Origin of the sequence: Oceanicola sp. 22II-s10i (genome assembly GCF_002210105.1) — a bacterium.
Classification (GTDB): Bacteria; Pseudomonadota; Alphaproteobacteria; order Rhodobacterales; family Rhodobacteraceae; genus Pseudooceanicola.
This window is the reverse complement of the sequence record NZ_AQQU01000018.1, coordinates 1-46,087: the sequence shown is the minus strand read 5'-3', so window position 1 is coordinate 46,087 and position 46,087 is coordinate 1. Positions and strand designations below refer to the sequence as shown.

Below are 46,087 nucleotides of genomic sequence, written 5' to 3'. Positions count from 1 at the left end.
CTGGTTGGGCCGGACTCTACCTCAAAATGGAGGAAGATACGGGTCTCAGGTCACTCTCAGTCTCGACATACTGCACTGCCATGTCATGCTCGATTGCTGCCATCATGGCACCGGCAGCCATCACCTTACTCCCGATCGGCGATAGAACCATGCGCAACAAGTACGTTCCCTTCATCGTTCGATCAAAACGTAGCTTCAGCCGTGACAGCCTCCGGTACGTGTCGAGAGGATTCCACTCTGACACGTATAGGAAGTCTCTGGGGTCAACGTGCCATTCTTCAGTGATTTGCTCTTGGTACTCAGCAACAAGATCGTCCGCTCTGCGAGGATCTTTTGCAGGAAACGGCAAGATTGGACAGATCTTGTAGAAGTCTCGAACTTGAAGCTGGCTTCCGATAAGGTTCAAGGTAGAAGCCCTGCCCTGCGCCAGTTGCGGTATCCAGATCTGAGCAAGCTCCATGTCCTCTGTGTCGTCCGAGGACCTAGCTATAGGAGCGAAGCCCCGAACTGGACTTGGGCGGTCGGAGGGATCGCTTCGGATCAGATCATCGAGATCCGGGTCCGACGCAATCATGAGGTGGAACGTCCGTCCCGGATTCTTCTCACAGTCTTCAAGGAGTAACCTAGCCGCCGGAAACCCAATACCGACCGACAGAGCGCTCAGATCGACGACCACATCCGTTATCTCGTCTGGGATCGGCCGCTCAGAAAGTGCGCCGGCAATACGTCGCCCACCCACCGGCGCCCCGTCGTCGGCGAAGATTTCAATTCGAACCACCTCGCTTCCGGGTATTGACTGCAGGAGAGAAGTCTCGTTTGCGTCTGCGCGATCACGAAGGGCCTGATTTGCACCTGGGCGTTCCTCTCGCACGAACACTGCACTCAGACGATTTCCGAGCACCTTCTGCAACTTAAGCGCCACGGAGCGTGATCGGGGATCAAATCCCGCCGCAGCAACAAGCAGGACGCGTCTATGCTCTTCAGAAAAGTACTCGTCCACAAATGTGTCGACCTCGTCGTCAGCGTGTGTGATGCAGTTCGCCCAGTGTTCACGCATCGGCCAAAGCCTCGCGAAAGAAGCTTTCCTTAGTTGGAATGAAGCCACCGCGCACAAAGGTCAGACCGAAAGCGAGGGCCACGGTTCCTGTCAGTTCGATAAGACACCACAGCTTACCGCCCTGACCATAGTCACGTTCAATTGTGACCGCACCGCTGGCTACAGCATGTTTTAGCACCAATAGTATTGGATCGTCGGAAGGAAGCATCTTGAATTCCTCCTCCAGAATACCAATCGCGTTTGCTCCTGCATCGAGTGGCGCGTTGGGTTCGAGTGTTCGGTCAACACAAGCCCTGCCAATCGCACGCACGAGGGCACGGACACGAGTTGCTTGCGGAAATGCCCACTCTCGAATTATCCGTTCAGCCTCGTCGCGTAGAACGGCTTGCTGAACCTTGGCGTCAAGTTCTAACGGCTTTCTCCGAACGGCACGCGTTTCAACTTCGCCAACCAGCGCCCCAGCAAAACCAAGAAAAACCTCGGCGTTCTCGTTGCTGGCATCGCAAACATCATCGGCTCCAAAGTGGAACGGTCGACCGAATTGATGGTGCAGATGAACTCTCGCGCCGTGGGCGACACCTGCATCCGCTTTCAATGGATTTCGTGGATCCGGATCATCGTCGTCGCCGAACAATGAAGGCGTCACGTTTGCTCTTCGTTTATCGTATCGGTGCAGAAGAATTCGCGACATAGCGACGGCAACGTCGTCGCCGACTGCGCCCTTCTTTGCATAGCCAGCAACCAACTCGTCTATCGACGCACGTCTCTCGTCAGTGATTTCAAGGCGACGCTGGTCCTTATCGGTGGTTTCGCGAAGATCGCGAAGTTGGGCATCCGTCAGCTTTGGCGCTGCGCCCGACAGCAGACTTCTTAGTGGTGGAGGCCGATTTCTGAAAGTCGGGATCATCGGTAGATACAGATCGGCCATTCCCAGCGCCATACGGCGGAATTTCTTTCGAGCAGCACCCTTGTCCGAGTCGAGCTGCATATGGATATCTAAGAAATCGCGTCCCTGTGTTCGATTGTGGCCTGGCTGAGAATCTGGCGACCGAAGTACTGCCCCAGGACTAAGTGCATCGAGTCGCATCATCATCCATCTGCCAAACCGCATTTCACGATGCGACAGAGTTCGGAATAGCGCCTCCAACTGGGCGTGATGGAGGTCGTGGATATCGTCGAGCATGGCGAGTGGACGCAGCTCCAACGGTTGTCCATCCCAGTCAATCTCGACTGCTTGGATTACATCGAATGGCGCATAGGGCGCAGTTGCTTCGTACGGCAGCTCTTCTAGGGATGGCGGTACTAGGCCGGACCCAACGCTATAGATTGCCCGCTCTACCTCAAGTGCCCGACGACGAACACCTTCTGCATCTAATCCACCGATTTGCTCCACCTGGGTTTCAAAGTCGGCGCGTGGAATGAAGCGGATTTGATCGAGTGCACGCGTCCCTCTCGCGGTGAGACCACGTATCAAGCCGAGCATTGCCCGTGCTTGCACGAGCCAAAAAGCAAGCTTTGTACGAACCGCCTCATCGTAGGGCAGCTCCCAAAAATCCCGATACTCAGATTCCATAGGAATCCGTACCGCCGCCACGTGCGGACGACCATCTACTACAAAACCAGCATCGCCGAGTGCACGAGCGAGCGGTTTGTTTGTATCGCTGTTTTGATCCCTTAGGATCGACTCGACCATGCGAAACTCAGCCAAGGTAGCCAGCATCGTTTTCCCAGTACCGGGCGAACCGATGATCCGTATCGGGTGCGAAAAGAGCTGATCCTTGTGCGGACTATTCGCAAGGAAAGTTGTCAAAGGCAGTGGGCTTACTATTGAAAGGAAAGCCTCTGCGTCTCGAATGTACTCAGTCGCTCGGCGCTGAAATGGGTTTGCCATGAGTATTAGCCGTGCCTATCGCGTCGCTGGAAAAGTGGGCGCGTATTCGGGTCCGCCTCCGACCCGGTTTCGCTCCAAATCAGCGGGACACTATTATTTGGCGTGTTATGCTCTAAGACCAACGGTAGTGCGCACCCGCCGTAGCCATAGCACATTGTCTCCATGCCAGCCTCGCGGCAGTGTTTCTCAAGACGCCTAAAGAGCTCTGGGTCATAAGCCCGCTCACAAAGTGCAATGAATTGGGCATCGATCTCATTCTCAGCAATCCGATTGGGCTCAAAACCAATAGCAGATGCCTCGACTGCACCCCCAGCCTGCAAGCCTGGCTTTGGGCGCCCAAGCGGTAAATTATCACTTAGAAGCAACCCCTCAGTAATATGAACCTCATCCCGAAAGCTTCGATTTTCCAGCATTTTGACTAGCGCGCCTACCCGTTCCGTCAGCGTGCCACGGGCCTGAGAGGTCGAGACGTAGTGATGAATATGAAGGCTGTAGTTTTCAGAGATTGGAAATACCTTTTCCTTTGCCGACAATGACCTTCGCGCAGCCTCGACCATCTTGTTGAATTTGTGAAGTTTGCCCTTCGTTTTTCCTTCCACCGTTCTGATGAACGTGGTGCCTGACGCGGTGAAGTCGTCAATTAGAAAGACATCTTCGAAGCGCGAGTTGGCATCGAGACCAGGCGCCGAAATGAGATCTTCACCAAGACTCTCCCACTTCGCGTCATCAACATTCATCATCGGAATAATTTGCTCTTGCGAGATGCGCCCTGCGTTCGATCGCCGTAGCACGTCGATACGGCTTCCGTCGCTGAGCCCAACGAATAGGCACTTTCGCAAGCGCGACTTAAAGGCTTCGGCCGGCTCGTTGGCTGCCCATACTTCCCAGGGATGAAGGCCGCACTCAGCGCCAACGCTTCGCCTAAGGTATGGCGTGACCACTTCAGGGATGAATGCCTCGACGACGCGATGCATCTCTGCCGTGGAAATGTACACTAGGCGCTGTTTTACAAACCGGTAAGCGATCGCTCGGTCGTAGGAAGTATCGAATTGGCGCATCCAGTCGACGAGTGCTTCAAGGAAACCCGCACCTGCGGCGAAGTCGGCGTAGCCATCGTATTTGACTGAAGCCATTAACCGAAGCCAGCCAAACTCCCGAGTTGCAGTGGCATCGTCCCAGTCCATGACATCGGCAAGTAGCTTAAGCGCAAGACTGTTTCCGATCATGTTGAAAGCGATACCAATTTTTTGCGGACGTGACGACCTTGTGATCTGTCTTGACGCGTACGTCGTTCTGACGTACATGTCAACCCATGAGAGGAGATCGAGATGCGTAGCTTCGAGGACCCTACATTAGATATCAACGAGCGTAGTTCGGAGCGTATGAACTTCCGCACTAAGCCACATGTGAAAGCCGCGATCCAGCAGGCTGCAGCACTGTCTGGTGTGGACGACTCCGTGTTCACGATGAGTGCGGCGTATAGGGCGGCGCAGGACGTTATCCGTGCTCACGAGACGACCGTTTTGTCTCCGGCCGACCATGCGACTTTCTTCGATGCTCTCGACAACCCGCCGCCACCGACGGATCGGTTGCGCGAAGCCTTTGAACGCCACAAGGCTCGCGTGTCCTCCCGTTGAGCCAAACAGAAGATGACGTCACGATCGAGCCCTTCGATCCAGACAAACACGATCGTGCGAACTTCTCTTGCGGCGTGGATCAAGTCGACAACTACCTCAAGAGAACGGCGAACAAACTAAGCAAAGCGGATAATGTCCGCTTGATGGTGATGACCAAGGGCGAAAGGAGCGTCATAGGCTTCTACGCACTGAACGCCCATGCGGTCAGGTACGAGGAGCTACCTAAGAAGTATGCTCGAACACGTCCGTCTCACGGCTCGATCCCCGCCGCCTACATCTCCATGATCGGTCGCGATGAGCGATATCGAGGATCAAGTTACGGCGGAGACCTCCTTGTCGATGCGTTGAGTCGGATCGTAGCAGCCGCAGATCAGATCGGTATCTCAATTGTCATGCTCGATGTGCTCGATTGCGGGGATCCGGACAGAACCGTTCGACGCAAAGCACTCTATGAGAGCTACGGATTTCAGGAACTCACAAGTGTTCCACTGCGGATGTTTCTCCCGATTGCCGTGGCAGCTCAACTCGTCGATGAGATTTCCGCTGAATGAAGATCTGGGCTGATGGATCAAGAGCTCTCGTGCAAATAACGATAGTCAAACCTGCCACCTGGTCTCATCCGGCGGCCAGACCAGCATCCTCCAGCTGCTCCCTGTCCGGCAGGTCCTGGAGCGACTCCAGATCGAAGGCGACCAGGAACTGCTCCGTCGTGACGTAGGTATATGGCGCCCCGCGCCGGGGCGACCGCGGTCCGGTTCCGATCAGCTCCCGCGCGTGGAGCCGCCCGATCAGATCGCGGCTGATCTCCTTGCCGAAGATGTCCTTCAGCCCGTCGCGCGTGATCGGCTGGTGGTAGGCGATGGCGGCCAGCACCGCGACGTCGAATTCGCTCAGGTCCAGAAATTGATCCCCGACATCCGCCGCAGCGCGGATCGCGGGGGCGTAGGCGGCCCGCGTCCGGAACATCCAGCCGCCAGCGACTTGGGAGATCTCGAAGGCCCGCCCCTCCAGATCGGCGCTGAGGTCCTCGACCAGCAGGTCAATCGACGCCCCCTGCCCCACCACGCGTGCAAGGTCCTCGCGCGGCACCGGCGAGGCGGACGCGAAGAGCACCGCCTCGATCCGGCGCATCCATTCGCGCCAGCGCAATTCTGGCGGCAGGTCGGCCAACTCGCGGTCAAGCTCGGGTTCGGAGCGATCCTTCGCCATCGCTACACCCCGTAAAGCCGAAAGGTGTCACGCCCGGTCAGCTCGCGCACGGCGCCGAGCTCCACCAGCCTGTCGCAAAACCGGCGCGCGGCACGATCGGACCGCAGCGAGGTCAGCGCGGTGGGTGGAACGGCGTCCCGGCTCAGAAACAGCGCAACAGCATCGTCCGACCCCTTTGCGCGCAGCTTCGGCGCAATGTCCCGCAACCGGGTGGCATGGCGGGTCAGGTCGGCGGCCTCCCGCGTCACTTCGGTCGCGGCCGTTCCGATTGCCCGATGACAGGCCAGCCGCAGGTCCTCGCCCGTCTTCCGCAGATCCCCGCGCTTGAGACCGGGCGCCAGAAGCGGCAGCACATGTCCCCAGCCAAGCGCCTGCGCCAGGGCCGCGTCCGCGAGCAGCAGTGCTGATGCGGGATCGCGTGGGCGATCCTCGAGAACGGCCTGCAGTACCGCCGCGGCGCGCGCAACCGGCGCAAGCCCTCCATCCCGGGGCCCCGCATCCAGCCAGGCAGCGATCCGATCGACCTCCAGTTCCGTCAGCGCCCGGTCCAAAGCCTTGACCGAGACCGGCCGCTCCACCGCCCTTTGCCACGACAGCCAGACCGCGCCCGCCGGACCCGGGCTGTCGCCCGGTTGCAGGAACGCCGCTGCATCGCGCAGTTCCCCGGCCCTTTCGGGCCTCCCCTGATGCGTCACGCAGGCCTCTGCCGCGCGCAATGCCAGCCGCTCCCGCAGCAAAGCCTGGGGGACATCCGTTCGGCTGACCACAAGATCCAGATGAGCGAGCGCGGCGCCCGACAAAAACGCCACATCCTCGGGTGTTTCGCCTTGCCCGCCGGTGACCCAGGCGGGCATTCGGGGTAGCGTGCCGAGGTCGTCCCCGAGGCTGTGGCGAACATGGGTCATGCCACAAGACTAGTCTCTCGCGGCGCTTTCGTCTACAATATGCTGTGGCAACCGCCCCGCCTTGCCGTGCGCCAATATGTCCAATAATTGCATTTATCGGACAACCGGAGATAGGCTGCAAGAAATACGGATCGCGTTCACAGTTCATCACTGGATTCACGTTTCATGACTGGATTCTCAACCTTTCAGGCACTTGGTCCGCGAGAGCGGCAGGGATTCGTGAGATTCCGGAGCGGTATTTATGAGGCTGGCCGAGTCGGAATTCGTGAGACTCGATCTGGCGCCTGGTGGTGTCGGCCCATCAGCGTGGTCTCTCGCCGATCTGAGTGCGCTCACACGCGACAGAGAGCCGCCAACGTTATCAGAGGGACTCCATCATGAGCACTGACGAAAGACCGATCGCCCTTCCGGACCACGTCGCCGGCTCCGGGACGCTGGATCGCCTCGTCGACACGGCCCGCGAATATGCCCGGGCGGCCGCGTCGGAGAACACCCTGAAGGCCTATGCGAAAGACTGGGCACATTTCACCCGCTGGTGCCGGATGAAGGGCACCGAGCCGCTGCCGCCCGTGCCCGAGATGATCGGGCTCTACCTCGCCGACCTGGCTTCCGGGGCGGGCCCCTCCCCTGCTCTATCGGTTAGCACCATAGACCGCCGTCTGTCGGGCCTTGCCTGGAGCTACGCGCAGCGGGGATTCACCCTTGATCGAAAAAACCGTCACATCGCCACCGTGCTGGCCGGGATCAAGCGCAAGCATGCGTGCCCGCCGGTGCAGAAGGAAGCGATCCTGGCCGAGGACATCGTCGCCATGGTGGCCACCCTGCCCCACGATCTCCGAGGTTTGCGCGACCGGGCCCTCCTGCTTTTGGGCTACGCCGGAGGCCTTCGCCGCTCGGAAATCGTCAGCCTCGACGTCCACAAGGACGACACGCCGGAGTCGGGCGGCTGGGTCGAGATCCTGGACGGCAAGGACGGTGGCGGCGCCCTCCTGACGCTGAATGCCAAGACCGGCTGGCGCGAGGTCGAGGTGGGCCGCGGCTCAAAGGACCAGACCTGCCCCGTGCACGCGCTGGAGCAATGGCTGCATTTCGCGAAGATCGACTTCGGTCCTGTCTTTGTCGGGATCTCGCGCGATGGCAAAAGGGCATCCGAAACGAGGCTCAACGACAAGCATGTCGCGCGGCTGATCAAGCGCACGGTCCTGGACGCCGGCATCCGCTCCGAACTGCCCGATAAGGTACGTCTGGCGCTGTTCTCTGGCCACTCGCTGCGTGCCGGCCTTGCCAGTTCCGCTGAGATCGACGAACGCTATGTCCAGAAACAACTGGGACACGCCTCGGCCGAGATGACCCGCCGCTACCAGCGCCGACGCGATCGGTTCCGGGTGAACGTGACCAAAGCTGCCGGTCTCTGACCCCCTGCCCCATCACGCCGCCTGCCCGCTGAGCCTGCCATAGAAGCTGCGCTCGAGATGCAACTCCCCTGCCCCGGCCTTCTCGACCATGCCGCGCAGATAGCCGCCCGGCGACGAAACCTCGCCTGCGCAATGCTTCTCGAAGACAAGCGCCAGCGCTGCTGTCGCCACCTGTTTGCCCAAACGGTCCTGTGCCACGTTCCAGGCATGCTCGGACACCCCGATCATCGGCCGGAGTTGACCGGCAACACGATGCAGATCGCCCCAATCTTTCAGGAACCCGCCCATATTGCGCGACCACGATGCGAATTCGGGACAGGCCTGCATCACGGTGGGCAGATCCAGCGCCGCGCGCTTCTTGCGCACCTCGTTAACCCACTCTTCCAGCTCCCTATCAACCTGATCTTCGGGCTGAGCATTGGGCACCATGGTCGCGGTTTCCTCATTTTCTGAGGAATTACTAGTTACAGGATCAAGTTGGTTTGTAATTAGTATATGAGGTTCAGAAATGACCTCCCTGGGGTTCAACTCTTGAGTCTTCTCGGGAACTTGCTCCTTGGTTTCAGGCGTATTTTCCACAGGCTGGGTAGCCTCAGTTGCCTTGAGATAGGCCGCCTCGACACGCTCCTGGAGATCCTTGAACCAGCCCAGCAACCGTGCAAGCTGCTCAGAAGCTTCGTGGCGGCGCGGAAGCCGGTCCAATAACTCTTCGAAGAGACCCGTGAACTGCGCCCAAGGCCCGCGCAGCGCGCTGCTGACGGCCGCCTCGATCCGAGCGCGGATCATACGGCGTGCAACCGTGATCTGGCGCTTCAGGCGCTGACAGAGTTCGCGCTCGGCCTGCAAATCGGCATGGAGCTCCTCGAACTCCTCGACACGCGCCGACAGCGGCGACAAATCAAAGCCATAGGCCTCGACGATGCGCCCCTCGGCGTCCCTGCGGCCCCACCGCTTGCCGTTCGGGCTGTCCTGGAAGGAGATCACGCCAATCTCGGCCAGGCGTCGGGCATGGCGCTTGAGCGCGGAGAGCGAGAACCCCGTCTGCTCCATCAGATAGGCGTTCGACGCCCAGACGATAGGGCGTTGCCCCTCCTCCCAGTCTTGGGCCTGGGTAAAGGCCCCGAGCGTGTCGAGGAGCATCATGTCTCCGGCCTTGAGGCCAATGTAGGCCCCCACCCGCTTGACGGCCACGAAGGCCCGCGTTTTGGGTACAGCCACCTGTTCACCGGCTTGGGCAAGCTGCTCTGCAATGCCAAGACCCGGTGTCGGCTTGCGCCAACCTGTATGTTTCATGCCTGTATCTCACCTCCGGTTATGTGGAGGCAAAAGAAAGCCGTTCGCTCTGGAGCGTTCGTCGTTGACAGTGAATCCAGCGAGACTTATCTTGAAGGCGACCAAACCATTAAGATCAGCTCTCAGGCCACACCGCTTGGGGGCTTTTCTTTTGCCTTTGCTTCGATTGTCGTTCCTTTTTGCTCCTTACCTCGTCGTTCCGGAAAGTATGCCGCTGGCATTGTCGTCAGTCGGAATCCTTTCCCGAACCTTCGGCGCTCAAGTAGTCGGCGACTAAGTCTCCGAGCTTCTCGAGACGCTCTTGGTCAATCGGCACACCTGCAACCTTGATGGATAAGTTCCCATCGACTGAAGTCGCCGAAAGATTTCGTTTGCCCACCTTGCGTTTGACCGTGAGCTTACTGGGCTTTGCCTTCGGTTTTGGCTTGGAGGTGTTCACCCTCTCCAAGCTCGCCAAGGCTCCTTGCAAGTCGCGAAAGCTCATGTCGTAGACATTCTTGAACGCGTTCAAGATTTGATCTTGCGCAGCGAAGACAGACCTTGCTCGCGAGACTAGGCTCTCATGCACGCCAATTTTCTTTGCGAAAGCCACAGCTGTCAGCTTGTCTTCGCCAGAAGCCAGCGTTTCATACATTTCACCAATCGAAACCAACCGCTCAAATGGGCTAAGATTCTCGCGCTCCTCATTCTCGCGGAACCGCAGAAACAACATCTCAAACTTGCTGTTCTCGGCGTTTCGCGCGCCCGGCGAAGCTAGGATTGCACGAAGAGGTAAACCCAGCTCCGACGCAGCAGCCAGTCGGCGGCGTCCTGTAAGCATCACAAATGGAACGCCAGTGACGTTCGACGGCTCCAACGGATCCGGCTGCCAGTCCGGATCCTCGGGCCACACCAGAATGGGTGTGTCCTGCCCGTTCGAGGCAATGCTGCTTACCAGGGACCTGAATGCTTCCTGAGACATCCAGTCTTGACGGCGGTCGGTCCCCATCGGATCTGAGATCTGGTCTGGCGACAGGCTTATCTCGTGGCGGCCGTTAAGGATATCCGAACAAAGCTCGGCTCTGCTTCGCTCCACGGCGGCTTGCGACTGCGCAAGCGCCCCTGATTTCCAAGCGCTGCCGGCCCCCTTGAAAGGAGTGGAAACAGCATCACCCGGTTCTGCCCGGCCTTCGAAACCGGGCGTGCGCTCCTTGGATGGGTCAGGGTTGGTAGCCTTGCTGACCAACGACCTAGGAATACTGCGTTTCATGCTTCGCCCTCGCCGTCATCTTCGTAGAATTCGTCCATCCATGCATCAGCGTAGCCGCGTTCGAGTCCTGGCCAGAGCCGCGATACTATGGCGTCATTCACGGCATCGGCATTCGTGATGAACCGGTTGATCCCCTTGCGCTTTCCCGGCGTGTCCGGCTCATATTCGTATACGGACTGATAGACGTCTGACGCATTTGAGATCGCGTCGGAACGCAGATAAAACACCGGCAGAATTTCCGTGGGGCAATGTTCTAGCAGGTTTCCGATGTGGTTAAGGTCCTGCGCATTGGACCGTTGGACGATCGTCGGCAACAGCATGTTCGCACCGGTTCCGATCTCGATCCTTTCATGGGCCAGAATGTGCTGAAGCATCCCCAGCAGGCCGGTCACAAAGGTCGACAGCGTTGCGATGTCGAACCCCTTCATGGTTTGCGGGATGACCAGAGAAGTCGACGCAATCACGTTATTCAGCTGGAAAAGTGTCAACGCGGGTTGATAGTCGATTATGATGACATCGAGGGTCTCGGTCAGCGCAGCATCCAGCCGCTGCTGATCGACCTTGCCCTCGACTACCAATTCGTTGGGCAGCGTCTTTGGTGGGTGGCCCGCCTTCCACCGATCAATGGCATCGCGCAGGTAGCGATAGAAGCTCTTTCCGGAGGGGGCCTCGCGCACAAGGCGCGCAATCTGAATCTCACCCTCAGACGTTTCGCCATGTGCCGGCAGCAGACGCAGCCCCGGCCACGAGGTCTTGAGAAAGAAACTGTCGAGCGTCTGCGCATCGTGATCGGTGTATGGCGCATCTTCAGACTGGAAGAGGCCGGCAAAGTCCACCATGGAGGCAGTGTTCTCGTCGGGCATCTGGGGAAGACCCTCTCCCCCGACGAAGTAGAGCGTTATTGTACTTTGCGGGTCGGCATCCATGACACCAACACGCATGCCGTAGTGCAAACTGAGATACTGGGCGAAATGCGCGGCGCTCAGGCTTTTGGCGGTGCCGCCTTTCTGGCTTGCAAACGAGATGACGGGCAAAGGTGCATCAGGCTTCCGCCAGGCCAGGTAATCGTACGGCCGCTTTGCCGAGGCCGCCAGAAGGGCCCGCATGTGCATCAATTCGGAAAGCGTGAAAACGCGCTCTCTTCCAACATATTCGCCCGCAGGAAAGTCGTCGCTCGAATTGGCGAACTTGGTGAGATACTGAATACTCACGTTCAGAAACCTTGCGCACTGGCGCATGGACCACGTGCGCTTTATGCGCTGACGCAAGGTGAGTTCCTTGTTCACTGCCACCATCGTACGCTCAAGCCCACGTGACAGGTCCGTCAAAAACTGTTCCAGACTACCGCTCATTCCTAAGTCCTGACTTCGGTTGGATCCGAGTTCGACTCGATTCTGCTTCGATGGTAGCACGGTTTTGGAAGAAAGATAAAGATACCACGCGCCTATGGGTTTCAGGCGCTTATTTAGAGGCTCCAAGAGCCCAAAACTCCAATCTTGAACGCGTTCAAGATTGGAGTTTTGATGGGCCGATCGGCAGGGAGCCGACCGGCCCTAGCCGTCACGCGGCGTCTTGGGGCCCCCAGGGGATGACGGCCTGCAGGGACAGATCGTCCTGGTTCGCGGCCTTGCCGAGGTTGGCGTTGAAGCCATGATCGCGGATGGTCAGCGTGTAGTAGTCGGCGCCGGTCTCCTTGTTCTGCTTCTTCCAGATGCCGCCACACTCGACCAGCTTGCCGCGCGGGGAGCGGCCGAGGACGCGGTGCGTGGGGGCCATCGGGTTGGTGCTCGCGACGGGTTCGACCGTGATGTCGAGGTCGAAGGTCAGGGTCGAGATGGAGCCTGTGCCCTTGGCGGTCTCGATGTCGGCGCTGGTGAATTTGATGCAGTTCGTGGTCATTGCTCTTCTCCTTGTTTGCGTTGCAATGTTGGTCACCTTGCAGCTGGCCAAGGCCCGGCCACACCGAAGGCGAAGCGCAGCGGAGAGGGGCAGGCGCCGGTCTTTTTGATGGTGTGGACACCCTCCACCCCCAACTTCACCTTTGAGAAGAAATCCGAGGGCAAGAGGAGGAAAGAATGTCCGGACTGACAATTGGCGTAGATATCGCAAAACGATTTTTCCAAGTGCACGTGATAGACGGGAATGACCAGGTGCTTACGAACAGAAAGCTGCGACGATCCGAGCTTCTGGCCTTCTTCGAAGATCTGCCGCCCAGCTTGATCGGCATGGAATCCTGCGGCGCAGCCCATCACTGGGCCCGAGAACTGATCGCCCTGGGCCATGAGGTCAAACTGATGACCCCGAAATACGTGAAGCCCTACGTCAAACGGGGCAAGAACGACGCCGTCGACGCCGAGGCGATCTGCGAAGCCGTCTCGCGCCCGACCATGCGTTTCGTCGCGGTGAAGTCGGTCGATCACCAATCGGTGCTGATGATCCACCGGACCCGGTCCTTGCTGATCCGTCAGCGGACCATGCTGGTGAATGCCCTGCGCGGCCATCTGGCCGAACTTGGCATTGTCGCCCCTGTTGGGATTGAGCGGGTCGGCGAGCTGGTCGACCGTGTCCTCGGACACGAAGGCGACGAGCTTGGTGTCCCGCCGCTTGTTCGATCCATCGTCAAGACCTACACCCGGCAGATCACGATCGTCACGGACGAGGTCAAACAGCTTGAGAAACAGCTCAGAGACTGGCATCGAACGAGTGAAGCCAGCCGCAGGCTGGCGACAATCCCCGGCATAGGGCAGATCATTGCCACGGCCCTGGCCGCGACCGTAGCGAACCCAGAAGCCTTTCCATCGGGTCGTTCCTTTGCCGCATGGCTGGGATTGACGCCCAGATCCAATTCTTCTGGCGGAAGGGAACGAAACGGGAGGATCACGAAAGCTGGCGACCGAACTCTACGAACACTGCTTGTGCTCGGGGCGACATCGGTCATCAGGCGGGTGACATCTGGGCGGGAAACGCCACTCTATGGCTGGGTGAAGCGTCTAATCGAAACCGGCAAGCCACCGCGGTTGGTGACGGTGGTATTGGCCAACAAGATTGCGAGGATCGCTTGGGCAGTCATGACCGGGAAGGTAGAGTATCAACCTGAGAGGGCGGCGCTCGCCGTCTGAGCAAGGCCAGAAACACAGAGATCGGGAGAGCGTGCACGTCGAATGATGAAAACCGGTGCCAGCCGGAGATCAGGAAAACCCGTTCGCGTAGCTGTATCTGCGTATACGTCTTTTTGATAGGGACCATGATCTGCGGACTTCATCAGGGCCAGCGGCATCCGCCGCGACAAAAGGCCGGACACATGAGCGCACTGAACCGGAAATCGGATTTCGAAAAAATGCTTGACCGACGGGTGTCCACACATGCCTCGCGAGGAATGACCTGCAGGGGCAGGGGAAAAAGATCGGCGACAACCTTTGTGGACGAGACGACAGCTGCGACCAGCATGTCATGCAACTCAGACAAAGGGAGAAGTGCGGGGGCCACGAAGGTATCTGGGTGAACTGCCGAGGGAGATGCCGGGGGTGGCGATCTAGTGTTAAGCCGACTTAGTAGGCCAGAGCAGTTGACAGATCGAAACTTCGCGAAGAAGAAATCCAGCCTCAGCGCGGAGCCGCTGGCTAAATGACTGAAGAAGTGCGCCTAGTCGCAATCCGGGAAGACGCCATAGGCAGAGGGAGCGGAGCTTCATCCTCGCTACATTGAGTTGGTTACGTTCTCACTCATGCGCCCCGCCAACTCGCAGACTGCCACAGCTAGGCTGCTCCAATCGTCCGTGACTTCGCCGAGATAAGCCCTTCGCGCATGATCGAGTATCGTAGCGTCCGAGCGAGGCAATTGCGGAATCGCCCATTTGGCGGCAGTATCCTTCGTGACGAACTTCCCTGTGCTGGCCGTGTGCCACATCCGCGCAAGCGTCAGAAGGACATTCCTCTCATCCCCGTGCAATCCATCCAGCAAGTCCGGAAGTGAATCGCGCATGGCTTGGTTCACATGCTCTTTCGAGACGTCCGTCAGCAGTTCGCTCCTCGGCGGTCCGAACAAGGGAATGGCCTCCTGATGGGCCTGCGCGAGGACTAGAGAATATTCCGGATCATAGCCGGGCATCGGCCTCTCACCGGCCTCGAAAGCCTCCCGCAGCCACTCTCCATAAACGAACCCCGCTCGCGCCGGGTAGTCACTGCGCTTGAGGTCGGCTTGGCAAAACACCATTACCTCAAGGCAGCGGGCGCCTCCTGGCACGGCAGGATGGCGGCCGGAAAGACGCAGCAGTTCAAGCAACAAACTGCTGCGCTGGCTCATGGTCAAGTCGGACTTAACCACTGCAAGAAGATCTATGTCGCTCTGCGGCTGAAGACCACCGGACACGGCTGATCCATGTAGATATACGCCAAGCAGCGCATTGGGAAGGCGATCTCATTCTCGGTCTCGGCAGCTCGGCGATTGGCACGCTGGTCGAACGCACGACCCGCTTCACCATGCTCCTGCACTTGCCACGCATGGAGGGGCACGGCGCGGGAAAGTCGGTCAAGAACGGTCCGGCTCTCACGGGTCACGGTGCCGAAGCCGTCCTCGATGCCATCGCAGGGACGATCGGCAGCCTGCCTGCCCATCTGCGTCGCTCGTTGACTTGGGACCAAGGTGCCGAGATGGCCCAACACGCGCAGCTCCGCATCGATACCGGTCTCGATATCTACTTCTGCGACCCTCAGAGCCCCTGGCAACGCGGCAGCAACGAGAACACCAACGGTCTGCTCCGCCAATACTTCCCCAAGGGCACGGATCTCAGCAAACATGGCGCCGAAGAGCTGAGTGCCGTGACCCATGCGCTAAACACGCGTCCCCGGAAGACGCTGGGATGGCAAACGCCGGCAGAGGCCCTCGACCGGCTGCTCAAACAAGATAAGATCGAAGGTGTTGCGACGACCGGTTGAATCCGCCCAATACCTGTCCATTCGCTACACCGAGCGGTTGGGGGAGGCCGGCATCGAACCATCCGTGGGCAGCGTCGGCGACAGCTACGACAACGCCTTGGCGGAAACGATCAACGGCCTGTTCAAGGCCAAGGTCATCCACCGTCGCGGGCCGTGGCGCAACTTCGAGGCCGTCGAATATGCCACCCTCGAATGGGTCGACTGGTTCAACAACCGCCGCCTGCTCGAGCCGATCGGGAACATCCCTCCGGCAGAAGCAGAGGCAAACTTCTACGCCGCTCTGGAAACTGAAGACATGGCCGCGTAACTAAACGAAATCAGCCTCCGGCAAACCCGGCGCGGTTCAATCTTCCGGATCTGGTTTTCGACGGGGTTGGTGTCCAGTTCGAGACGCCCATCCTCGAGGAACCGGGTGAGGCCCTGCCAGCGGGCCAGCGTGTATCTTATGTCGTCGGCAAGCTTCGAGGACCGGGGGATGCGGGAGAGTTGTGCCTCAAGCCAGGGCCGGAAGGGGTCACGTCCGTCATGTGTGGATGCCCCCTGCGGGTCAAGGCGCGATTTTGGTGATGACAGCGATCGAACGGTGCGGTCATGTGTCCGGCCTCGACTTGCAGCACCTTGGCTGCGGGCCTTGATGAGATGCGCGGAAACGAGTGCCGGATCAAAGTGGCGCTCTCGGGGCGCGTTGACGGACACGGGCTTTCTCGCTGTCGGGCTACCGGTTCTTCGCGTTCATCATCGTGGTGCACCTTGGCCTTCGCCGGTGGCGGTTCCGGCGAAACGCGGTCTTCGGATCAGGACGTGGCGGTTTCCCTGTAGATGCCTCCCCTGACCATGAGCGCCCACGCGATCCGGGCGAGCTTGTTGGCAACCGCGACGGCTGCCACCTTGTAGGGGCGTCGCGCGAGGAGTGCCGACATCCATCCATCGCGCTCGGGCGAGGAGCGGACATTGCGCAATCTGGCGATCGCGCCCAGCAAGAGGAGCGATCGCAGCATGGTGTTGCCCTGCTTGGAGATAGGGCCAAGCCGTTCCTCGCCGCCACTCGAGTTCGCCCTCAGCGTCAGACTGATCCTGGGCGCGAAGTGACGGGTGGACCGGAAGGATTTCGGGGCAGTCAACATGGCCTGTAACGCGCAGGCGGTGATCGGGCCGACTGCCGGGATCGTTGCCAGACGCCGAGCTGTCTCATCCTCCCTGCAATGCTTGACCAGGCGGCGGTCGATCCGCCTGATCCGGTCATTCAGCCCATCGATCTCTTGGATCAGATCCTGCAACACGTCGCGCACGGCGTCCGGCAGGCGCCGATCCGACGCATCGCGGACGATCGCGATGAGCTCATTCAGCCGGCCGATGCCTTTCGCCGCGACGATGCCGAACTCCGCGAGATGGCCGCGCAGCGCGTTGACCGTGCGTGTGCGCTGCCGGATCAGCAGCTGTCGGACCTTCAGTTCCACGCCTGCCGATTGCTGGGGCACTGTCTTGATCGATGCCAAGCGCATGGTCGGTCGCGTCACTGCCTCGCAGATCGCTTCGGCATCAGCCGCGTCAGTTTTGCCCCTCTTGACGTATGGCGTGACATAGGCCGGAGGCATCAGCCGAACTTCATGGCCAAGCGCGGCCAGTTCCCGGGCCCAGAAGTGCGCGCCTCCGCAAGCCTCCATACCGATCAAGACCGGAGGAATGCTCCCGAAGAACGTGATTAGATCGGAACGCCTCAGCTTCCTTCGCTAGACGACCGTTCCTTCGGCGTCGACGCCGTGGACCTGAAACACGTTCTTTGCCAGATCCAGCCCAATTATCGTAATCTCCATGACGGATGCTCCCTGTCTCCTTGTGGAATGCCTCGGCTTTACCACGCTCTGGCACATCGATGCCGCCAAGCAGGGGGCATCCACCCCATCAAGCTGGTGTAATTTCTCGGATGACCTGAGGGCATGATCAGGCCGCTTCGGTTGTGATGCTGAGAATGGGGTCGATCTCCTCGGTGTCGATTTGTGCGAAGGCCTCAACCATCATGTAGCGGCTGGCGGTCTGCCATTTGATGGCATGGACCACCTCGTCGGGCATATCCTTTGGCCTGTGCTGCTGCCGCTTATCTCCGTTCATGCGAATGTGTGTGGCGAATTGGACGGGCTTGATCGGAGGGTCCGCCAACTCGCACGGGAAGACGAAACCACCCGACGTCTTATGACGGTTCCCGGCATCGGCGTGGTGACGGCGCTTACGTTCCGCCACAAGATCGATGATCCCTCGCGATTCCGAAGTGCGGCGACGGCCGGTGCCTACCTCGGCCTGACTCCGCGCCGCTAGCAATCCGGCGAAACTGACACCAACGGCCGCGTATCGCGATGGGGAAACCGGATGCTACGAACCTTTCTGTTCGAGGCGGCCAGCGTCCTGCTACACCGGACAAAAAATGGTGCGCCCTGAAAGCATGGGGCCTCCGCCTCGCCAAGCGCAACGGCATGAAGAAGGCCCAGGTCGCTGCCGCCCGCAAGTTGGCTGTATTTCTACACTGCATCGGGGTCGACGGGACGGTCTTCGAATGGGGGAAAGAGCGACCTGCATGATCGACGCTTGACCCGACCCTGAGATTGCAGGCCCGCAATTAAAGGGCAGATTGACAGCTCAAATCTGCCCGGAGGGCGGTGACGTCAGGCAAAAGTTGAACAACCTGAAGGGATCCAACACCTAGCTGCCGAGCGGCATTGCGCAAGTGCATACAGTCCCTTTTGTCGAGGGAATCACCCCCAGTTCAATTGATTCGAATTCCTCGCTGGCAAGCAAGATGTCTTCTTTGTGTGTCAGCGCCTCGACATGCCCACAAAGAATACGCGAATAAGACCATTTCGATTCCGCGACCACCGTTCCGTCCCTGCGGCACAACTGAATGATCAATGGTGCGTCCTGACCATTGGCCGAGCAGGATTGAAAGCCATCGCCGATACCAAATGCCTCGACGCGGCAATGCCCCTCGGAAAGGCATTGAATGCTGAGTTCAATCTCAACCATCCCGACAGCGGCGTCGAAATTTTGGTCATAGAAATAGACGCCCCCAATCCGGCCATAGTGGACTTTGCCGAGGGATGCATCATGGGGAACCTGCGGATCTGCGCGATCCGGCATCCGCGGTGGAAGCATGCCAAGACTGCAGCTTTGATACCCGCTAACAACCTGTATTTTATCACTATCTTCTGCTTTTTGCGACATAACTGTGCACCTCCCTGATTTTCGTGCATTGACAAGCAGTCTAGACTGTTTGTAAATCCTTGGCAAGAAAGTTGACCGGCCGGGAGGTTGCCGGAGAAGGGGGGAGAGAATGCAGACCCACAATTACAGAAATGCTCCGGGCGTGGCCTGCCGGTTCGTTGGCCGACCATGACCGACCGAGTCGTTGTCGTTGGCGCCGGTCAGGCCGGGGCCCGAGTTGCGCTGGAACTCCGTTCGGCGGGATTTTCCGGTTCGGTCGTTCTGGTCGGGGCGGAGCCGCATCTGCCCTACGAGCGACCCCAGCTATCCAAGGAAATGCTGACAGATCCGGCTTGGTCGACTCGTTTCATGAAGGCACAGGGCGACTGGAGCGCCGCCGAAATAGATTTGCGGCTTGGCAGCCCCGTCGTCGACGCCGATCCCAATGCACGGGTCGTGGCGCTCGCCGGGGGTGAGGAGCTTTCCTACGATCATCTGGTTCTGGCGACAGGCACCAGCGCCCGGCAATGCGATCAGCTTGCCGGGTTGACCGTGCCGATCCATGTCCTGCGCACGATCGAGGACGCTGCCGCCATCCGCGAGCGGATGGCTATGGGAGGAAGGATCCTGATCGTGGGCGGCGGGATCATCGGACTGGAAGTTGCCGCGGCGGCAGCGGGGGCCTGCGACGTGACCGTGGTCGAGGCCGGCTCACGTCTGTTTGAACGGGGGCTGCCCGCGGAGGCGTCCGAACATCTGGAGCAGATGCACGCCGGGAACGGCGTTCGTTTCCGGTATGGTGTGAGGCCGGTCTCGGCGTCGGGGCGCGACACCACGCTGAGCGATGGGTCGGTGGAAAGCGCCGATCTTGTCGTCGTCGGCATCGGGGTGGAGCCGCCGCGCGGGATTGCCGCCATGATCGGTTTGCCAGAGGGCGCGCAGGGGCTTCGGGTGGACGACAGGGCCGGCACCGAACGCAGCGGTGTGCTGGCGGTCGGGGATGCGACCGAGCAGTTCAGCCGGTGTCACAATCGCTGGATGCGGATCGAGACCTGGGCGAATGCCAACCAGCAGGCAGCCATCGCCGCGGCGTCGATAACAGGCGCGCCGCAGCCGGCAAAGGTTGCGCCGTGGTTTTGGTCCGATCAGTATAACATGAACATTCAGGTGGCGGGCGACAGCATCGGTGAAGAGACCGTCTTGCGCGGCGATCCGGCCAGCGGGCGCTTCGCTGTCATCGCCTTGCGGGGCGGTGAGATCGTCGGGGGCACCACAATCAATGTTCCCAAGGACATGGCCGCAATACGTAAACTGGTCGGAAACGGCATCCGGCTGGAGCGGGCCGCCATCGAGGACCCCGCTTACAAACTCAGACAGGCAATTCCCGCCTGAAACCCATCAACCGGAGGAGGATAAGACGCAATGAAGCCCAACGGAAACGATCCCTTGGTGATGATCGACAACGATCGGCATCTCTTCAAGGTTTCCAGAAACAACTTTACTGACCCGGATGTGTTCGTAAAAGAGCGCGAGCGTATCTTTTCCACTTGCTGGCTTTATCTCGGCCACGAATCGGAACTAAAGAAACCGGGTGACTTTGTGACCCGAGTGGTCGGCGGCCGCAGCATTCTGTTCAACAAGGACCGCCAAGGCAACATCCGGGCGCTGTTCAATTCCTGTCCCCACCGGGGTTCCCAAGTCTGCCGTGAACGCAAAGGCAACGCCAAGTCCTTTCAGTGTTTCTATCATGGCTGGGTCTTCGGCCAGGACGGCGCGCTGAGAAATCAGCCGGGCGAAGAAAGCTATGGGCACGACTTCAAGAACGACCCTGATTCCAACATGCGTCAGGTGCCCCGGCTGGAAAGTTATCGCGGGCTGTATTTCTTGTGCTACGACCCTGAAGCAATCCCGCTTGTTGATTACCTTGGCAATGCCAAGGAATATCTGGATGTGATCTTCGATCAGTCGGTTGACGGCATGGAGGTCATTGGCGGCACCCAGGAATACGCGATGAACGCGAACTGGAAGCTTCTGGTAGAAAACAGCATCGACGGCTATCACGCGACGAGCACCCATGCGACTTATCTGGACTACCTCAAGTCGATGGAAGGCGGCCTGACCAATGTCGCGTTGAGCGGTGTTGGAAAGGATCTAGGCAATGGCCACGGCGTGATCGAATATAGCGCCCCCTGGGGACGGCCTGCCGGTCAATGGGTGTCACTCTGGGGCGATGAAGGGAAGAAAGAGATCGACGCTCTTAACGCCCGGAACGAAAAACTATACGGCAAGGAGAAAGCAGACCGGATCGCTTACAAGAACCGCAACCTGCTGATTTTCCCTAACCTGATCATAAACGACATCATGTCGCTGACGATCCGCACCTTCTTCCCGCAATCGCCAAACCTGCTTCACGTCAATGCCTGGGCGGCCGGACCGCAGGAAGAGAGCGCGGCGGCTCGCAAGTTCCGCCTGTCGAACTTTCTGGAGTTCCTCGGGCCCGGCGGCTTTGCCACTCCGGATGACGTAGAGGCTCTGGAACATTGCCAGCTGGGCTATCGTAATAGTCAGGAAGTGCGGTGGAACGACATATCAAAGGGCATGGGCTTGGAACAGCCGGCGATGGACGACGAAGAGCAGATGCGTGCGTTCTGGCGCGAATGGAGCCGCCGCCTTACCGGCCCTGAACAAATCCGGGGAGAGCGGACATGATCGCTGCAACAGAAAAGGGATCTGACGCCGGGACGCTCACGCGGTCAGAAGTAGAGGATTTTCTATACGCCGAAGCGGAGCTTCTTGACGAATGGCGGCTGCCGGAATGGCTGGATCTGTTCACCGACGATGCGACCTATCAGATTCCGCCGACGGACATTCCCGCCGATGCGTCACCCGACAACAACCTGTTTTACATCGCGGATGACAGGTACCGGTTGGGCGAACGGGTCAAGCGATTGATGAAGCGGACCGCCCATGCGGAGTATCCGCATTCAAAAACCCGCCATCAGGTGTCGAATGTTCGTATCCTTTCGCAAGATGACGGTCAGGTTGAAGTCGCGTGTAATTTTTCGACCTATCGAACCAAGGATGACTTCAGCAACATCTTCTTTGGCAAGCTCCTGTACGGTCTGGAGGTTTCGGACGGCAAAATCCGGATCAGGTCCAAGCGTGTTGTTCTTGATACCAACGGCCTGCGTAATCAGGGCCGGATCAGCATAATTTTGTAACACGGACGGATCGCGCCCCGGTCTTGCAGGGGCGCGATCGACGAAGAGTGAGGGGACCGACTATGAGCGGAAAACTGTCAGGCAAGGTTGCCCTGATAACGGGAGCGGGGCGCGGAATTGGTCTGGTTATCGCTGAACGTCTGATGGCAGACGGGGCGCGGCTGGTGATCGCCAATTTCGACGAGACCGAAGCGACCGTGGCGGCCGAGGAAATGGCAGCGCGACATTTTCAAGGAAAGCCCCCAGTGGTCGTTCCCGGAAACCTCGCGGACGAATCCGTTGCGAAGACGGCTGTCGATGCGGCCATTGGCGCATACGGACGGCTCGACATTCTGGTCAATAATGCAGGTGGCGGGATCATCAGAGCATTTGCCGAACATACGCCCGACACCCTTCGTGAAACCATTGACCGAAATCTTTGGACGGCGGTCTGGTGCTGCTGGCACGCGTTGCCTGTCATGCGCGAACAGCGTGGCGGGCGGATCGTGAACGTTGGTGCGGATTCCGTGCGAAACGGTCTGTGGGATCATGCCGCCTATAATGCGGCCAAGGGCGGCATGCACGGCATGACCACCGGATTGGCCCGGGAGTACGCCCTTGACGGGATTACCGTGAATACAGTGGCCCCTTGCGCGACCAACACACCGCAAATGGCCGAGATTACCGAACGCGATCCTAAATTGGCAGAGAAATTTCTCAGTGTGATCCCGATGGGGCGACCGGCGGAAATGAGCGAAGTCGCTTCGATGGTAAGTTACCTGGCCTCGGACGAAGCGGGTTTCGTGACCGGACAGGTGATTTCGGTAAATGGCGGGAGCACGATGCTATGAGTGAAGATACAAAAAGGATCTTGGCTCTTTTTCCCGCCGAGGATTTGCCGGAAGGTGAAATACGTGCCGAGACCCTGCCGAATGGAGACGTCATCGCCGTCTACAATGTCGATGGCAACTTCTTTGCCACTCAGGACCAATGCTCGCATGGCGAGGCTTCGCTGTCCGAAGAAGGCGAATTGTGCGGAAAGTTTGTCGAATGCTCGTGGCACTTCGGAACCTTCGACGTGACCACGGGCGAACCCGGACTGATGCCCTGCGAAATTCCGTTGAAAACCTACGCTGTTTTCGTCGCGGATGGAAAGGTATCCATTGAATACTAAAATTTCCTCCAACAAGCAGAGCGACAAGGCGGACACCGATGCGGTCAATGCCTCACGGTCGCAAGACGAACGCAGCCTAGAAATGCGATCACGCCTCATATCGGCCTCAATCGAAGTGTTGCGCGAACGTGGGTTTTCCGGGTTCAGCACCGAAGCGGTGGTGCACAACGCCGGGGTATCGAGGGGCGCACTGCTGCATCATTACCGTCACAAACGGGATTTGATCCTGGCAGTTCACGAGCACCTCTACCAAATTGCCGTCGACAAAAGCATCGAGGGCGCTCAAGCAGCGACCGACCAGAGCAAAATTTTCGACGAGATGCTCAAGGATGCAGAAAGCTTCTTTCTGGGGGAGCATTTCTTCAGCGTTCTGGACATTGTTCTGTCCGCGAGCACGGATCCCGATCTGAAGACCGAGATCCTGGAGGCGTCGCAGAAAGCGCGTCTGCCGATCGAGGCCGCATGGGTCAAAGTTATGTCCAAATACATGCCGCCGCCTTTAGCCGAGAACCTGGTCTACATGACCTTCAATATGGTCCGGGGTTACGCAATGCGGACGCTCTGGGACAGCAATGCCGAAAAATATGCCGAAGTCACCGCCATCTGGAAAACCATGATGGTCGATACGTTGACACGCGAAGACATCGATTGGCCCGTCGAACAGTCATGACAGCAAGGGCTATGAATTTTGTGCTGTCACTTATGGGAGGAAAAGCCATGAAAATTAAACAGTTTGCCAAGAGCTTGGTCCTGTCGGCCACAGTTGCCGCGGGACCGGCGCTGGCGGCCGATGACGAGGTCGTGATCGGGGTAAGTGCTGCACTGAGCGGTTCGGCCGCTGGCACATATGCCGCGCCGGCCGAGGGTTTGAAGCTGTACCTCCACCTCCTGAACGAAGCGGGAGGCGTCAACGGAAAGACCGTGTCGCTGGTGATCTATGATGACCAGGGCGATGCATCGCGGGCGGCGAGCAACGCCAAAAGGTTTCTGACCCAGGACGATGTGCAGATGATCATCTCGGTCAGCACATCGGCAACCTTCGCCCCGATCATCAGCCAGGCGACGCGCGGGAAAGTGCCCGTTTTGTTTGCCGGTTCGGTCTGTCCTGCAGAGACGATGCCGCCGGCCAAACCACTCTTGTATTGTTCGACGGGCTTTTCCGCAGTTCATGACAGCATCGCAATGGTCGATTACCTTCGTGACCGGGAAAGCAGCGATGCCACCGTCGGATTTTCCGCCATGGGCATTCCAATCTCGCGGGCGGGGATGGAAGAAGCCGAACGGTTGGTATTGAAAGCGGACATGAAATCGGCCGGCGTCGAGATCGCGCCGCCAGGAACGGCTGACTACACATCCTTCGCAACCAAACTGATTCAGAATGGAGCCGATTCAGTTCTGTCCTGGGCACCGTGGGCCGTGCAGATCCGTTTCGTCGATGCGCTGCGCAAGCAGGGTTGGAAAGGCAACGCTTACGTCGGCCATCTGGCTGAGGCCGAACTTGAGATGATGAAAATGAAGGACCCGAACCTTTTCACCTTGGGAACCAACGTGATGCTGTTCGAAGACAGCGAAGCCACGCAAACCCTTGTCAATGCGGTGAAGGAATCCGGTTCCAACCTGCATCCAGAGTCCATTCTCGACGGATGGGTCGGCGGCATCGTCGTCGAGGGAGTTCTTGAACAGCTTGGCGAAGACACAAGCGCCGAGGCGATTAATGCCGTCATGAGCAACATCGAAATCGACACCAAGGGATTGCGCGGAGGTCCGATCAAATGGACCGATGACAATCATTTCCGCGAAACCATTTACTACCGAGCCTATCGCTGGAGCGACGAAAAGAGCGCGATGGAGATCGCACGGGACTGGAAGGCCTACGAGGTCGAATGAGGCCTGAGCGCGACAGGAGCTTATCATGCAAATCCTAGCAAACATCGTTGTTTTGACGTCATTGTACGCTCTTGTCGCGAGCGGCTATGTCCTGGTGTACAAAGTCAGCCGTGTCCTGAATTTGGCACATGGCGAACTCATGATCCTGGGGGCTTACCTGTTGGTTGCCACGTCGGCAGGTATCGCCTCGGATCCTCTCGTCGCGATTGCCCTCACCGCGATGTTCTCGATCGTTGTCGGGTTGTCCGTCTATCTGCTGCTTATGCGCAAGATGACGGGACAACCGGTTTTGGCCGCCGTTCTGACAACCGTAGCGTTGGGCATTCTTTTGCGCGGCGCAATGGTCCTGATCTGGGGGCCACAACAACTGAACGTTGGGGCAATGATCAGCTTCGACAATGCCTCGATCGCGCTTACCGACTCGGTCCGGGTTTCCACCGCCGCGCTGTGGCTCGTTGTCTGCACGTTCCTGGTCTACCTAGGGCTTCTGGCATTTCTTCACATGTCACGCTGGGGCATGCGGATGCGTGCCTCTGGACAGAATGCGCTGCTGGCGGCGCAACGCGGGATCAACCTTCATACCGTCTATGCCCTGGCTTGGACCCTGTCGACCTTTTCGGGGTCACTGGCGGGAGTACTTGTCACCCTCGATTCTCGTATCGACGTGAACATGGCGGTGATCGGGCTCAAGGCCTTTCCGGCGGCACTTGTTGGCGGGTTGGACAGCCTGCCCGGTGCGTTGATCGGCGCGGGTGTCATCGCGGCCCTGGAGGTTCTTCTGATCCACTACGTCAATCCGCTTCTGTCCGATGTCGTGCCGTTCCTTGTGCTGATCGCAATTCTCATTGTCCGGCCCTGGGGCCTGTACGGCACCAAGGAGGAACTCAATCGTGTCTAATATAGAAACCGGCATCGGCAAAATGACCCCTGCCACAACGCGTAGAAAGCGACTAAGCCAGAACCAGGTGGCCTGGATCGGACTGATCGTCCTGCTTGTACTGTTGCCGACCTCGGCCACGCCATTTCATCTCGACATCGCGTCGCAGATCTTTATCGCGGGCATCGGAGCACTGGCGCTCATGGTTCTGACCGGTATTGCGGGGCAGATCTCTCTGGGTCATAGCGGCCTGATGGCGGCTGGCGCGTTTACCACCGGGATCCTTTACAAGGAAACGGGTGCAGGTATCTGGATCACCCTTCCGGCTTCGGTCGTGGCAGGCGCGGTGATCGGCCTGATCTTCGGCCTGCCGTCCTTGCGGCTGCGCGGCATCTACCTGGCTATGAGCACATTGGCGCTGCATTTTCTCGTTATCTACCTTGGAGGCGAATACGAATTCGCCAGCGGCGCTTCGACGGGTATTTTCCTCGATCCGCCAGTGGTTTTCGGGTTCGAGATTTATGACGGATACGCCTGGTACTATGTGCTTCTGGCGCTGGTCGCGGGCACCTACTGGGGGTGTCGCAATCTGCTGAACTCCAAGACAGGCCGCGCCTGGGAGGCCCTGCATGCGAATGAAACCGCAGCCGAGGCTCTTGGCGTGCAGGTTGCCAATTATAAGCTGCTGGCCTTTGTCATCACGTCGGGAATCGCCTCGTTCTCGGGCGCGTTGTTCGCCTACTACCAGAACTTCGTTTCGGTCGAAGCCTTCACGCTGTTCCTGAGCATCCAGTATATCGCGATGATCATCATTGGCGGAATGGGCAGCTTGCCGGGGGCCCTGCTGGGCGCGGTGTTCGTCACGCTGGTTCCCTATTTCGTTGAATGGCTGATGGAAGCAGTGCCCTATATCGGGCTGGACATCACGACGGTTTCTTCGGCTTCCTATGCGGCCTTTGGTCTGCTGATGATCCTGTTTCTGGTCTTCGAACCCAGCGGCCTGACCGGCATCTGGAAACGCCTTGTCGGTCAATTCGCATCGCCGTCGAAACGGGAGGACACGCCATGACAGACATTCTGGAAGTCACGGATCTGGAAGTCACCTATCAGCGTTCGATCCGGGCGCTGCACGGTGTCAACCTCCGGGTTGCGAAAGGCCAGATTACCGCGCTCCTAGGGGCCAACGGGGCTGGCAAATCGACCACGCTCAGGGCGATCTCGGGGTTCATCGGGCTGGACAATGCGCGGGTGACCGCCGGCAACGTGCGGTATCTCGGTGAAGACATTACCGGGCTTCAGCTTCCGAAAACGATCCACAAGGGCATCGTTCTGGTGCCCGAGCGGGACAAGGTCTTTACCAACCTGACAGTTGCCGAGAACCTGGAAGTCGTCTCGACCACACGTGCCGAAGGCAGCAACTGGCGGCAGATCGAAGAAGAAATCTTTGTCTGTTTTCCCAGATTGGCAAAACTCAGGAACAAACCGGCTGGCTTGCTGTCAGGGGGCGAGCGTCAGATGCTGGCGATTGGCAGCGCGCTTGTCTGCAAGCCGAACCTGTTGCTGATCGACGAACTGTCGCTGGGGCTGGCTCCGGTGATCGTCGACGAGATCATCGAGCGGCTGCGCGACATTCACGCCCGGACCGACCTGTCCATCCTGTTGGTCGAGCAAAGCGCGGCAGTGGCTTTTGCGCTGGCAAGCTACGGTTTCGTTCTGGAAAACGGCAAAGTCGAGCTTGAAGGTGCAACCCAAGACCTGCGGACCAATCAGAAAATCCTGGAACTGTACCTTGGGACCGGAAGCGCTGGCCGCGCCGACTATCTGGCCAATGCGCGGCGCCGACGCGAGGAGCGAGCAAATGTATGACCTTGAACTCAAGGATGTGGAACTTCATTTCGGCGGTCTGGTCGTCCTTAACCGAGTTTCGCTGGGTGTCCGGTCGGGCGAATTGCTGGCGCTGATCGGACCGAACGGGGCCGGCAAGACCAGTATCTTTAACTGCATCAGCGGGCTCTATCGGCCCTCGGGACAGATCCACTTTCTTGGCACGTCCCTAATCGGGAAGAAACCCAGTGCCATTGCGGAAATGGGAATCGGGCGCACCTTTCAACATGCCGAACTGATCCCCCGGATGAACGCACGTGAAAACTTGTTTGTGGCCCGGCACAACCATCTCAAGGCGACACTTGCGGAACAATGGTTCCGACTGCCGTCGGCGCGGCGCGAAGAGGCCGAGCATCTCGCTGTGGTCAACGACGTGCTCGAGATGTTGTCGCTGACCCATCTGGCGCATTTGCCTGTCGGCGGTCTGCCTTTCGGAATTCAGAAGATCATTGGCTTTGGGCGGGCGCTGGTGGCCGAACCGAAAGTTCTTTTGATGGACGAACCTTCCGCGGGACTGACCCAGGAAGAACGCGAGGAACTTGCCTACCATATCGACGCCGCAAAGAAGCAACTGGGAATTCCGATGCTCTGGATCGAACACGACATGGAAATGGTCGCCGCGATTGCGGACCGTATCCATGTGTTGGATTACGGCCGGTCGATCGGAGACGGACCTCCTGATGAGGTGCTGGATAACCCCGAAGTGGTACGGGCCTATCTTGGCACGACTCAACTGACGCAAGCAGGCGCGGATGTGGCCGCGCCGCGGGAAGAAGGGGTGACCACGGTATGATTGAAGAGCTTCGGTTTGTTCGGTATCCAGCGAAAGAATTGGATGATTTCAAACGGTTCCTTGGAGGCGCGGTCGGGCTTCAGTCGGCGGACGGCAGTGACGACATCGCCCGTTTCCGATCCGACGAGCGATCGTATTCAGTAGAATGCGACGCCACCGGCGCGACCGGCAAGCCGGTTGTCGGGTTCAGTGTCCGTTACCAGAGCGATCTTGACGACATCACAGGGAAACTTACCGCCTGTGGACTTGAGCCCGAGCGGCTGCCCGCAGAGGTTTGCGCCGGAAAGCTCTACCGCGATGCGGTGGCCTTTGAAGATTTCGCCGGCAACCGGTTCGAGATTGTTGTGCGCCACGAAAACAAGAGTCAGCGGTTTTTCCCCGCACGCGACGCGGGCATCAAAGCGATTTCATCGGTCGATCTGCGCAGCCCCGACCCCGCGCGCGACATGGCGGTCTGGACCGAGGTTTTCGGCGCCAGGGTGCGGGACTTTGTCGGAGAAAGCGTTCAACTGGGTTTTGATGAACGGCACCAACGCCTCGCCTACTACGCAAGCCAGCGGAGTGGGCTGCTATCCGTCAATTTTGAGGTAGGCGACCTGAACGATATCATGCGCAGCAAGTATTTGCTTGCCAATCAACAGGTGCGGATCCTCGATGGTCCCGGGCGCGATCCCGCAAGTGGCGAAGTTTTTCTGTACTTCCAGGGGCCCGAGGACCTGATCGTGTCTTACGGGACCGGAATGAAAACTGTTGAGCCTGACTGGACCGCGCGACAATTCAGAAACGCGCGCGACTCGTTTTGCATGTGGAACTCCGATGGTCTGATTCCCGAACGCTGGGGAGCCGATTGGGAAACCCAAGATAACAGAAAGGTGACCACAAGATGATTGAACTGCTTGATGTATGCTATGTTCGGATGGGTACAAAAGATATTCAAACCAGCACCGACTTCGCAACGAGAATTCTGGGCCTGGAGGTTTCCGAAAGCAGCCGCAATTCGCGACACCTCAGATCAGATGAACGGGGACATACCCTATACTACCACGAAGGGGACCCCAACGACCACGTCGTCGGTTTCGAAGTCCGCGATAGTCAGACACTTGAAATCGCGGCTGCGACTCTCGAAGATCTTGGACACGATCTGCATAGGGGCACCCGCGACGAGTGCGATTCCCGTCATGTAAGAGATTTCGTTGCTTTCCGAGAGCCCAGTGGCCTGAAAATCGAGCTGGTAGTTCAGCCAGAGATTATGGGCAAGCGTCATTTTCCGAGCCGGGACGCCGGAATCTCCGGCTTCAGCCATGTCGGCATTTTCAGCCAGGACTGCAAGCGGGATGAAGCATTCTGGACCCAGGTTTGCAACGCCCGCGTCAGTGATCGTATCGGAGACGTTCCGCTTTTGCGCGTGAATGAGATTCATCATACGCTCGCTCTTGTCCCTGCAGGGCGCGGCGGACTCCAGCATATCAACCATCAGGTTGAATCGACCGATGACATCATGCGTTCGTACAATCTGCTGAAACAACATAACGTTCCGATTACCTTCGGTCCGGGACGTCACCCGACATCAGGTGCCCGGTTTGTTTATTTCCAGGGCCCTGACGGGATGACATTCGAATACTCAGTTGGTGTTAACAAGGTAGACGAAGAAACGTATAGAGAACGCCAGTTCGGTTTCGAACCTTTCAGCCTTTGCATGTGGGGCGCGAAATCGAATCTGAACGGCCTCGAGAACTGATATGGCTTCCGAAGGCGCATGTAATCGCGTTTGCGCAGCTTTCCGGTTGATGGACGGAAAGCTGTTTGGCTGGATGATAACACGGAAGATACTGTGGTGAAGAATTTGCGCTCATCTGGGGCAATAGATGTCCATAGCCACGTCGTGCCCGATCAGTTTCCGGACGGAACAGAACGCGATGCGCTCTGGCCCTCCGTTGTGCATGAACGGGACGGCTCGGCCCGGATCGTGATCGGAGGGAAGTCTTTTCGCCAGATCGATTCACGATCCTGGAACGCCGATGCCAGGTTGGCCGACATGGAGGCCAAGGGGATCGGCCATCAGGTGTTGTCGCCGATGCCGGAGCTTTTGTCTTATTGGTTCGGCGCCGACGATGCAGAGGCGATCTGTGACTGCGTCAATACCTTTCTCGCAGATCTAGTCGCCACCTACCCGAAGCGGTTTTCAGCTTTCGGGATGGTGCCGCTGCAAACACCGGAAAAGGCCGCTCACAGCCTGAGCGGGTTGCGGGACATGGGGCTGACAGGGATCGAGATCGGCACGCATGTTCAGAGTACGCCCCTGGGCGATCCGTCGCTTGCCCCGGTCTTTGCCGAAGCCGAACGGCTGAACATGACGGTTATGGTTCATGCGCTGCATCCGGCCGGGGTCGAGCGGATCGGCGATGTACCGGCAATGGCCGCAATTGCGGCGTTTCCGCTTGAGACAGCTCTCGCCGCCACGTCGCTGATGACAAGTGGGGTCCTGGAAAATCACCCCAATCTTCGCATTGTCCTTTCGCATGGCGGCGGTGCATTGCCCGCCATCCTGCCCCGGCTGGATCATGCGTACCGCTTGGGAATGCCGATCCGGAACAGCATGTCCGTGCCGCCCAGCAAACTGGCGCGCCGGTTCTATTTTGACAGCATCGTTTACGACGATGTCGCCTTGCAGTTTCTGGAAACAACCATCGGACACGATAGGATACTGGCCGGTACCGACTATCCATTTCTGATCATGGAAAACGATCCGGTAGGGTTCATCCGGCGCGCACTGTCTGAAACGGCCGCCGATACCGTTCTGTACCGGTCGCCGGCCGTTTTGCTCGGGTTGCGGCAAACCGCATCCGGTTCATCACAAACCGAAGAACAGAGGGACGTATGACATTGGATAATGATCTGGCGGTCGCGGCCGAAACATTGTGGCAGGCTGAGAACAAAGCAACGCCGTGCGCTCCGATCCTAACACATTTGGAGGACGGCGGGCTTGATGCCGCATATGCCGTGCAGCAGGCCAATATCGAACGGCGTCTGGCCGGGGGCAGCCGGTTGATCGGACATAAGATCGGACTGACCGCCAAGGCCGTTCAGGCTCAGATGGGCGTGGATCAGCCGGACTACGGTACCTTGCTGTCGGACATGATCGTCGGCGATGGGGGTGTCATTTCATCCGACCGCGTGCTGCAACCAAAGATCGAGGCGGAGATCGCGTTTATTCTGGGCGACGATCTGGATATTGCCCAGCCGAATGCCGCGGATGTATTGCGCGCAACCGTCTTTATTGCCCCGGCAATCGAGATCGTGGACAGCCGCATAGCCGATTGGAACATCACCCTGCTCGATACGATCGCCGACAATGCCTCGTCCGGTTTGTTGGTTCTGGGCGCTCCGGTCATCTCGCCCCTGGGCTTCGATTTTTCCAACTGCGCAATGGACATGACCCTGAACGGGCAGACCGTTTCCACCGGAACCGGTGCGGCCTGCATGGGCAGCCCTGTCAACGCCGTCGCCTGGCTGGCCGAAAAGATGCGTACAAACGGAACGCCCCTCAGGGCGGGGCAGATCATCCTGTCCGGAGCGTTGGGGCCGATGGCTCCGGTCACGGGCAAAGCACTGGTTCAGGCCTCGATTGGCGGCCTGGGCCATGTCAGCGTTTCATTCACGGAGTGATAGAATGTCAAAAGTAAAGGCGGCCATAATCGGCACCGGCAATATCGGCACCGATCTCATGATCAAGCTGATGCGGAACAGCGACCTGTTGGAGCTGGCTGCATTTGTCGGCATTGACCCTGCCTCGGACGGGTTGAAGCGGGCTGAAAAGATGGGCGTCCCGGTGACGGCCGAGGGTATCGACGGTTTGCGGCAGATGCCCGGCTATGGCGACATTGCTGTGGTGTTCGACGCGACGTCCGCCAAGGCCCACGCCCGGCACAGCGAGTTGCTGACAGCCGATGGCAAACGGGTCGTCGATCTGACGCCTGCCGCCATCGGGCCCTATGTGGTGCCAACGGTCAACATTTCCGCCCATTTGGACGCGGCCAATGTCAACATGGTTACCTGCGGCGGCCAGGCCACCATTCCGATCGTGGCCGCGGTTTCGCGGGTGGCCCCGGTGCGCTATGCGGAAATTGTCGCCTCGATCTCTTCCAGGTCGGCCGGGCCGGGAACACGCGCGAATATCGACGAATTTACCGAGACCACCTCGCGCGCCATATGTGAGGTCGGTGGCGCCGAGGAAGGCAAAGCCATCATTATCCTCAATCCGGCAGAGCCGCCTTTGGTGATGCGGGACACGGTGTATTGCCTGGCCCAGACAGACGACGCGGAAGCTATTCGCGCATCGGTCGAGGATATGGTCGAATCCGTGCGGGCTTATGTCCCTGGATACCGTCTCAAACAGGAAGTTCAGTTCGAAAGGATCGGACCGAACGCGGCGGCCGGGCTGCCCGGCGGCCCTGCCGAAGGCGGGCTGAAGGTTTCGGTGTTTCTCGAAGTAGAGGGCGCCGGACACTACCTGCCGAAATACGCCGGAAATCTGGACATCATGACATCGGCGGCGCTGGCAACCGGCGAACAGATCGCACGCACGAAAGAAAAGGCCGCGCAATGACCAAGAACCTCTATATCCAAGACGTGACACTGCGCGACGGGATGCATGCGGTGCGCCACCAGTTCACTGTCGATCAGGTGCAGGATATCGCCGCTGCGCTGGACGCCGCAGGCGTTGATGCGATCGAGGTCAGCCACGGCGACGGATTGAACGGGACAAGTTTCAACTATGGTTTCGGGCGCCACCGAGATCTGGATTGGATCGCCGCCGCAGCCGACGCGGCAAAGACGGCCAAACTGACCACGCTTCTGGTTCCGGGAATCGGCACAATCGCCGACCTCAAAGAGGCATACGCCGCCGGTGTCCGGTCGGTTCGCGTGGCCACCCATTGCACAGAGGCAGACATCGCCAGACAGCATATCGGGACCGCGCGCGACATTGGTATGGATGTGTCGGGCTTTCTGATGATGGCCCACATGAACGAACCCGAAGCCCTGGCCGAACAGGCCCTGCTTATGGAAAGCTACGGTGCACATTGCGTATATGTGACCGATAGCGCCGGTGCGTTGACCGTCAGTTCCGCGCGGGCGCGGGCGCGGGCTTTGCGTCAGGCGCTAAAGCCGGAAACCCAGGTCGGCATCCATGCGCATCACAACCTCACGCTTGGTGTTGCGATTTCAGTCGCCGCCGTCGAAGAGGGGGCGTATCGCGTCGACGGATCCTTGACGGGCCTGGGCGCGGGGGCCGGAAATGCGCCTCTCGAAGCTCTGATAGCGGTTCTTGAAAGGGAAGGCTACGATACGGGCACCAACCTCAACGCGCTGACGGACGCGGCAGACGATCTGGTCCGCCCGCTACAGGAGCGCCCGGTACGGGTCGACCGTGAAACGCTTTCTCTGGGCTATAGCGGTGTCTATTCGAGCTTTCTTTTGCACGCGGAACGCGCGGCCGCGCAATATGGCATAGATGCACGCACTATTCTGAACGAGCTGGGCAAACGCCGCATGGTCGGCGGGCAGGAAGACATGATTGTTGATGTCGCACTGGACTTGGCGAACGGCAGTAACGCAACAGAGCAACAAGGGAATTAACAATGACCAATCCTGAAATCGGCAAGACAATCGAGGCCGCAGGGCGGAAGACCAACTATCTTGAGGAGGGGACTGGCCCCGCAGTTCTGTTGCTTCATGGATCCGGGCCGGGCGTGACCGGCTATGCCAACTGGCGGCTGACAATTCCCGACCTGGCCAGCGATTTCCGGGTTCTGGCGCCGGATGCAATGGGATTTGGCTACACCGAGCGCCACGAGAACGAGACCTACTCGCTGGACGGCTGGGTCGAACATACAATCGCATTTATGGACGCCACGGGTGTCGAAAAGGCCCATTTCGTCGGTAATTCCTTCGGTGGCGGGCTCACGCTGGCTATTGCCAGCCGGTATCCCGACCGGGTCGACCGGATGGTTCTGATGGGATCGGCAGGTCTTGATTTTGGTCTGACAGAGGGGTTGGACACCGTCTGGGGCTATGAGCCCAGCCTGGAAAACATGCGCAAGATCATGATGGAGTGCTTTGCCTATGACAAAAGCCTCATCACCGAGGATCTGATAAAATCGCGTTACGACGCCAGCAAACGCCCCGGCTATCAGGAAAGTTTCTCGGCCATGTTCCCGGCACCCCGCGGCCGCCATGTCGCCGCGCTGTCTACGCCCGAAGACAAGATTGCCGCGCTCCCCCATCGCGCGCTGATTGTGCACGGTCGCGAGGATGCGGTTATCCCCCTGGAGTCCTCTCATCGCCTTCACCAAATGCTGAAACGCTCGGAACTGCACACGTTCGGCGAGTGCGGCCACTGGACGCAAATCGAAAAGAAGGATCGGTTCAACGGCCTGATCAAGAGCTTCTTTCTGGCATAAGGATGATCTGTAAGCGCTGTCGCCACCCCACGCCTGTTCAGCTTGACGGGGTGAAGTTCCAAGGTAGCAGCTCGTCGATCCTGCTGGCCGGGTGACCGGCGGCGATGGCTTCCAGGGTCGCCTTCAAATAGGCAAAGGGCTCGACGCCGTTGATCTTCGCGGTGGCGATCAGGGAGGCGATGCGGGCCCAGGTGCGACCGCCCTCGTCGTGGCCGGCGAAGAGGGCGTTCTTTCTTGTCAGGGCGATCGGGCGGATCAGGTTTTCGACGGCGTTGGAGTCCATCTCGACGCGGCCGTTGTGGAGGAAGGTCTGCAGGCCGCCCCACTGGCGGTGGATGTAGGTCAGCTTCTCGCCGAGGCGCGACTTGTCCGAGATACGCAGACGCTGTGCCTGCAGCCAATCACCGAACTCGGCCACGAGGGGCGCGCTGCGGGCCTGACGGGCCGACAGACGTTGGCCCGGGCCCATGCCCCGGATCTCGGCCTCGATGCGGTAGAGCTCAGCGATCCGGCGCAGGCCCTCGGCGGCGGTTTCCGAGCCGTCGCGGTCGAAGACCTCCTTCAGCTTGCGCCGCGCATGCGCCCAGCAGTGGGCCACCGTGATCGGCGCGCCGCCCTTGCGGGACGGGCGCGTCAGCCGGTCATAACCGGTGTAGCCGTCGAGCTGCAGGATACCGTCGAAGCCCAGAAGGATCTGTTCCGCGTGGGCGCCGGCGCGGCTGGGCTGGTAGGTGAAGACGACACCGGGCGGGTCTTCTCCGCCCCATCCGCGATCATCGCGGGCCAGGGCCCAGAGGTAGCCGGTCTTGGTTCGGCCGCGTCCGGGGGCGAGGACCGGAGCCGTGGTCTCATCCATGAACAGCTTTCCGGAGGACTTGATGTGTTCCGCCAGCCGGTCGACCACGGGGCCGAGGTGGAAGGCTGCGGTGCCTGCCCAGTCCGCCAGGGTGCTGCGGTCGACCTGGATGCCGGAGCGCGCCAGGATCTGGCCTTGGCGGTAGAACGGCAGGTGGTCCGCGAACTTCGAGACCAAGATATGCGCGATGGCACCTTCGGTCGGCATCCCGCCTTCGATCAGCCGGGGCGCGGCGACAGCCTGAGTGACCCCATCCGAGCAGATACGGCAGGCATACTTCGGCCGGATGTCGACCAGCACACGAAGCTGCGCGGGCACGATGTTGAGACGCTCGGTCCGATCCTCGCCGATCTGGTGCATGCGGCCGTAGCCGCAAGGACACTCAAGGCTCGCCGGTTCGATGACACGCTCGATGCGCGGCAGGTCCGCGTGCAGATGGCCGAGATTGCGCTGCCGTTTCTGTCGCGGGGTCTGGGTGGAGGGGGCGGCCTGCTCCCTGCGGGTCTCGACCTCGGCGACGGCCGTTTCAAGGTCTTCGAAGGCCAACTGCCGATCGTCCTCGCTCAGCTTCTCGGACCGTTTGCCATGCACGACATGGTTCAACTCTGCCACAAGGTGCTCCAAGCGCCGGTTGGCATCCTTCAACGCGCCGTTCTCCTGAAGCAGCGCCAGCACGGCCGCGCGCTGGCTTTCGGGGATCGCGGACAGGTCGATGGGCGGGGCGTCGGGCATGGTTGGATTATACCGGGCCCGGGGCGCCGATGCCCGGTTATTCAATAGGCCGAGTCACTCTGCCACAGCCGGTCGGCGCACCTCCAGAGATCGAACCCGGCGCCAGTCCAAACCGGCAAACAGGGCCTCAAACTGCGCCCGGTTCAGGGTCATTGCCCCGTCGCGGATCGCGGGCCAAGTGAAGGTGTTTTCTTCCAGCCGTTTGTAGGCCATCACGAGTCCGCTGCCGTCCCAGAACAGGATCTTCAACCGGTCGGCGCGCTTTGAGCGGAATACAAAGACCGTGCCCGTGAACGGATCCTCGGCAAGCGTCGACTGGACCAGCGCCGCGAGACCGTCATGCCCCTTCCGGAAGTCGACCGGCTTCGTCGCCACCAGGATCCGCACGCCCTGCGAGGGCATCAGCATGGATGCACCTCCAGCGCGTGGACTATCTCCGCGACCCGGGCGACGGGGATGTCATGCGCGAGTTCGATCACGACAGCACCCCGAATGATCCTGATCGGGGCAGCCTGCGATGCGACCTCCGGCCGCGCTTCCTCCTCGGCGACCTCGCAGACAACGAGAGGCGCAAAGACAGGGTCCTCGACTTCTGCCGCAGGCAGCACGAGCTTGCCCTGTTTGGCTTCACGTCGCCATGCCGAGAGTTGATTGGGCAGAATGCCAAACCGCTCCGCCACGGCATTCACCGTCGCACCAGCCTCCAAGGTCATCGCGACGGCCAAGGCCTTGGCCTCATCCGGCCACCGCCGATGTCCCGACGCGTAGATCTCGACGCCCAGCGATTTGAGAAACGAATTTGTAGCGCACATTGCGAAACGCACTCCCCATCATGAGATGGAGATCACCTCGCAGCCGAAGCCATTAGCAGCAACGTGGGGTTGCGACGGCGCTTACGATGATCTGGCGGGATGAGTTTTTCCCGCCCTTCAACCCGCTGCTACCGTGATGGGAGTATTGTTTGTCTTCGGTGCCTTTGCGACATCTGAGTTGATTTTGTAACGGATGGATTTGGCATCATCGAAGCCTACAGCTGAGGCGATGGCAGCGGACATTCGGCGGCGCGCTCGGAAGCACCATTAGTCTGAGGAAAAGATCCGCGTCATGCTGGAAAACCCTGTCGCGTTCGAAGGGAAAAATTGGCCTAAACGAGCACTTGGGGCGGCACAGAAACAGGACAGGTCCATTTGCAGGGCGGTAACGTCCCCCAAGCCGGCATACGGCTATGGCTGGAATTCGCGCCGTATCGCGGTTGTATGCGCGCCGAGCGACGGGACCGGGCGACTCGCGATATCGTCGCGCAGGGGCGAGGCCGTTACCTCGATGTCTCCCCCCGGTGTCTCGACGCTGATCTTGCGAAGCGCGGGATGTTTCGACAGGTCGGCAACGGTGGACACATTGGCCCATGGCAGGCGGTGGGCATCGAGACGCGCGATGGCCTCGCCGCGGGGCAGTTTTCCGAACACCCCGGCGATGATGTCAAACAATTCGGGCGTATTGGCCACCCGGTCGGCATTCGTTGCAAACCGTGCATCCTCGACCAGGTCGGGCATTTCCAGAACTCCGGTGCAGAACCGCACCCATTCATTGTGCTGCTGGCAGACAATGACAACATCGCCATCGCTGCAACGAACCTTGCCGTAGGGGGCGATGACGGAATGGGCCAGTCCCATGCGCGGGGTTTCCCGGCCGGCAAAGTCATAATGCAGCAAGGGCACACACATCATGTCGGCGATGCCGTCGAACATCGCAATTTCGATTGCCTTGCCACGGCCCGTGATGCCGCGTTCGATCAGCGCCTCAAGCACGGCTGAATAGGCGTTCTGCCCGGTGGTGATGTCGGCCATCGACACACCGACCTTGACCGGCTCGTCCGCCGTTCCGGTAACGGCGCAGATGCCGCTTTCTGCCTGGATCAGCATGTCATAGGCCAGACGTTTGGCATAGTCAGTGCCCTGGTCGTAGCCGAAAATATCGACGCAGATCAGGCGCGGATATTTCCTGGCCAGTTCCTGCGCGTCCAGATCCAGCCGCGCTGCCGCGCCGGGGGCGATATTGCGGACAAACACATCCGCCTTGGCCACCATGCGTTCAAGCAACGCGCGATCCCCGGCCTCTTTGATGTTCATTTCGCAGCTTTCCTTGCCCCGGTTGAGCCAGGCGAAATAGGCGCTGGTGCCCCTGGCGACGCTGTCATAGTGGCGCGCCGTCTCGCCGCCGGGGCGTTCGATCTTGATGACCCGCGCGCCCGCATCGGCAAGCCGTACCGTGCACATCGGTCCTGCAACCGCCTGTTCCAATGTAACGACAAGAAGCCCGTCCAGTGGCAGCATTGCATTCGCTCCTTCTTCATTCAGCGTGAGGCGCGGCGGGTCCAGGTTGACCTGCTTGTCCGGCATTGATACGTTTGTCCGGCCAAATGATCCAGCCCAAGCGAGCGCATCCCATGAAAAAAATTTCCGAGAACCGCTACCGGGCTGAGGTCGGCCAGTATTTCGAGGATTTCAAGGTCGGTGACATCTATGAACACCGCCCCGGTCGCACCGTGACCGAGACGGACAACATCCAGTTCTCGCTGTTGACGATGAACCCGCATCCGGTGCATTGCGACGCTCATTTCGCGGCGAAGACCGAGTTCGGAAAACCGTTGGTCAATTCAACGCTGACCCTGGCCATCGTGGCGGGAATGTCCGTGTCCGAAATATCGGGCAAGGCGGTGGCGAACCTGGGCTGGGACAAGATCGAACTGACCGCGCCGGTCTTTCCCGGCGATACGCTTTATGCCGAATCCGAGGTGCTGGACCTGCGCCCGTCGAAATCACGGCCCGGTCAGGGCATCGTGACCGTGCGCACGACCGGGATCAAACAGGATGGCACTGTATTTTTGACGTTTGTCCGCAGTGCCCTGGTTCATTCCAGGGCGACGGCGGCGGAACTGGATGCCGGTTACTAGGGCCCGGCGCGGGTTTTGTTCACAACAGCGGGAGGCAAAGCCATGAAGGACACCACAGTACAGGAACCGATAGCGCCGGTTCTGGCCGGCTTTGTCGCCGGATTGGGGGATGGCGACATACCGGCGGACATTCGCACACGGGCCAGTCACCTGATCCTGGACGCAACCGGCATCGCGCTGGCCTCGACCCAGTATGATTTTGCCCACAGGACGCTGACCGCGCTGACCTCCTTGGGGTCGGGTTCCGAACGTGTCATCGGCATGGAGGCGGGGTTGCCGCTTCGGGATGCGGTGATGATGATACGGTGTTCTGGCGCATGGGCTGGATTATGACGACACCCATGTCGCGGGCGTGATCCACGCCACCGCGGCCGCGTTCCCCACTGCCTTGGGCGTTGCCGCCGCGCGCCGCGCCAGCGGTCGCGACCTGCTAAGCGCCTATGTCGCCGGGATGGAGGTTTCGACCCGGCTGGGCGCGGTCGCCCGTGGCGGTTTCCACCAGGTCGGGTTCCATCCGACAGGTGTGGTCGGGGTCTTTGCTTGTGCGCTTATCGCCGCACGGCTAAGCGGTCTGAGCGTGGCGCAGATGGCGGATGCACAGGGGATTGCCTTGTCGATGGCCTCGGGCAGCATGGAGTTTCTCCAGGACGGTGCCTGGACCAAGCGGATGCACCCCGGCTGGGCCGGGGCCGGGGGGATCACGGCGGCCACCATGGCCGGCGCCGGGTTCAAGGGGCCGGGGGCCGCATACGAGGGCCGGTTCGGCCTGTTTTCCTCGTATTTGCACAAGGCCGAGCAGGACGAGATGGACCTGTCGCTGGCAACCGCCGGTCTGGGCCGGACATGGGAGATCGACAACGTTGCGGTCAAGCCGATCCCGGCCTGCCATTTCACCCATGCCTGCGCCGATGCGGCCGTGGCGCTTGCTACGACGCATGGGGTGACGGCGGAGGATATCGTCGAGGTTCAGGCGCTTGTTCCCGCAGGCGTGCACAAGACCGTATGCGAGCCGATCGGCACCAAACGCTGCCCGCAGAATTCTTATGACGCGCAATTCTCGGTCCCCTGGGCGGTAGCGTCCGGGCTGGCCCGCAAACGCTTTGGGCTGACGGAATTGTCCGATGAGGCACTGAACGATCCGGAGTTGCTGGCGCTGGCCGCAAAGGTGACCTGCGCCGACTATCCTGACGCGCCGTTTCCGAAGTACTATTCGGGCGAGGTCGTGCTGACGCTTGGTGATGGCCGGACGCTGACGCATGGCGAAGAGATCAACCGTGGCAACCCGGACCGGCCGCTGACCAATGACGAGATTGTCGCGAAATACTGGGACAACGCCACGACAGCCGTGTCCGACAACCGCGCCGAGGCGATCCGCGATGCGGTTCTGGGGCTGGATGCGCAACCGGACGCGCGCGCCTTTGCTGCGGTTCTGGCCGGTGTGCCCGTTTAGGAAAGGCCAATCATGACCGACCACAACGATCAGGTGATCCTTGACGCGCTCGACAAGTTCCTGAAAACGGATGTCGATCCTTATGTCCATGATCTTGAGGCGCGGGATGAATATCCGCACGACATAGTCGCTAGGATGAAGGAAATGGGCCTGTTCGGCTGTATCATCGAAGAGCAGTACGGTGGGCTGGGCCTGTCGGCCAGCACTTATGCCCGGATCGTCGCCCGCATCACACAAAGCTGGATGTCGCTGTCGGGGATCATCAACAGCCATCTCATCATGGCCTCGGCGGTGCAGCGACACGGCACGTCCCGGCAAAAGGCCCGGTTCCTGCCACGTTTTGCCACCGGGGAACTGCGCGGTGGCGTCGGGCTGACCGAACCTGATTGCGGTACCGATCTGCAAGCAATCCGCACCACCGCCCGGCGGGACGGTGACGAATACGTGGTCAACGGCTCCAAGACCTGGATCACCAATTCGCAAGAGGGCGATTGCCTGGCGCTGTTGGTCAAGACCGACAAGACGGCCACGCCGCCGCATCGGGGCATGAGCCTGTTCATCGCCGAAAAGGGGCCGGGGTTTGCCGTTACCCGCAAACTGGAAAAACTGGGCTATCGCGGCATCGACACTTGCGAATTGCAATTCGACGACTACCGCTTGCCCGCCGAAAACCTGATCGGCGGGGCCGAGGGCCGGGGGCTGCAACAGGTCCTGTCCGGGCTGGAACTTGGGCGCATCAACGTGGCCGCGCGGGGCGTCGGTCTGGCGCAGGCGGCGCTTGATATGGCCGTGGCCTATGCCCAGACGCGCAAGACCTTTGGCAAGCCGATCTGCGAACATCAGGCGATTCAGCTGAAACTGGCCGAAATGGCCACCCGCGCCGAAGCCGGGCGGCTGCTTACCGAAAGCGCGGCGAGGGCCTATGATCAGGGCGCGCGCTGCGACATGGAGGCCGGCATGGCCAAATATTCAGCCACCGAAGCGGCGCAGGCCAATGCACTGGATTGCATGCGCATCCACGGGGCCTATGGCTATTCCAAGGAATTCGACGTCGAACGGCTCTATCGCGACGCGCCGCTTTTGCTGATCGGCGAAGGCACCAACGAATTGCAGCGCATCATCGTCGCGCGGCAACTGATCGAACGACACCCGGTATGAGCACCGCCCAGATCGCGGGACAACCGCGCTATGCCCAAGTGGCGCAGGCATTGATCGAGGATATTCAGGCGGGCCGTTACCCGGTCGGCACCCTCTTGCCCACCGAACAGGAGTTGTGCCGCCAGTTTGACATATCCCGGCACACCGTGCGCGAGGCGACCGGGCGGTTGCAGTCCCTGGGGCTTATCACCCGCAGGCCCGGCATCGGCACACGGGTGCGGTCGGATCGGGTCAGCCAGCGATATGTGCAGGTCGGCGATTCGGTCTCGGATCTGTACCAATATGAGCGCGACGTGACCTTCAGCCTGAAACAGGTGGCAGATGTCGAGGCCGAGGGCGGGATCGCGGACCTGCTGGGTGGCGCATCGGGCCAGATCTGGACCCGGTTGCAGGGGCTGCGGTCCAAGCGCGACGCGCCATCGCCAATTGCCCTGACCGATATCTATGTTGCGCGCAGCTTTCGCGGCGTGTGCGATGTGGTTGACGACTCGGGCCTGCCGGTCTGGTCGCTGATCGAACAGCGCTACGGGGTTTCTCCGGCCGAGGTACGCCAGCAAATCGGGGCGGCGCTGCTGGACGAGGGCGCGGCAGCCCTTTTGCGGGCCACGCCCGGCGATCCGGCGCTGCGGGTTACGCGCCACTATCTGAATGGCAGCGGGGCAACCTATCTGGTGGCCATCAACCTGTACCCGGCCGATCGCTTTACTTATTCAAACACGTTGCGGATCGAAAGCCGGGCACCGGGATCGCGCGCAGGCTAGAGGACCAGATGGAACGATCTTTGCTTTTTGTGCCGGGTGACAGACCGGCGCGTTTCGACAAGGCGGCGGCCAGCGGCGCGCATGGCGTGATCCTTGATCTCGAAGATGCGGTCCTGCCCGAGGCCAAGCGCCCCGCGCGGGATGCGATTACCGGCTGGCTGGCGGGCCATGCCGGGGGCACGGCCGGTGTCGCGGTTCGCATCAACGGGATCGGAACCGATTGGCACGCGGGCGACATCGCCGTTCTTGGCGCAGCAGGGGTCGGTGCCGTCATGTTGCCCAAGGCCGAGGACGATGTTGCAACGGCGGCTTTTGTCGCCGCCCTCCCGCGTCCGATGCCGGTGATCGCCCTGATCGAAACGGCGCGCGGGTTGTGGAATGCCGATCGTATCGCCTCTGTTCCGGGGATTGCGCGGCTGGGCTTCGGATCGGTGGATTTTCAGCTCGATTGCGGTATCGACGACGAAGACGAGGGGCTTCTTCTTGCGCGCTCGCGCATTGTCGTGGCCTCGGCCATGGCCGGGCTTCCGGCGCCGCTGGACGGGGTCTGTGTCGCGCTCGATGACGAACACCGGCTGAAAGAGGATACTGCCCGTGCCAGACGGCTGGGGTTTGGCGGCAAGATGTGCATCCACCCCCGGCAGGTGGGCACCGTCAACCGGGGGTTCGCCCTGAGCGACCGGGAACGGGACTGGGCGCAGCGGGTTGTTGCCGCTGCGGACACGGTCGGATCGAAGGGCGCGGTCCAGCTTGACGGGCGCATGATCGACGCGCCGGTGGTCGAACGGGCGCGCAATATGCTGGAGGCGGACAGATGAAGGATCTGCCGGTCTACGCCGACGAACTGATACCGCTGATGCAGGCGCTTGACCTCGGCGGCGCAAGGGTTCTGGATCTCGGATGCGGCAACGGCGGGTTAAGCCGCCGTATCGCGCGCGAGGCGGCTGCCGCGCATGTGACCGGCATCGACGCCGAGGCCGCGCAGATTGCCCGCGCCGTCGAAAAGGATGCCCCGGCTGTGTTCTTTCTGCAGGGCCGGGGCGAGGCACTGCCCCTGAAAACGGCAAGTATGGATGCCGCCATAATGATGAAATCGCTGCATCACGTGCCGATTCCGTCCATGGATACCGCCCTGGCCGAGCTTGCGCGCTTGCTGCGGCCCGGCGGGCCTATATCTGCGAACCCGCCTATGAGGGCGCGTTCAACGACGTTTTGCGGGTATTTCACGATGAAGGCCCCGAACGCGCCGCGGCGCTGGCGGCGATTGAGCGCAGCCTGGACGCCGGGCTGTTCCTGATGTCCCGGCGTTTCGATTATCTGCGTCCGCTCGCCTTTCGCGACCTCAACGATTTCCGGGCCAGAATGATGGACCTGCCCTAGCTGAAATCCAGGATCACGCCCGCGATCGAAACGCAGGTTGCCCGCCTTTGGGGGCGGTATCAATCCCCTGGCGGCAGCGCCGAATTCAAAGGCCGGATGCTGGTTCTCGTGCTGGAAAAACCCAAAGCCTGACGGTGGGTTTGGCCGACGGAAAGGGCGGGCGGGATGCCGCCGATCCGTCGCTGGAGGTATCCGCTGGCGCGGTGCCCTTGGCCTTCAGAACGATCTTGGCATGTCGAGGATATGTTCTCCGACATATGACAGGATCAGGTTGGTCGAGATCGGGGCGACCTGATAGAGGCGCGCCTCGCGGAACTTGCGCTCGACATCGTACTCCCGTGCGAAACCAAAACCGCCATGGGTCTGGATGCAGGCATTTGCCGCTTCCCAGCTGGCCTCCGAAGCCAGCAGCTTAGCCATATTCGCCTGTGCTCCGCAATCCAGCCCAGCATCGAACCGCCTGCAGGCTTCAAAGCGCATCAGATTGGCGGCCTCGATGTTCACATAGGACCTGGCGATAGGGAATTGCACGCCTTGGTTCTGGCCGATGGGACGGTCAAAGACCACGCGGTCAACGGCATAGGCGCGGGCCTTGTCGACGAACCAGTATCCATCACCGATACATTCCGCCGCAATCAGGGTCCGTTCGGCGTTCAGCCCGTCAAGAATATGGTAAAATCCGCGCCCCTCGATGCCGATCAGGTTCTCGGCGGGGATTTCCAGGTTGTCGAAAAACACTTCATTGGTTTCGTGGCCGGGCATGTTGGCGATGGGGCGGACCTCCATCCCGTTGCCGATTGCCTCTTTCAGATCGACCATAAAGATCGACAGGCCCTGCGACTTTTTCTTGACCTCGCTCAGCGGCGTGGTGCGTGCCAGCAGGATCATCAGGTCGGAATGCTGGATACGGCTGATCCAGACCTTCTGGCCATTGATCTCATACCGGTCACTCTTCTTGACCGCGGTGGTCTTCAGTTTGGTGGTGTCGGTCCCGGTTGTCGGTTCGGTCACGGCCATGGATTGCAGGCGCAACGCGCCGCTGGCGATGCCGGGCAGGTATTTCTGCTTTTGCTTCTCCGAACCGTGCCTGAGAAGCGTGCCCATGTTATACATCTGCCCGTGGCAATGGCCCGCGTTTCCGCCGCAGCGGTTCACCTCTTCCATGATGATCGAGGCTTCCGTCAACCCCAGACCCGAGCCACCGTATTCCTCGGGGATCATCGCGGCAAGCCAGCCCTCGCGGGTCAGCGCATCGACGAATTCCTCGGGGTAGGTTTCGTTTTCGCCGAACCTGCGATGATATTCTGGCGGAAACTGCGCGCAAAGTGCGCGCAAGGCATCGCGCAGATCGGTGTGAGTGTCTGGGGCTGACGTCTGCATCGGTTACTTCGCTTCCGGACCCGACGTTTCAAGAATTTCCTGCTCGGCGCGCTGCCAAAGCTCATAGGAAATCGGGTTTTCGCTCTCTTCGAGGATATGACCGACCAGGCCGATGGCGCGAGCCATGACGCCAAAGCCCCGCACGATCTTCCAGGGAAAGCCGAATTCACAGCAGATCGCTCCGATCGCACCAGTGGCGTTAATCGGCAGCATCTTACCCGATTTTTCTTCGGCAACGGCCTGAATTTTCTGGATCAACTCGATGTATTCACCGGACTTGCCGTTCTCGACAGCGATCTGGAAAAGGCGCGGGGTGCGCGGATCGACCGGTTTGTGCACCGGATGTCCGAGCCCCGGCA

Annotated in this window: 47 protein-coding genes and 6 pseudogenes; 32 read left to right on the top strand and 21 right to left on the bottom strand. The window is 59.9% G+C overall.

All coding sequences use genetic code 11. From position 1 onward, the window contains the following. Positions 1-16 precede the first annotated feature (16 nt). The 3 genes from ATO6_RS23155 to ATO6_RS23145 form a co-directional block, all read right to left on the bottom strand. On the bottom strand, positions 17-1,057 hold the full coding sequence (locus tag ATO6_RS23155) for a hypothetical protein (protein WP_088626346.1): 1,041 nt from the start codon (positions 1,055-1,057) through the stop codon (positions 17-19). Beyond that, on the bottom strand, positions 1,050-2,750 hold the full coding sequence (locus ATO6_RS23150; RefSeq protein ID WP_217899055.1) for a hypothetical protein: 1,701 nt from the start codon (positions 2,748-2,750) through the stop codon (positions 1,050-1,052). The genes ATO6_RS23155 and ATO6_RS23150 overlap by 8 nt, the downstream gene beginning before the upstream one ends. A gap of 203 nt (positions 2,751-2,953) precedes the next feature. Beyond that, complete coding sequence (locus tag ATO6_RS23145) at positions 2,954-4,252, bottom strand: hypothetical protein (RefSeq protein ID WP_217899054.1); 1,299 nt, start codon at positions 4,250-4,252, stop codon at positions 2,954-2,956. A 24-nt stretch (positions 4,253-4,276) separates the two neighbouring features. On the opposite strand from ATO6_RS23145, the gene ATO6_RS23140 reads away from it, so the two are divergent. Together ATO6_RS23140 and ATO6_RS23135 are read left to right on the top strand one after the other, a co-directional pair. Continuing rightward, a complete protein-coding gene (locus tag ATO6_RS23140) occupies positions 4,277-4,585 on the top strand; it encodes a DUF1778 domain-containing protein (RefSeq protein ID WP_088626343.1) in 309 nt (102 codons plus the stop codon). After that, the gene (locus ATO6_RS23135) at positions 4,582-5,136 is read left to right on the top strand and encodes a GNAT family N-acetyltransferase (RefSeq protein WP_088626342.1); all 555 of its coding nucleotides are present in this window, start codon (positions 4,582-4,584) and stop codon (positions 5,134-5,136) included. Before ATO6_RS23140 ends, ATO6_RS23135 begins: the two co-directional genes overlap by 4 nt. Positions 5,137-5,200: 64 nt before the next feature. Here the strand turns inward: ATO6_RS23135 and ATO6_RS23130 are convergent, their stop codons facing one another. Together ATO6_RS23130 and ATO6_RS23125 are read right to left on the bottom strand one after the other, a co-directional pair. Next, a complete protein-coding gene (locus tag ATO6_RS23130) occupies positions 5,201-5,794 on the bottom strand; it encodes an SMC-Scp complex subunit ScpB (protein WP_088626341.1) in 594 nt (197 codons plus the stop codon). Positions 5,795-5,796: 2 nt separating this feature from the next. Next, a complete protein-coding gene (locus ATO6_RS23125; protein ID WP_088626340.1) occupies positions 5,797-6,699 on the bottom strand; it encodes a DUF1403 family protein in 903 nt (300 codons plus the stop codon). Positions 6,700-7,076: 377 nt separating this feature from the next. Here ATO6_RS23125 and ATO6_RS23120 point away from each other — a divergent pair, with 377 nt between their 5' ends. Then, positions 7,077-8,114 (top strand): tyrosine-type recombinase/integrase, encoded by a 1,038-nt coding sequence (locus tag ATO6_RS23120; RefSeq protein WP_088626339.1) that lies wholly within the window; start codon positions 7,077-7,079, stop codon positions 8,112-8,114. Between the two features lie 12 nt (positions 8,115-8,126). Here ATO6_RS23120 and repC read toward each other — a convergent pair whose 3' ends face one another. The 4 genes from repC to ATO6_RS23100 all read right to left on the bottom strand — a co-directional run bounded on the left by repC (position 8,127) and on the right by ATO6_RS23100 (position 12,555). Then, positions 8,127-9,407 carry a plasmid replication protein RepC gene (gene repC / locus ATO6_RS23115; RefSeq protein WP_088626338.1) on the bottom strand — a complete coding sequence of 427 codons (1,281 nt, stop codon included), beginning with the start codon at positions 9,405-9,407 and terminating at the stop codon, positions 8,127-8,129. A gap of 226 nt (positions 9,408-9,633) precedes the next feature. Then, positions 9,634-10,656, bottom strand: a complete 1,023-nt coding sequence (locus tag ATO6_RS23110) for a ParB N-terminal domain-containing protein (protein ID WP_088626337.1) — start codon at positions 10,654-10,656, stop codon at positions 9,634-9,636. Beyond that, entirely contained in the window at positions 10,653-12,008 is a 1,356-nt protein-coding gene (locus ATO6_RS23105) for a ParA family protein (protein WP_172431746.1), read from the bottom strand. The genes ATO6_RS23110 and ATO6_RS23105 overlap by 4 nt, the downstream gene beginning before the upstream one ends. Before the next feature lie 208 nt (positions 12,009-12,216). Continuing rightward, a complete protein-coding gene (locus ATO6_RS23100) occupies positions 12,217-12,555 on the bottom strand; it encodes a DUF736 family protein (protein WP_088626336.1) in 339 nt (112 codons plus the stop codon). A 176-nt stretch (positions 12,556-12,731) separates the two neighbouring features. On the opposite strand from ATO6_RS23100, the gene ATO6_RS23095 reads away from it, so the two are divergent. Then, the gene (locus ATO6_RS23095; RefSeq protein ID WP_088626335.1) at positions 12,732-13,775 is read left to right on the top strand and encodes an IS110 family transposase; all 1,044 of its coding nucleotides are present in this window, start codon (positions 12,732-12,734) and stop codon (positions 13,773-13,775) included. Between the two features lie 577 nt (positions 13,776-14,352). On the opposite strand, the gene ATO6_RS23085 is transcribed toward ATO6_RS23095, so the two are convergent. Then, positions 14,353-14,958, bottom strand: a complete 606-nt coding sequence (locus tag ATO6_RS23085) for an aminoglycoside adenylyltransferase domain-containing protein (protein WP_254919253.1) — start codon at positions 14,956-14,958, stop codon at positions 14,353-14,355. Positions 14,959-14,961: 3 nt separating this feature from the next. Beyond that, positions 14,962-15,054 (bottom strand): annotated as a pseudogene (locus tag ATO6_RS25645) (nucleotidyltransferase domain-containing protein); the annotation flags it as partial. A 2-nt stretch (positions 15,055-15,056) separates the two neighbouring features. On the opposite strand from ATO6_RS25645, the pseudogene ATO6_RS23080 reads away from it, so the two are divergent. Then, a pseudogene (locus ATO6_RS23080) lies at positions 15,057-15,590 on the top strand (IS30 family transposase); the annotation flags it as partial. Between the two features lie 4 nt (positions 15,591-15,594). After that, positions 15,595-15,897 (top strand): annotated as a pseudogene (locus tag ATO6_RS23075) (integrase core domain-containing protein); the annotation flags it as partial. A gap of 38 nt (positions 15,898-15,935) precedes the next feature. Here ATO6_RS23075 and ATO6_RS25640 read toward each other — a convergent pair. The 3 genes and pseudogenes from ATO6_RS25640 to ATO6_RS25540 form a co-directional block, all read right to left on the bottom strand. After that, a pseudogene (locus ATO6_RS25640) lies at positions 15,936-16,097 on the bottom strand (transposase); the annotation flags it as partial. Between the two features lie 287 nt (positions 16,098-16,384). Continuing rightward, entirely contained in the window at positions 16,385-17,311 is a 927-nt protein-coding gene (locus tag ATO6_RS23065) for an IS110 family transposase (RefSeq protein ID WP_254919255.1), read from the bottom strand. A 220-nt stretch (positions 17,312-17,531) separates the two neighbouring features. After that, entirely contained in the window at positions 17,532-17,660 is a 129-nt protein-coding gene (locus ATO6_RS25540; protein WP_254919252.1) for a hypothetical protein, read from the bottom strand. Between ATO6_RS25540 and ATO6_RS25635 the strand changes: the two are divergent. Further along, a pseudogene (locus ATO6_RS25635) lies at positions 17,640-18,023 on the top strand (transposase). The gene ATO6_RS25540 and the pseudogene ATO6_RS25635 overlap by 21 nt on opposite strands. A 261-nt stretch (positions 18,024-18,284) precedes the next feature. Here the strand turns inward: ATO6_RS25635 and ATO6_RS24890 are convergent. Further along, a complete protein-coding gene (locus ATO6_RS24890; protein WP_141102065.1) occupies positions 18,285-18,803 on the bottom strand; it encodes a hypothetical protein in 519 nt (172 codons plus the stop codon). A gap of 168 nt (positions 18,804-18,971) precedes the next feature. Between ATO6_RS24890 and ATO6_RS23055 the strand changes: the two genes are divergently transcribed. From ATO6_RS23055 to ATO6_RS22970, 18 genes are all read left to right on the top strand, one after another. Next, a complete protein-coding gene (locus tag ATO6_RS23055; protein ID WP_088626333.1) occupies positions 18,972-20,174 on the top strand; it encodes an NAD(P)/FAD-dependent oxidoreductase in 1,203 nt (400 codons plus the stop codon). Positions 20,175-20,204: 30 nt separating this feature from the next. After that, on the top strand, positions 20,205-21,491 hold the full coding sequence (locus ATO6_RS23050; protein WP_088626332.1) for an aromatic ring-hydroxylating dioxygenase subunit alpha: 1,287 nt from the start codon (positions 20,205-20,207) through the stop codon (positions 21,489-21,491). Further along, entirely contained in the window at positions 21,488-22,003 is a 516-nt protein-coding gene (locus ATO6_RS23045) for an aromatic-ring-hydroxylating dioxygenase subunit beta (RefSeq protein ID WP_088626331.1), read from the top strand. Before ATO6_RS23050 ends, ATO6_RS23045 begins: the two co-directional genes overlap by 4 nt. 62 nt (positions 22,004-22,065) lie before the next feature. After that, on the top strand, positions 22,066-22,833 hold the full coding sequence (locus ATO6_RS23040; RefSeq protein ID WP_088626330.1) for an SDR family NAD(P)-dependent oxidoreductase: 768 nt from the start codon (positions 22,066-22,068) through the stop codon (positions 22,831-22,833). Continuing rightward, positions 22,830-23,156: a non-heme iron oxygenase ferredoxin subunit gene (locus ATO6_RS23035; protein ID WP_088626329.1), complete on the top strand. Its 327-nt coding sequence runs from the start codon at positions 22,830-22,832 to the stop codon at positions 23,154-23,156. The genes ATO6_RS23040 and ATO6_RS23035 overlap by 4 nt, the downstream gene beginning before the upstream one ends. Beyond that, positions 23,146-23,826: a TetR/AcrR family transcriptional regulator gene (locus ATO6_RS23030; protein WP_176441074.1), complete on the top strand. Its 681-nt coding sequence runs from the start codon at positions 23,146-23,148 to the stop codon at positions 23,824-23,826. The genes ATO6_RS23035 and ATO6_RS23030 overlap by 11 nt, the downstream gene beginning before the upstream one ends. A gap of 47 nt (positions 23,827-23,873) precedes the next feature. Beyond that, positions 23,874-25,043, top strand: a complete 1,170-nt coding sequence (locus ATO6_RS23025; RefSeq protein WP_176441073.1) for an ABC transporter substrate-binding protein — start codon at positions 23,874-23,876, stop codon at positions 25,041-25,043. A 25-nt stretch (positions 25,044-25,068) separates the two neighbouring features. After that, entirely contained in the window at positions 25,069-25,941 is an 873-nt protein-coding gene (locus ATO6_RS23020; RefSeq protein WP_088626326.1) for a branched-chain amino acid ABC transporter permease, read from the top strand. Beyond that, positions 25,934-26,989, top strand: coding sequence for a branched-chain amino acid ABC transporter permease (locus ATO6_RS23015; RefSeq protein ID WP_141102064.1), 1,056 nt, complete (start codon positions 25,934-25,936; stop codon positions 26,987-26,989). The genes ATO6_RS23020 and ATO6_RS23015 overlap by 8 nt, the downstream gene beginning before the upstream one ends. Next, positions 26,986-27,786 (top strand): ABC transporter ATP-binding protein, encoded by an 801-nt coding sequence (locus ATO6_RS23010; RefSeq protein ID WP_176441072.1) that lies wholly within the window; start codon positions 26,986-26,988, stop codon positions 27,784-27,786. The genes ATO6_RS23015 and ATO6_RS23010 overlap by 4 nt, the downstream gene beginning before the upstream one ends. Then, a complete protein-coding gene (locus tag ATO6_RS23005; RefSeq protein ID WP_176441071.1) occupies positions 27,779-28,597 on the top strand; it encodes an ABC transporter ATP-binding protein in 819 nt (272 codons plus the stop codon). Before ATO6_RS23010 ends, ATO6_RS23005 begins: the two co-directional genes overlap by 8 nt. After that, positions 28,594-29,484 (top strand): VOC family protein, encoded by an 891-nt coding sequence (locus tag ATO6_RS23000; RefSeq protein WP_088626322.1) that lies wholly within the window; start codon positions 28,594-28,596, stop codon positions 29,482-29,484. The genes ATO6_RS23005 and ATO6_RS23000 overlap by 4 nt, the downstream gene beginning before the upstream one ends. Further along, on the top strand, positions 29,481-30,335 hold the full coding sequence (locus ATO6_RS22995) for a VOC family protein (protein WP_088626321.1): 855 nt from the start codon (positions 29,481-29,483) through the stop codon (positions 30,333-30,335). Before ATO6_RS23000 ends, ATO6_RS22995 begins: the two co-directional genes overlap by 4 nt. A gap of 96 nt (positions 30,336-30,431) precedes the next feature. Then, positions 30,432-31,478 carry an amidohydrolase family protein gene (locus ATO6_RS22990; RefSeq protein ID WP_176441070.1) on the top strand — a complete coding sequence of 349 codons (1,047 nt, stop codon included), beginning with the start codon at positions 30,432-30,434 and terminating at the stop codon, positions 31,476-31,478. Next, the gene (locus tag ATO6_RS22985) at positions 31,475-32,263 is read left to right on the top strand and encodes a 2-keto-4-pentenoate hydratase (RefSeq protein ID WP_088626319.1); all 789 of its coding nucleotides are present in this window, start codon (positions 31,475-31,477) and stop codon (positions 32,261-32,263) included. The genes ATO6_RS22990 and ATO6_RS22985 overlap by 4 nt, the downstream gene beginning before the upstream one ends. A 4-nt stretch (positions 32,264-32,267) precedes the next feature. Next, the gene (locus tag ATO6_RS22980) at positions 32,268-33,203 is read left to right on the top strand and encodes an acetaldehyde dehydrogenase (acetylating) (RefSeq protein WP_088626318.1); all 936 of its coding nucleotides are present in this window, start codon (positions 32,268-32,270) and stop codon (positions 33,201-33,203) included. Beyond that, positions 33,200-34,234: a 4-hydroxy-2-oxovalerate aldolase gene (dmpG, locus tag ATO6_RS22975; RefSeq protein WP_088626317.1), complete on the top strand. Its 1,035-nt coding sequence runs from the start codon at positions 33,200-33,202 to the stop codon at positions 34,232-34,234. Before ATO6_RS22980 ends, dmpG begins: the two co-directional genes overlap by 4 nt. Before the next feature lie 2 nt (positions 34,235-34,236). Then, the gene (locus tag ATO6_RS22970) at positions 34,237-35,058 is read left to right on the top strand and encodes an alpha/beta fold hydrolase (protein ID WP_088626316.1); all 822 of its coding nucleotides are present in this window, start codon (positions 34,237-34,239) and stop codon (positions 35,056-35,058) included. Positions 35,059-35,095: 37 nt separating this feature from the next. Here the strand turns inward: ATO6_RS22970 and ATO6_RS22965 are convergent, their stop codons facing one another. From ATO6_RS22965 to ATO6_RS22950, 4 genes and pseudogenes are all read right to left on the bottom strand, one after another. After that, the gene (locus tag ATO6_RS22965; protein WP_088626315.1) at positions 35,096-36,646 is read right to left on the bottom strand and encodes an IS66 family transposase; all 1,551 of its coding nucleotides are present in this window, start codon (positions 36,644-36,646) and stop codon (positions 35,096-35,098) included. 54 nt (positions 36,647-36,700) lie between these two features. Further along, positions 36,701-37,054, bottom strand: a complete 354-nt coding sequence (gene tnpB / locus ATO6_RS22960; protein WP_048534829.1) for an IS66 family insertion sequence element accessory protein TnpB — start codon at positions 37,052-37,054, stop codon at positions 36,701-36,703. Between the two features lie 161 nt (positions 37,055-37,215). Beyond that, positions 37,216-37,458, bottom strand: a pseudogene (locus tag ATO6_RS25630) (transposase); the annotation flags it as partial. A gap of 411 nt (positions 37,459-37,869) precedes the next feature. Continuing rightward, entirely contained in the window at positions 37,870-39,045 is a 1,176-nt protein-coding gene (locus tag ATO6_RS22950) for a CaiB/BaiF CoA-transferase family protein (protein WP_254919251.1), read from the bottom strand. Positions 39,046-39,092: 47 nt separating this feature from the next. Between ATO6_RS22950 and ATO6_RS22945 the strand changes: the two genes are divergently transcribed. The 7 genes from ATO6_RS22945 to ATO6_RS22920 are packed head-to-tail and all read left to right on the top strand — an operon-like array spanning position 39,093 to position 44,265. Further along, a complete protein-coding gene (locus ATO6_RS22945) occupies positions 39,093-39,599 on the top strand; it encodes a MaoC family dehydratase (RefSeq protein WP_217899052.1) in 507 nt (168 codons plus the stop codon). A gap of 42 nt (positions 39,600-39,641) precedes the next feature. After that, a complete protein-coding gene (locus tag ATO6_RS25345; protein WP_217899051.1) occupies positions 39,642-39,932 on the top strand; it encodes an MmgE/PrpD family protein in 291 nt (96 codons plus the stop codon). A gap of 19 nt (positions 39,933-39,951) precedes the next feature. Then, the gene (locus tag ATO6_RS22940; protein ID WP_254919250.1) at positions 39,952-41,049 is read left to right on the top strand and encodes an MmgE/PrpD family protein; all 1,098 of its coding nucleotides are present in this window, start codon (positions 39,952-39,954) and stop codon (positions 41,047-41,049) included. A gap of 12 nt (positions 41,050-41,061) precedes the next feature. Next, positions 41,062-42,207 carry an acyl-CoA dehydrogenase family protein gene (locus ATO6_RS22935; protein WP_088626313.1) on the top strand — a complete coding sequence of 382 codons (1,146 nt, stop codon included), beginning with the start codon at positions 41,062-41,064 and terminating at the stop codon, positions 42,205-42,207. Next, on the top strand, positions 42,204-42,968 hold the full coding sequence (locus ATO6_RS22930; protein ID WP_088626312.1) for a GntR family transcriptional regulator: 765 nt from the start codon (positions 42,204-42,206) through the stop codon (positions 42,966-42,968). The genes ATO6_RS22935 and ATO6_RS22930 overlap by 4 nt, the downstream gene beginning before the upstream one ends. A gap of 8 nt (positions 42,969-42,976) precedes the next feature. After that, positions 42,977-43,786: a CoA ester lyase gene (locus ATO6_RS22925; protein ID WP_088626311.1), complete on the top strand. Its 810-nt coding sequence runs from the start codon at positions 42,977-42,979 to the stop codon at positions 43,784-43,786. Next, complete coding sequence (locus ATO6_RS22920; RefSeq protein ID WP_088626310.1) at positions 43,783-44,265, top strand: class I SAM-dependent methyltransferase; 483 nt, start codon at positions 43,783-43,785, stop codon at positions 44,263-44,265. Before ATO6_RS22925 ends, ATO6_RS22920 begins: the two co-directional genes overlap by 4 nt. 299 nt (positions 44,266-44,564) lie before the next feature. Here ATO6_RS22920 and ATO6_RS22915 read toward each other — a convergent pair whose 3' ends face one another. Then, on the bottom strand, positions 44,565-45,728 hold the full coding sequence (locus ATO6_RS22915) for an acyl-CoA dehydrogenase family protein (protein WP_088626309.1): 1,164 nt from the start codon (positions 45,726-45,728) through the stop codon (positions 44,565-44,567). Between the two features lie 3 nt (positions 45,729-45,731). Continuing rightward, positions 45,732-46,087: citrate/2-methylcitrate synthase (locus ATO6_RS22910; protein WP_303395927.1), on the bottom strand; the 356-nt coding region annotated here is incomplete at its 5' end.

Excerpts from the sequence above, each read along its gene's own strand:
- ATO6_RS23155 (WP_088626346.1), bottom strand. The coding sequence starts at position 1,057 with ATGCGTGAACACTGGGCGAACTGCATCACACACGCTGACGACGAGGTC.
- ATO6_RS23150 (WP_217899055.1), bottom strand. The coding sequence starts at position 2,750 with ATGGTCGAGTCGATCCTAAGGGATCAAAACAGCGATACAAACAAACCG.
- ATO6_RS23145 (WP_217899054.1), bottom strand. The coding sequence starts at position 4,252 with ATGTACGTCAGAACGACGTACGCGTCAAGACAGATCACAAGGTCGTCA.
- ATO6_RS23140 (WP_088626343.1), top strand. The coding sequence starts at position 4,277 with ATGCGTAGCTTCGAGGACCCTACATTAGATATCAACGAGCGTAGTTCG.
- ATO6_RS23130 (WP_088626341.1), bottom strand. The coding sequence starts at position 5,794 with ATGGCGAAGGATCGCTCCGAACCCGAGCTTGACCGCGAGTTGGCCGAC.
- ATO6_RS23125 (WP_088626340.1), bottom strand. The coding sequence starts at position 6,699 with ATGACCCATGTTCGCCACAGCCTCGGGGACGACCTCGGCACGCTACCC.
- ATO6_RS23120 (WP_088626339.1), top strand. The coding sequence starts at position 7,077 with ATGAGCACTGACGAAAGACCGATCGCCCTTCCGGACCACGTCGCCGGC.
- repC (WP_088626338.1), bottom strand. The coding sequence starts at position 9,407 with ATGAAACATACAGGTTGGCGCAAGCCGACACCGGGTCTTGGCATTGCA.
- ATO6_RS23110 (WP_088626337.1), bottom strand. The coding sequence starts at position 10,656 with ATGAAACGCAGTATTCCTAGGTCGTTGGTCAGCAAGGCTACCAACCCT.
- ATO6_RS23105 (WP_172431746.1), bottom strand. The coding sequence starts at position 12,008 with ATGAGCGGTAGTCTGGAACAGTTTTTGACGGACCTGTCACGTGGGCTT.
- ATO6_RS23100 (WP_088626336.1), bottom strand. The coding sequence starts at position 12,555 with ATGACCACGAACTGCATCAAATTCACCAGCGCCGACATCGAGACCGCC.
- ATO6_RS23095 (WP_088626335.1), top strand. The coding sequence starts at position 12,732 with ATGTCCGGACTGACAATTGGCGTAGATATCGCAAAACGATTTTTCCAA.
- ATO6_RS23085 (WP_254919253.1), bottom strand. The coding sequence starts at position 14,958 with ATGAGCCAGCGCAGCAGTTTGTTGCTTGAACTGCTGCGTCTTTCCGGC.
- ATO6_RS25540 (WP_254919252.1), bottom strand. The coding sequence starts at position 17,660 with ATGCCCGACGAGGTGGTCCATGCCATCAAATGGCAGACCGCCAGCCGC.
- ATO6_RS24890 (WP_141102065.1), bottom strand. The coding sequence starts at position 18,803 with ATGTCGCAAAAAGCAGAAGATAGTGATAAAATACAGGTTGTTAGCGGG.
- ATO6_RS23055 (WP_088626333.1), top strand. The coding sequence starts at position 18,972 with ATGACCGACCGAGTCGTTGTCGTTGGCGCCGGTCAGGCCGGGGCCCGA.
- ATO6_RS23050 (WP_088626332.1), top strand. The coding sequence starts at position 20,205 with ATGAAGCCCAACGGAAACGATCCCTTGGTGATGATCGACAACGATCGG.
- ATO6_RS23045 (WP_088626331.1), top strand. The coding sequence starts at position 21,488 with ATGATCGCTGCAACAGAAAAGGGATCTGACGCCGGGACGCTCACGCGG.
- ATO6_RS23040 (WP_088626330.1), top strand. The coding sequence starts at position 22,066 with ATGAGCGGAAAACTGTCAGGCAAGGTTGCCCTGATAACGGGAGCGGGG.
- ATO6_RS23035 (WP_088626329.1), top strand. The coding sequence starts at position 22,830 with ATGAGTGAAGATACAAAAAGGATCTTGGCTCTTTTTCCCGCCGAGGAT.
- ATO6_RS23025 (WP_176441073.1), top strand. The coding sequence starts at position 23,874 with ATGAAAATTAAACAGTTTGCCAAGAGCTTGGTCCTGTCGGCCACAGTT.
- ATO6_RS23020 (WP_088626326.1), top strand. The coding sequence starts at position 25,069 with ATGCAAATCCTAGCAAACATCGTTGTTTTGACGTCATTGTACGCTCTT.
- ATO6_RS23010 (WP_176441072.1), top strand. The coding sequence starts at position 26,986 with ATGACAGACATTCTGGAAGTCACGGATCTGGAAGTCACCTATCAGCGT.
- ATO6_RS23005 (WP_176441071.1), top strand. The coding sequence starts at position 27,779 with ATGTATGACCTTGAACTCAAGGATGTGGAACTTCATTTCGGCGGTCTG.
- ATO6_RS23000 (WP_088626322.1), top strand. The coding sequence starts at position 28,594 with ATGATTGAAGAGCTTCGGTTTGTTCGGTATCCAGCGAAAGAATTGGAT.
- ATO6_RS22995 (WP_088626321.1), top strand. The coding sequence starts at position 29,481 with ATGATTGAACTGCTTGATGTATGCTATGTTCGGATGGGTACAAAAGAT.
- ATO6_RS22985 (WP_088626319.1), top strand. The coding sequence starts at position 31,475 with ATGACATTGGATAATGATCTGGCGGTCGCGGCCGAAACATTGTGGCAG.
- ATO6_RS22980 (WP_088626318.1), top strand. The coding sequence starts at position 32,268 with ATGTCAAAAGTAAAGGCGGCCATAATCGGCACCGGCAATATCGGCACC.
- dmpG (WP_088626317.1), top strand. The coding sequence starts at position 33,200 with ATGACCAAGAACCTCTATATCCAAGACGTGACACTGCGCGACGGGATG.
- ATO6_RS22970 (WP_088626316.1), top strand. The coding sequence starts at position 34,237 with ATGACCAATCCTGAAATCGGCAAGACAATCGAGGCCGCAGGGCGGAAG.
- ATO6_RS22965 (WP_088626315.1), bottom strand. The coding sequence starts at position 36,646 with ATGCCCGACGCCCCGCCCATCGACCTGTCCGCGATCCCCGAAAGCCAG.
- tnpB (WP_048534829.1), bottom strand. The coding sequence starts at position 37,054 with ATGCTGATGCCCTCGCAGGGCGTGCGGATCCTGGTGGCGACGAAGCCG.
- ATO6_RS22950 (WP_254919251.1), bottom strand. The coding sequence starts at position 39,045 with ATGCCGGACAAGCAGGTCAACCTGGACCCGCCGCGCCTCACGCTGAAT.
- ATO6_RS22945 (WP_217899052.1), top strand. The coding sequence starts at position 39,093 with ATGAAAAAAATTTCCGAGAACCGCTACCGGGCTGAGGTCGGCCAGTAT.
- ATO6_RS25345 (WP_217899051.1), top strand. The coding sequence starts at position 39,642 with ATGAAGGACACCACAGTACAGGAACCGATAGCGCCGGTTCTGGCCGGC.
- ATO6_RS22935 (WP_088626313.1), top strand. The coding sequence starts at position 41,062 with ATGACCGACCACAACGATCAGGTGATCCTTGACGCGCTCGACAAGTTC.
- ATO6_RS22930 (WP_088626312.1), top strand. The coding sequence starts at position 42,204 with ATGAGCACCGCCCAGATCGCGGGACAACCGCGCTATGCCCAAGTGGCG.
- ATO6_RS22925 (WP_088626311.1), top strand. The coding sequence starts at position 42,977 with ATGGAACGATCTTTGCTTTTTGTGCCGGGTGACAGACCGGCGCGTTTC.
- ATO6_RS22920 (WP_088626310.1), top strand. The coding sequence starts at position 43,783 with ATGAAGGATCTGCCGGTCTACGCCGACGAACTGATACCGCTGATGCAG.
- ATO6_RS22915 (WP_088626309.1), bottom strand. The coding sequence starts at position 45,728 with ATGCAGACGTCAGCCCCAGACACTCACACCGATCTGCGCGATGCCTTG.